Below are 55,572 nucleotides of genomic sequence, written 5' to 3' on the forward strand. Positions count from 1 at the left end.
AGGCGTGAATGAAGTCGAGAGCTTGGTCGATACGCATAAAAAAATCCGAAACCCAACAAGGAGTTTCGGATTCTTACACAGCCTGAGGATCGGTCAATGGATCCTTAACTGATCGGCATTACCCTTAGGGGCCTTTCTTTTTTCATCACGGCAAGGAGCCAGGATGCAGACCACAGAACGTGCGCTTGAGATAAGCGACGACAAGGGGCGCCTCGACGTCCCGCTCATTCACCGTTTCCTCAGTGAAGAGGCCTACTGGTGCCTCGGCATTCCCCTCGCTACCCTGCAGCGGGCCATCAACCACTCCCTGTGCTTCGGAGCCTATCTCGACGGCCAGCAGGTCGCCTTCGCCCGGGTCATCACCGACAAGGCAACCTTCGGTTATCTCGCCGACGTCTTCGTGCTGCCCGAACATCGCGGGCGCGGTCACAGCAAGGCCCTGGTGGCAGCCATCCTCGCCCACCCGGAGCTGCAAGGGCTGCGCCGTCTCTCCCTCGCCACCTCCGATGCCCACGGCCTCTACGCCGGTTTCGGTTTTGTGCCGCCGAGAAGCCCCGGCAGCCTGATGGAAATCTACGACCCCGAGATCTACCGGCGTCCCTGAGCCCGGCCGATCGCCAGATCCGTCGCCGGATCACCTTCCGGGCAGCGGCGCTGTGACGCCAGCGCCCGGGAGTGCTAGATTGGCAGCCGGCATTTCACTCTCCCTGCAGACTCGTCAACCACAAGGATGGCAACCGTGGCCCAGCACTCTCCCTCTTTCTCCGCCTTCTCTCCCTTGTTGCAGGAGCAGGCCCTGCGCCACTGGCAGCGGCTGCTCGCCCTGGCGCCCCAGTATGACGCACTGCCCGAGTCCACCCGCCAGAACCTGCTGACCCTGCTCGGCCTCTCCGACTTTGTCGCAGACTCCCTTATCAAGCAGCCGGGGCTGCTGGCCGAGACCCTGGCATCGGACGCACTGACCCGGGCCGAGCGCTGGCCCGCCTATGAACCTGAGCTCGCAGCCCTGCTCGCCGAGGTCGCGGACGAGGAGGCGCTCAAGCGCATCCTGCGCCAGTTCCGCCGCAGCCGCATGCTGGTGATCGCCTGGCGCGAGCTGCTCGGGGAGTCAGAGGTCGAAGAGAGCTTCATCCATCTCACCAAGCTGGCGGATGCCCTCATCAGTGGTGCCCGCGACTGGCTCTACGCCAAACAGTGCAGCGAGCTGGGCACCCCCATGGACGGCGATGGCAACCCCCAGCCGCTGCTCATCCTCGGCATGGGCAAGCTCGGCGGCGGCGAGCTCAACTTCTCCTCGGACATCGACCTTATCTTCACCTTCCCCGAGAACGGCTACACCGTTGGCGGTCGGCGGGAGCTCGCCAACCAGCAGTTCTTCATCAAGCTGGGGCAGCGTCTCATCAACGCCCTCCACCAGCCCACCCAGGATGGTCAGGTGTTCCGGGTCGACATGCGGCTGCGCCCCTTTGGCGATGCGGGGCCGCTCGCCATCTCCTTCGCCGCCATGGAAGACTACTACCAGCATCACGGCCGCAACTGGGAGCGCTACGCCATGGTCAAGGCGCGAGTGCTGGGCCCCCAGTGTGAACACGCCATGGCCCTGACCGAACTGCTGCGCCCCTTCGTGTTCCGCCGCTACATCGACTTCGGCGTCATCGACGGCCTGCGCCAGATGAAGGCGATGATCGCCGCCGAGGTGCGCCGCAAGGGACTGGAGGGCAACATCAAGCTGGGGGCCGGGGGCATTCGCGAGGTGGAGTTCATCGCCCAGGCGCTGCAACTCATCCGTGGCGGGCGCGAGCCCGCCCTGCGGGTACGCCACCTGCCCGAGGCGCTGGCCGCCATCGCCCAGGGGGGTGCCCTGGAGGGGAGCCAGTGCGAACGCCTGCTCACCGCCTATCGCTTCCTGCGCCGGGTGGAAAACATCTTGCAGGAGATCGGCGATCAGCAGACCCAGACTCTGCCCACCGAGGATCGGGATCGCCAGCGGCTCATCGCCACCCTTGGCTTTACCGACTGGGACGCCTTCATGGCCCACCTCGATGAGGAGATGGCCGCCGTCCATCAGGAGTTCGTCGCCGTGGTGGGGGAAGAGAAGGAGGCCCCCGCCCACCTGGAACAGCTCTGGCTCGATCTCTGGCGCACCGAGCTTGATGCCGCCGAGCTGGAAAAACTGCTGACCACGCAGGGAGTGGTGGAGCCCGCCCCCCTCTGCGCCGCCCTGCTGCGTTTCAAGGAGGAGTACAAACGCCGTCAGGTAGGGCCCCAGGGGCGCATCGCCCTGGACTGGCTGATGCCGGAGCTGCTGCGCCTGGTGGTGGCGAGCCGCGAGCCTGCCCGCCTGTTCGAGCGGGTCTGCACCCTGCTGACTCGCATCTTCACTCGCAGCGCCTATCTGCAACTGCTGGCGGAAAACCCCGCCGCCCTGCGCCAGCTGGTACGCCTGTGTGACGAGAGCAACCTGGTGAGCGAGCAGCTGGCCCGCTACCCCATCCTGCTGGACGAGCTGCTGGATCCCCAACACCTCTACCACCCCACCCCGCTGGATCAGTACAAGCCCCAGCTGCGCCAGTTCCTGCTGCGCATCCCCGAAGAGGACGTGGAACAGCAGATGGAGGCGCTGCGCCAGTTCAAGCAGGTGCAGCTGCTGCGCATCGTCGCCGCCGACATCGCCGGTGCCCTGCCGCTGATGAAGGTGAGCGACCACCTCACCTGGCTGGCGGAGGCGATCACCGAGGAGGTGGTCAATCAGGCCTGGGCCCAGATGAGCGAACGCTACGGGGTACCGCCCGAGGTGGCGGTGAGCGGCCAGCGCGGCTTTGCGGTGGTGGCCTACGGCAAGCTGGGGGGCATCGAACTCGGCTACGGCTCGGATCTCGATCTGGTGTTCCTGCACGGCGGCGACCCCAACAGTTACACCGATGGCCGCAAGCCCATCGACAGCCGCCAGTTCTACCTGCGCCTGGCCCAGCGGATCCTGCATCTGTTCAGCACCCGCACTCCGTCCGGCATCCTCTACGAGATCGACATGCGGCTGCGCCCCTCCGGCGACTCAGGCCTGCTGGTCTCATCGCTGTCGGCCTATGAGCAGTACCAGCAGCAGGAAGCCTGGACCTGGGAGCATCAGGCCCTGGTGCGAGCCCGTCCCATCTATGGCGATGATGCCGTGGTCGCCGAATTTGCCCGCATCCGCCGCGACGTGCTGGCCAAGGAGCGGGATCTGCCCACCCTGGCCCGTGAAGTGCGGGAGATGCGCCAGAAGATGCGGGATCACCTGCTCAAGGCGGGAGAGGGAGAGTTCGATCTCAAGCAGTCCCCCGGTGGCATGGTGGACATCGAGTTCATCGCCCAGTACCTGGTGCTGGCCCATGCCTGCGGTGAGCCGGACGCCCTCACCCGCTGGTCAGACAATGTGCGCATCTTCGATGAGTGCGTGATGGCGGGAGTGCTCACACTGGAGCAGGCGGAGGGGCTCAAGCAGGCCTATCTGGAGATCCGCAACCTCGGCCATCGCCTCAATCTCTCGGAGATCTCCCGCAAGGTGGGGGACGATCAGTTGCCGCGAGAGCGGGGCCATGTGCTGGCGGTCTGGCAACAGCTGCTGGGAGAATAAGCAGAAGGGGCGCCATGGCGCCCCTTCTCGTTTACGAAAGGCTTGTTGAAGATGACCTAGCGTCCGCCCGCCACATCGATAAAGGTGCCGGTGGCATAGGAGGCCTCGTCCGACAGCAGCCAGGCGATGGCGGTGGCCACTTCGGCCGGCTGACCGCCCCGTTGCAGGGGAATATTGCCCTTGATCCTGTCCACCCGGCCGGGCTCGCCGCCGTCGGCATGCATGTCGGTGTAGATGAAACCCGGACGCACCCCGTTGACCCGGATCCCCTGAGCCGCCAGCTCCAGCGACAAGCCTCTGGTCAGCACGTCGACGGCCCCCTTGGCGGCGGCATAATCCACGTACTCCCCGGGGGAGCCCAGCCGGGCAGCGGCCGAAGAGACGTTGACGATGGCGCCCCCTGCCGTCATGCGGCGCACCGCCTCGCGGCAGCAGAGAAAGCAGCTGGTGACATTGGTGGTCAGGGTCTGGTTGATGCGCTCGGCGCTCATCTCCAGCACCCGCATCTGGGGCTGCAACCTGCCGGCGTTGTTCACCAGATGAGTGACGGGGCCGAGCCGCGCGTCCATCTCCTCGAACAAGCGCACCACCTCGGCCTCCACGCTGACATCGGCCTGCACCGCGATGCACTCGACCGGATGGGTGGCCAGGATCTCGGCCACCACCGCCTCGGCGGACGCCCTGTCCTGACGATAGTTGAGACAGAGATGGTAACCCTGAGCCGCCAGATAGCGGGCTGTCGCGGCCCCGATACCTCTGCCACCGCCGGTGATCAGCACCCGTTTGTTCATGAACCCTCCTGGTTCCCGGTTTCGATGACTGCTTCGCATAGTACCTCATGTTGGCGACCACACCTCGTCCCGTAACGCCCGGCAGCACAGCAAAGAGCCCGCACGGGGCGGGCTCTTGATGACAACACCGGGAGGTTGGCTATTTGAACAGGCCCTTGAGCAGCTGGTCCGCCACCCCCTTCACCCCTTCGTTGTCGGCCTTGTCGCCCAGCAGCTTCTTGAGACCGCGCTCGGCCTCCTTGCGGGCCTTCTCCTCCAGCACCTTGTTGTTGCTGAGCAGAGCCTTCACGTCGAGCTTGTAGCTCGGCGCCTGCCAGTGGCCGCCGATGCGCACCGGTATGGTGATGTCCTTGAGCTCATCCACCGTCTTGCCCCCCTGCCCCTTGCTGCTCTCCACCACGGAGGTGAGGAACAGGAAGTCGAGGGTCTCCGGCACCAGGGTGGTCTGGCCCTGCCCCTTCACCCGCAGGGCGGGGGCAAACAGCTGGATGTCATCGCTCCTGGCAACCCCGTTGGCAATCTGGAAGCTGGCGGTGAGGGCGCTGAAGTCGGTCTTGCGCACCTCCTTCACCTGATCCGCCCCCTTGCCGGTCAGGGTGGCCCGCGCCTCGCGGATCATCTCCGCCAGGTTGATGCCGTGCAGGGCGCCATCGCTCAACTTGAGGTTCACCTTGCCCTGCATCCGGCTGCGCAGCGCCTGCTCGGAGAGTCCTGAGCCCTGCGCCTCGACCTCCAGATCCCCCTTGCCTTCCAGCAGGTCGGTCTGGGCCAGGGTCTGCAGCAGCGGCCGCACTTCGACTCCCTGCACCCGCTTGCTGATCTGATAGCGGGCCGGCTGCTGACGGGCATCGAGCAGACCGCTCGCGGTCACCTGGCCGCCGGCCACCCCGGCGCTGAACTGCTTGAGGGTGAGCTGACCACCGGCCAGGGCCAGTTGCAGATCGACGGCGCTCAGATCCAGCCCCTTGAGGCGCAGGCTGCCCAGTTGCAGGCGGCCAGCCAGGTCCACCGCCTTGAGGGCGGTCAGATCAGGCTCTACCGTGGAGAGCGCCCTGTTGGCGGGCGCCGCAGCCTGCTCCTTTGCTCCGGCCGGTGCAGCCGCCCCTGACGTGGCGGCAGCGGGCGCGGCCTTGGCCGATTGACCGAGCCAGGCGTCGAGATCGAGCTTGTCCCCCTTGAGGTCAAAGTCCACTTTGGGTACGGCCCCCAGACGAACGGCGCCGCTGCCGCTGAGCAGAGCATCATCCACCCCCATCACCAGGTTGCTGAGGGCGACGGCCTGCTTGTCCAGCTCGGCGCGGGCAAAGCCGGCGAGCTTCACCTGCATCTGCGGGCGCGGCAGAGAATCACCGCTGAGCTTGGCGGCCAGCACGCCATCCGATATCTCCAGCAGTTGCCGGTTTTCATCGAGCCGCGCCTTGAGGGTCCCCTCCAGCGTACCGGCCAGGGTCGGCTTGTTCGCTGCCCCCTGTGCCCCTTGCAGACTGAGGGTGAGGCTGCTCCACTGCCCCAGTGCCAGCCGATCGGCCTTGAGGGAGAAGGCATCCAGCCGCTGGGTCGGTTCGCTCAGGCTCCCCGCCAGTGCGACATCTTTCAGCTCGCTGCGGCTGGCATCGGACGCCAGCTTAAGCTGGGCCGACCCCTTGAGATCAAACGCCAGCTCACCCTGGGCCCCCTTGGCGGCCAGAGTCACCGGTACCCACTCCCCCGGGGTCAACTGCCCCAGATCGAGATCCAGCCGGTCGAGCCGGGAGACGGTACCGTTGCGATCGTCCCGCACCAGGGCGCTGGCATCCACCAGCGCGATGCCTTGCAGGCTGATCTGCCAGGGCTGCTTGTCACTGGCGGCTGGGGGCGTCGTTGCGGCAGGCTCGGAGGCCGCCTCCTCCTTGGGGTCGGCGGAGGCCTTGAGCAGGTCACTCAGGTTGGAGCTGCCGTCAGCCTTGGTCTGGATAAAGAGATGGGCGCCGCTCAGGGTCACCTTGCCGATCTCAAGCCGGTGGGAGAGCAGCGGCAGCAGGCCCACCGAGGCCTCCCCGCGCGTGAAGCGCACCAGGTCGGGCTCGGCGAAACCGGCGGGGTTGCGCAGCGCCACCTGCTCGAGGGAGAGGCCGAGGCTTGGCCAGAAACGCCAGCCGATATCCCCTTGTATCACCAGCTCGCGGCCGGTGCTCTTGCGCACCTGCTCCGCCAGCTGGGGCTTGAACTGGTTGGGATCGATGAGGGACACCAGGGCGGCGATGGCCACCACGGCCGCCAGCGCCAACCCCAGCAGGATGTAGATGATCTTCTTCACGATGGACTCCTTGAATGCGGATCTTGTGGCTGACTATACCACCGGGGGGATGACAGATGGGGCCTGTCTGCCAAAACGGGCCAGCGGCGAGACAGGGATAGTCGCAGCTAGTGCTGCCAGCGCAGCTCTTCCAATGCGCGGCAATAAAAAGGGCCCCGCAGGGCCCTGATGATAGTGGATGGCTGACGCCCGTCTCGCCCGGATCAAGGCTGACGCGGCAGATCCCTGTAGCCCATCTCGTACAGGGTGAAGGCATAGATGTCCGCACTCTGCTCGATAAGCTTGGCCACCGGCGTGCCCGCCCCGTGCCCGGCATTGGTCTCGATGCGGATGAGCTGGGGATGGGGGCCGGCATTGTCGGCTTGCAGGGTGGCGGCAAACTTGAAGGAGTGGGCCGGCACCACCCGATCGTCGTGATCCGCCGTGGTCACCAGGGTCGAGGGGTAGCTGACCCCGGCCCGAACGTTGTGCAGGGGCGAGTAGCCCTTCAGGTAGTCGAACATCGCCTCGCTGTCGGCGCTGGTGCCGTAGTCATAGGCCCAGCCCGCCCCGGCGGTGAAGGTGTGGTAGCGCAGCATGTCGAGCACCCCCACCGCCGGCAGGGCGACCCGCATCAGATCCGGCCGCTGGGTCATGACCGCCCCCACCAGCAGACCGCCGTTGGAGCCACCTCGGATCGCCAGCCGATCGGTGCGGGTGTAGCCCTCGGCCTTGAGGTACTCGGCCGCCGCGATGAAATCGTCGAACACGTTCTGCTTGTTCTGCTGGGTGCCCGCCAGGTGCCAGGCCTGGCCGTACTCGCCGCCCCCGCGCAGGTTGGCCACCGCATAGACGCCCCCCAGATCCAGCCAGTTGGCTACCGACACGCTGAAGCTCGGGGTCAGGCTCACGTCGAAGCCGCCATAGCCGTAGAGGATGGTCGGGTTGCTGCCATCGAGTTTCAGCCCCTTGCGGTAGCTGATGATGAGCGGCACCCGGGTGCCATCCTTGCTCTGGTAGAAGCGCTGCTCGGAAACGTAATCCTCCGGTTTGAACGGCGCCGCCGAGGCGCGATAGAGGCTGATGGCGCCGCTCTTGGGCTCGAACCGGTAGAGAGTCGGCGGCTGGGCATAGTGCTCGAAGCCGAAGTAGAGGGCGGGGTCGTCGTGCTTGCCGTTGAAGCCACTGACGCTGCCAAGGCCGGGCAGCGCCACCTCGCGCACCCGCTTGCCTTCGTAGTCGAACTGTTCGACCCGGGCGGTGGCATCCACCATGTACTCGGCGAACAGATAGCCGCTGCCGCTGTGTACCGTCAGCACCTGCTGACGCTCGGGGATGAGATCCCGCCAGTGGGCCGGACCCGGGTTGGCGGCATCCACCGTCACCAGCCGGCCGTTGGGGGCGTCCCGGTTGGTCAGCAGATAAAGGGTGCCGCCCTTGTTGTCCACCAGGCTCACGTCCGCCTCCAGACCCCCCTGCACCGTCAGCAGCGGCGCGTTCTCCTGGCTCAGATCCTTCACATAGAGGCGGTTGCCCGAGGTGGAGTTCGCCGCCGAGATAAGCAGGAAGCGGTCATCTTCGGTGACGGTCGCCCCCACGTAACGGTGGTGCTGGGCCGGGATGGCGCCGAACACCAGCCGGTCATCCTCCTGCGCCGTGCCTAGCCGGTGGAAATAGACCTTGTGCTGATCGGTCCTGGCCGACAGCTCGCTGCCGTCGGGCTTGTCGTAGCTCGAGTAGAAGAAGCCCTCGTGGCCGAGCCAGCTGATGCCGCTGAACTTCACGTCCTTGAGGGGCGCCTCCAGCGGCTGCTTGCTCTCTACGTCCATCAGGTGGATCTCGCGCCAGTCGCTGCCCGCCAGCGACAAGGAGTAGGCCAGGATGCGGCCATCGCGGGAGAAGCTCAGTTGATCCAGCGCCGTGGTGCCGTCGGGGCTGAGGGTATTGGGATCGAGGAACACCTCGGCCGGCTTGCCCTCCAGCTGGCGCCACAGGACGTTCTGGTTCTGCAGGCCGTCGTTCTTGAAGAAGTAGTGGTAGCGCCCCTCGCGAAACGGCGCCCCCTCCTTGGCGTAATTCCAGGAGGCGGCCAGCTTCTCCTTGATGGCGGCGCGATACGGGATCTGCGCCAGGTAACCCTGAGTCACCCGGTTCTGGGCCTTGACCCAGGCCTCCGTCTCGGGGCTGCGGTCATCCTCCAGCCAGCGATAGGGGTCGGCCACGGCCTGGCCGAAATAGTGATCCACCTGCTCACCCTGGCGGGTGACGGGGTAGTGAAGGCGCGTATTCCCTGACATGGCATCCTCTCTGGTTGGCTGGCCGCTGCACGCACAGAGCAGTGACAGGGCCAGCAGGCTGACAATGGCTCGCATCGAGGCGGCTCCCTGCGGTTTGAGTGAGCGAGCAGGTTAACAAAGCACGCCGGATGGCCCAACCCCCCGACCGGTGACAGAGAGTGGCCCGCCGACACGGAGGAGCCATATGAGTTTTTTCGCTTAAGTTTGCCGCTTTATTTTGTTTGTTATCCGGCCCTTGGGTCACAGGATGGAATAAGACACCAGCCAACGTGAGCCATTCAGGATAAAGCATGCCGTACAGCTACTTATCACATCTGCGTTGCAGCAAGACCGGCGAGATAGTGGATGCCGATCAGCCCCAGCAGTTGAGCCCGGTCGGAGCCCCCTTGCTGGCCAGCTACGACCTCGAGGCCCTGAAACAGGCCTGGCACCCGGCCGCTCTGCTGGGCCGCCCCGCCAGCCTGTGGCGCTACCACGAGCTGCTGCCGGTGCGCGACCCCGCCCAGGTGATCACCCTGGGGGAAGGCTTCACCCCTCTGCTGCCCCTGCCCGCTTTCGGCAAGCAGATTGGCATTCCGGATCTCTGGATGAAGGATGAGAGCATCATCCCCACCGGTTCTTTCAAGGCCCGCGGCGCCGCGGTCGGCGTCTCCCGCGCCCGGGAGCTCGGCATCACCCACTTCGCCATGCCCACCAACGGCAACGCCGGTGCGGCCTGGGCGCTTTACGGCGCCCGCGCCGGCTTGCGCAGCACCATAGTCATGCCCCAGGCGGCACCCGCCATCACAAGACTGGAGACCTCGCTGGCCGGTGCCCGCCTCTATCTGGTGGATGGCCTCATCAGCGACGCCGGTCGCCAGGTGGCCGAGGCGGTGGCCGAGCAGGGGCTGTTCGATGCCTCCACCCTCAAGGAGCCCTATCGCATCGAGGGCAAGAAGACCATGGGGCTGGAGATCGCCGAGCAGCTCGGCTGGACCCTGCCGGACGTCATCCTCTACCCCACCGGCGGCGGGGTTGGTCTCATCGGCATCTACAAGGCGCTGCGGGAGTTGCAGGAGCTGGGCTGGGTCAAGGGGCCGCTGCCGCGACTGGTGGCGGTGCAGGCGAGCGGCTGCGCCCCCATCGTCCAGGCCTGGCAGCAGGGGGAGCGCGAGTCGCGCTTCTGGCCCGACTCCCAGACCCTGGCCTTTGGCATCAACGTACCCAAGGCGCTGGGGGACTTTCTGGTGCTGGACGCCCTCTATCGCACCGAGGGGTGCGCCGTCGCGGTGGACGATAGCGCCATCCAGCGCGAGATCCGACAGCTCGCCGCGCGCGAAGGCAGCTTCGTCTGCCCGGAAGGGGCGGCCGCCTTCGCCGCCGCCCGCCAGCTGCGGGAAGCGGGCTGGATACAGGGGGGCGAGCGGGTGGTGGTGCTCAACACCGGCGCCGGCATCAAGTACCCTGACGCCATCACGGTCGTGCCCCAGCGGCTGCGCCGCGACGGGAGGATCCCGGCATGAGCTTCGACTGGTCCTTTGTTCTCACTACCCTGCCGGCGTTCGGCCAATCGGTCTGGGTCACCCTGCAGCTCGGCGCCATCGTGATCCTCACCTCGCTCGCCGTGGCGATGCTCAATGTGACGCTGCTGAGCCTGCACAAGCCCTGGCTGAACCGGGTGATCCGCGCCTATGTGGAGCTGGCCCGCAACACGCCGCTCTTGATCCAGCTGTTCTTTCTCTACTTCGGGCTGCCGGCGCTCGGCATCTCGCTCTCCGGCTTTGCCACGGCGGTGATCGCCATGACCTTCCTCGGCGGCGGTTACCTGACCGAGGCGCTGCGGGCAGGCGTTCAGGCAATCCCCCCCAGCCAGCTGGAAGCAGGCCGGGCCATCGGCCTCTCCCGCTGGCAGCTGCTACGCCACGTCCAGCTACCCCAGGCCTGGCTCGCCAGCCTGCCGGCGCTGTTTGCCAACTTCATCTTTCTGCTCAAAGAGACCACGGTGGCTTCGGCGGTGGCGGTGCCGGAACTGCTCTACACCACCAAGAACTACATCGCCCTCTACTACAAGACCTACGAGATGCTGGCGGTGCTGACCTTGATGTGCGTGCTGATCTTTCTGCCGCTCTCCCTCGCCCTGCGCGTCGTTGAAAGGAGGCTGCAACATGGTCAGTTCGGTCATTGAACAACTGATGCAGACACCTATTGTCCAGCTGCTGCCGTCACTCGCCACCCATGCAGAGGAAAGGAGGGATCAATATGGTCAGTTCGGTCACTGAATCGCTGATGCAGGCAAGGATCCCGATGTGGGCACTTATCTTCCTGCAGCTGCAGCCACCCTCACTCGCCACCCATACACAAGAAGGGAGGGATCACTATGGCCATTCCAGTCACTGAACAGCTGACGCAGGCGCTGCCGCTGCTGGCGGTGGGTGCGGGTCAGACCCTCGCCATCTCCCTGCTCGCCATCCTGTTCGCCACCCTGGGCGGGGTCGGTTATGGCGTGCTGGCCCAGCAAGGGGGAAGGCTGACTCGGGGAGTGCTGCGGGTCTATCTGGAGCTGTTTCGGGTGGTGCCCGTGCTGGTCTGGCTCTACCTCTTCTTCTTCGGGCTGCCGATCTTCTTTGGCGTAGACATCCCGGCCTTCTGGTGCGCCGTGCTGGTGCTGGCCCTGTGGGGCGCCAGCGAGGTGGGGGAAGTGGTGCGCGGCGGCCTCAACTCCCTCGCCCGCGGCCAGCAGGAGGCCGGGCTGGCGCTCGGGCTCTCCCGCTGGCAGCTCTATCGCCACGTGCTGCTGCCCCAGGCGCTGCAACGGCTGACGCCGCCGACCATCAACATCTACACCCGCATCATCAAGACCAGCTCCCTGGCGGTGCTGATCGGGGTGGTGGAGGTGATCAAGGTAGGCCAGCAGATCATCGAGCGCACCTATGGCTCGCTGCTTATCTACGGTCTGCTGTTCCTGTTTTTCTTTCTGGTCTGCTATCCGCTCTCGCTCGCCTCGCGCCGGCTGGAGCAACAATGGGGTAACGCGGTATGACACCTCTGCTTGAGCTCAATGCTGTCAGCAAACAATTCGGCCAACACCGGGTACTGGACGGGGTCAGCCTCACGGTGAACCCAGGGGAAGTGATCGTCATCCTGGGGCCGAGCGGCTGCGGCAAGAGCACATTGCTACGCACTCTCAACGGGCTCGAACCCATTCAGGGGGGCGACATTCGCTTCGATGGAGAGCGGCTGGATGCCAGCACCGACTGGCGGCGGCTGCGCCAGCGCATCGGCATGGTGTTCCAGAGCTATCACCTGTTTCCCAACCTGACGGTGCTGGAGAACGTGCTGCTCGGCCCTATGCAAGTGCAGAAGCGGGAGCGGGCCGAGGCCCTGCTGCAGGCGGAACAGCTGCTGACCCGCATCGGCCTGTGGGAGCGGCGCCATGACTATCCGCGCCAGCTCTCCGGCGGCCAGCAGCAGCGCATCGCCATCGTGCGGGCCCTGTGCATGAACCCCCAGGTGATGCTGTTTGACGAGGTGACCGCAGCGCTGGATCCCGAGATGGTGCAGGAGGTGCTGGAGGTGATCCGCGATCTCGCCGGCAGTGGCATGACCCTGCTCATCGTCACCCACGAGCTGGCGTTCGCCCAGGCGGTGGCGGATCGCATCGTCTTCATGGACGGCGGCCACATCCTGGAGCAGGCCGCCCCCCATCAATTTTTCGACAATCCCAGGAGCCAGCGTGCCCGCCAGTTCCTCGCCAAGTTTTCTTATACAACTGTCAGCAAACGAAAGGAGTCAGCATGAAGATAATTACCTCGGTCCTGTTTAGCGCCCTCATCGGCCTGGGCCTCGCCAGCGGCGCCGCCCAGGCAGAAGACGGTTCTCTCGCCAAGATCAAGGCCCGCGACAAGCTCATCGTCGGCGTTTTCACCGACAAGCCCCCCTTTGGCTACGTGGACGAGAAGGGCAACTACGTCGGCTTTGACACCGACCTCGGTCGCCACTTCGCCAAGGATCTGCTGGGGGACGAAAACAAGGTCGAGTTCGTGGCGGTGGAGCCCGCCAGCCGCATCCCCTTCCTGCAGAGCGACAAGGTGGATCTCATCCTCGCCAACATGACGGTGACCCCGGAGCGGCGGCAGGTGGTGGACTTCACCAACCCGAACCTCAAGGTCGCGGTGCAGGTGCTGGTGCCGGAAGGCAGCGACGCCAAGAAGCTCGACGATCTGGCCAGCAAGCGGCTTATCGTCACCACCGGCACCACGGCCGACATCTGGCTGACCCGCAACCACCCGGACTGGAAGGTGCTCAAGTTCGAGAAGAACACCGAATCCCTGCAGGCGCTGGCCCAGGGCCGCGGCGATGCCTATGCCCAGGACAACCTGGTGCTGTTCAGCTGGGCCAAGGAGAACCCGGGCTATCGGGTGCTGCCCGAGAAGCTGGGCTCGGAAGACCCCATCGCGCCGGCGGTGAAGAAGGGCAATATCGAGCTGCGTGACTGGGTCAACGACCGTCTCGCCAAGCTGGGGGAAGAGAAGTACCTGCTCAAACTCTACGACCAGTATGTGCGCGACAAGCTGAGCGCCGATACCGATCCCAACGACGTGATAGTGGAAGGAGGCAAGTGGCAGGGTTGAGCCCTGCCCCCACAGCAGTGCTGAGTGTGAAGTGTGTGATCTTTGGTTCCGTTGGTCTGCAAACCGCAAGGTTTGACCTTTCCAGGCGCCCCCTCCAGGTGGCGCCTTTTTTTGTTTGCAAGACCCCGGCAGGCGGGACACCCGCTCTGTGAGCCAGCTCCCCCTGCCCCGGGATGCCCTGTGCCATCCTCACTGAAACGGCAACGGGAGGAGAAACCCATGTGGATAGAGGCCGAGCCCGTCTACGGCGCCCTGGTGTCCCTGGCCATCGGGCTCATCATCGGGCTGGAGCGGGGCTGGCAGGTGCGCCAGCTCGGAGACAACCAGCGCATCGCCGGGATGCGCACCTATGGCCTCATCGGTCTGCTCGGCGGGGTCTGCGCCCTGCTGCTGCCAACCCTGGGGCCCTGGCTGGCCCTGCTCGGTCTGCTGACCGTGGTGACGGGGTGCGGCCTCTCGGTCTGGCTGGCCCAGCGCTGGCAGGGGGAGTTCGGCCTCACCAGCTCGGTAGCCATGGTGCTCACCTACCTGCTGGGGCTGATGTCGGTGCTGCAGAGCCCGAGCGAGGCGGTGGCCTGCGCCGTGCTGGCGGCCCTCCTGATGGGGCTCAAGGGCAAGATCCAGCAGGGGATGCTGTTCTTGAGCGAAATGGAGTTTCACGCCACCCTGCGTTTTCTGCTTATCTCCCTGGTGCTGCTGCCGGTGCTCCCCGATACCGAGATGGGTCCCCTCAATGCCTTCAATCCCTTCAAGATCTGGCTCATGGTGGTGGTGATCGCCGGCATCTCGTTCTGTGGTCACTTCGCGGTGCGCCTGCTCGGCACCCGCTCCGGGCTGGTGCTCACCAGCATGCTGGCGGGGCTCGCCTCCTCCACCGCCCTCACCCTGCAATTTGCCCGCCTCAACAAGGAGCAGGGAGGGCTGGAGCGGCTGCTGGCCACCGGCATTCTGCTGGCGGGAGCCACCATGTGGCTCAGGCTGCTGGCACTGGTGCTGATCATCCACGGAGAGCTGGCGCTGCGTCTGGCCGCCCCCCTGCTGCTACTGGCAGCCATCGTCTACGGCTTTGCCTTCTGGTTCTGGCGCCAGCGGGAAGAGATGCCGGACGGCCCGGTACAGCCCGAAACCCGCAACCCGCTGGATCTCGCCACCGCCATCAAGTTCGGTCTGCTGCTCGCCCTCATCGGCTTCATGGCCACCCTGCTGCAAAGCAAGGTGGGCAACTCCGGGGTCTATCTGCTGTCGCTGGTCTCCGGCATCACGGACGTGGACGCCATCACCCTCTCCCTCTCCCAGCTCGCCCAGAAGGAGCTGTCCCTGGAGGTAGCCGCCAGGGGCATACTGCTCGCCGGGCTGGTCAACTCCCTGGTGAAAGGGGTGCTGGCACTGGTGATTGGCGGACGCAGCCTGGGGCGGCGGGTCTTGCTCCCCTACCTCGTCTCCATCCTGCTCATCCTGCCCCTTGTCCTGATGACATGATGACGGGGATCACCTGACGGGCCCGGCACTCTGACACCCCCTCCCCTTGTCGCGTATACTGCCCCCTCTTGCAGCAGGAGGAGATGACCATGGCAAGCGACTGGGACAAGGTATTGGCTGGGGGCGCCCTGGACAGCCAGAGCGAGGAGATAGCGAACGACCGCATTCGCGGCCAGGCGCTGCTGAGCCGGCTCAACGCCTCACCGGCGGGGGATCACGTCCTGCGCCAGCAGATCTGCCGCGACCTCTTCGCCCACTGCCCCGACTCCTGCTGGATCAGCACCCCCTTCACCTGCGAATTCGGCCGCAACATCCACATCGGCGAGAAGACCTTCTTCAACTTCAACGTCACCATACTCGACGTGGGCGAGGTGCACATCGGCAACCATGTGCTGCTGGCCCCCAACGTGCAGATCTACACCGCCACCCACACCATGGATCATCTGGAGCGACGCAACTGGACCGCCTACAACAAACCGGTGCGGATCGGCGATGACTGCTGGATTGGCGGCGGAGCCATCATCTGCCCAGGCGTCACCATAGGGCCGCGCTCCATCATAGGGGCCGGCGCCGTGGTGACCCGGGACATCCCGGCGGACTCCTTGGCGGTGGGCAATCCGGCACGGGTGATCCGCACGCTACACCCGGGCGAGACCCGGGATCAGGCGTGCCTGTCATGATGGCTCTTGCCCTGCTGCCCCTGGCCTGGGCAGGCTGGCTCGGCGCGCACGATGCCAACTGGTGGCCGCTAGCCCTGATCCTGCTGATGAGCCTGCTGACCCTGGCCGTCTACGCCTGGGACAAACGCCAGGCCATTCGTGGTGGCTGGCGCGTGCCCGAGGCCCGCCTGCACCTGCTTGAGCTGTGCGGCGGCTGGCCTGGCGCCCTGGTCGCCCGCCAGTGGCTGCGCCACAAGACCCAGAAGGGGAGCTACCGCCTGCGGTTCTGGGCCATCGTCTGGGGGCAGTTGCTGCTGCTCGGGATCTGGCTCAGCTGGCCGCTCTGAACAACCAGGCAGGCATTGCCGCCCAAGGTCGGGTATGAGACAACGACAGCACGGGAGACAGATCCTCTCGTTCAAATATTGAAAGGAGTCATTCATGACCATGTGGACAGGTATCGTCCTGATCGTCTTTATCAGCGTGTCGTTCAGCTATCTCACCAAGCGCGCCCGCTACCAGATGGGGGATGCCCGCATTACCGACCGTCTTGGCAAGCAGGACATGATCATCAAGGAGTTGCAGGAGCGCATCGCCAATCTGGAGGCCATCGTCATCGAGGAGGAGAAACGCCGCCCGTTCAAGGAGCTCTGATCCGGCAAGCCGGGTGGCAAACCAACCAGCCCCCGGGCTGCAAGGGTTTGCCGCCGCCCCCGTTCGCACCCGCTCGCCCTCTGCCTGGCAAAACGAAATTTACAGCAGGATCAATCCCCTGCCATTTTTCGGCTGAATGATCGCCAAGCTGGCCCGTTCCCTGCTCCGTCATGACATCAGTCGTACGGAGAGTGACATCATGATCGCCATCGGCACCCTGCTTCCCCTCGCCTCCCTTGCCATCAAGCTCGGCAGCAAGCTGCTGGGCGACGGCACGCCGCCCGCCCAGACCGAGCCTGCCGTGCAGGAAGAGCACCTTGCCCCCACGGTGCAGAGCCTGTTCCAGCGCCTTGGCATCCAGGAGGCTGACAGCGAGCAGAACCGCCCTGCCATCAACCACTTCATGGGGGCGCTGATGCAGACCCTGGGCCAGGAATCCTCGGGCCAGTCGCTGCCCCAGGCCATCGATGCCGCCCGCATCCAGTTGGCAGACGGCACCCAGAGCACCCGCCTCGACGCGCTGCAGAGCGAGCTCGACACCCTCAAAGGCTCCCTTGGCAACAGCGACCTCAACCTCGATCAGCTGCTCTACGCCTTCAAGCAAACCCTGCCCAATGGCAAGGGGGAAGGTGTCGGCAAACTGCTCAATGCCAGCGCGTGAACGGGAGTGGAACCATGAAAAACGGCAACCTGGAGGTTGCCATTTTTGTCGGGCCGGATCCCATGATGCCACGCTAGGGCTGTGAAGGGGGCGGGTTCAGCATGGCGCCGGCCAGCGCGGTCTGCCCGCGATCCTGCAAGGTATTGGCCGCACCCAGGCGATCCGCTGTCTCCTTGTTCTGACCCAGCTTGAACTTGCCGACCAGCCGCTCAACCTCGATCTCTATGCCCACCACAGCCTGCACCATGGTCTCGAGATAGTCTCTCGGTGCATCCGCCATCTTCCAGGGAATGGACTCTCCCGCCTCGTGGGTACGGGTCAGGGTCGCGAGCAAGCGACGCACGAAGCGGGCATCGTCCCTCACCCGGATACGGCCATGGGCGTGTACCACGGCATAGTTCCAGGTGGGCACCTGCTGGTGATGCACCTGCTTGCCCGGATACCAGCTGGGGGAGATATAACCCTCGGCGGCGCGGAAGATCACCAGCACCTCGTCGCCGTCTTTCACCTCCTGCCAGAGCGGGTTGTTGCGGGCCACATGGGCCCGCAGCACACCGTGGGCCCCCTGCTCCCCATCGAACTCGAACGGCAGATGGTTGGCATCCAGCCCCCCTTCACCACAGGTGATCAGGGCCCCCAGAGGGTGCGCCTGCATCAGCTGGTGCAGCGCCTCGGGGTCGGTAACGGCGAAATGGGGTGGCAGGTACATGGGAACTCCTTGATCCGGTTGACGCGTCCATACGCATTGCAGCGGGATCATGCCCTGCCCGGCGCGGGCCGTCACCCCGAATGTGCCCACTGAGCCAGTTCATTGCCGCAGGTGCCGCAATTCCACATCATCATCCACAAACGCGATATAACACCCTATGTTCACGATGCGAATATCACCTTCACAGCCCAAGTGAATGGAAAAACAACATCAATGACAAAGATAATTCCGCTTTACCCCCCTCCCCCCTTCGCCAGATAGCCGATACGGTAGATCTCGCCCCCGGCAGGCAAGGGCGATGAGAGGGACGGGAGAAAATCCGCCTCCAGCCATTCCCATCGGGTGAGACCCCAGCCGCTCACCATGGCCTCGCCGTGCAGGTCGGCCAGCTGGTCGTGGGAAGCGACCTTGGTGCGCCGCAGCCTGGCCATGCAAGCCCCGTCGAGGGAGGCCGGATCCGGCGACCGCAGCAGATGCCAGGTCTCGATGCGGGGCCAGCCGAAATGCCGGGTGAGCGCCGCGAATCCCTCGCTTGCCAGGAATCGGTGCATCGCCTCGGCGCTGTGCCACACATAGAAGGGGGCATAGCGGTTCTCCTGCCCCGGCAGGGCCCCATCGTCCTGACGGCTGTAGAGATAGGCCTTGAACAACAGACCGGGAAAGCCGTCCAGTCTGGCGCCATTGCTGGCGATCCGCTGCTCGATCAGCGCCATGTCGTAGTCTGCGGGCAGGGTGAATCGGTAGTGCATGGCGATCATGAGGCCACCTCCTGTCTGAACATCCGGCCCTGGCCGAAACTCCACGCCTCGGCATCGTTCTGCTGGATCACCACCATGAGGTTGTCGGGATGGATCCCAAGCTCGGCCTCAAGGCGCTCGGCGAGACGTGCATAAAGCCGCTCCCTGGTCGCGGTGCTGCGCACCTTGCCCGCCAGGATCTGGAAGAGGATGAAACCCTGGTCCCGGCGGCCGGTCTGGTAGTGGGGGTCATAGATGAGCGCACTGGCAGGCAAGATCTCGAGGATCTGGAATTTATCCTTCGGCGGCACCTCGAACACCTCCACCAGGGTCTGGTGGTAGAGGGCGCTGAGTTGTTGCAGGTGTGCGTCGCTCATCCCCTCGCACAGGGTGATGCGGGTCAGCGGCATGGGGTCACCTCCTCGCGGGCGGGCAGATAGCCCACGGCCGTCACTGCGGCGGGCAAACCGGCGTAGAAGGCAAGATGGGTGAACAGCTCTTCCAGCTCATCCCGGGACAGGCCGTTTTGCCGGGCGAATGCAATATGCCAGGGCAGTTGTTGCACCCGGCCCAGTGACGCCAGGATGGCCAGGGTGATCAGGCTGCGCTCGCGGGCCGAGAGGGTGGGGCGCTGCCAGATATCGCCAAACAGCGTCTCTTCCGCCAGTCGGGCGAGTCGGGGGGCAAGCTGCGCCAGGGTGGCGCGATCGGGAACATCGGGTGTCATGGCAATCTCCTTGGTAGATGAAGCCACTCTCCCTCACTGCTACAATTTAAAAAATCGAAATATTTAAGACCAATCATCCCGATTATAAGGATAGTCATGTCACCCCTTCCCCCCAGTCTGGATCTCGATGCCCTGCGCAGCTACGTGCTGGGGCTGGAGTGCGGCAGCTTTGCGCTGGCGGCGCAGCGGCTGTGCCGCTCCACCTCGGCGGTCAGTGCCCAGTTGAAAAAACTCGAACAGCAGTGCGGCACCGTTCTGGTCATGAAGCAGGGACGTCACCTGGTGCCGACGGCCAGCGGTGAGCGCCTTCTGGGCTACGCCAAGCGGCTGCTGGAGCTCAATGACGAAGCCGTGCTCGCCCTCAAAGGGGAATTGCTGCAAGGGGAGATCCGGCTCGGGGTGCAGGAGGACTTCGGTGAATCTTTGCTCCCCGCCGTGCTGGGACCCCTCTGTCGCCAGCACCCGGCCCTGCGCATGACGACCCGCATCGATCGCAACGGGGCCCTGGTGCAGGGGATCAGGGAGGGCACCCTCGACATGGCCCTCGCCTGGCAGCCACAGGGAGAGCGGGAGGATCTTCCCCTCATCGAGGTGGTGCAACTGGCCTGGATTGCCCACCCCGAGTGGGACCCCGCCCCTTTGCTCGCGCGCGGGGAGCCCCTGCCCCTGGTGCTCTTCGATGCCCCCTGCCTGATGCGGGCACGGGCCATCCGCGCCCTCGACGATGCCGGGATCCCCTGGCGGATCGCCTTCACCAGCCAGAGCCTGGGTGGGATCTGGGCCGCCGTACAGGCCGGGCTCGGGATCACGGTGCGTTCCGCCATCGGCATGCCGGCCAGTCTCGCCACCCTCGGCGGCGTGCTGCCCTCACCGGGCACCCTGGGGGTGGTGCTGCTCACTGCCTGCCATGAAACCGACGAGGCCAGGAGCCAGTTGCAACGACTGCTCACGGACGCCGTGCATCATGCCAGCGCCTGGTCAACGCGCCCCACGGCGCCGAGGCGTACCCATAAAAAAACGGCAACCCTGGGGTTGCCGTTCTGCCTTCTTGTTCCCATGGCGAGCCGCTTGGCTTAACCCGCCCGTTTGGCCAGCCAGGCCTCGGCGGCGGTGAGGGCTGCCTCTATCTGCTCGCGAGCGACGCCTCCCTTGGCAACCCGCTTGGCCAGAGTCGCTTCCAGCTCCAGGTTCGGGTAAACATCCTCCCCCACCACGGGGCTGAAGCGCTGGAACTCGGGGAGGGAGAGTTCTTCCAGGGGCTTTTTCACCTGGATCGCATAGACCACGGTCTCGCCGACGATATGGTGCGCCTCACGGAACGGAATCCCCTTGGCCACCAGATAGTCCGCCAGCTCGGTGGCGTTGGCGTAGCCGCCCTGGGCCGCTGCCATGGTGCGCTCGCCATTGACCTTCAGATCGATGAGCACCAGCGCCGCCATGTCGAGGCAGTCGTGCCAGGTATCGAGGGCGTCGAACAGCCCCTCTTTGTCTTCCTGCATGTCCTTGTTGTAGGCCAGCGGCAGCGCCTTGAGGCTCATCAGCATGCCCATCTGGGCACCGACCACCCGGCCGGTCTTGCCACGAATGAGCTCCAGCGCGTCCGGGTTCTTCTTCTGCGGCATCAGCGACGAGCCGGAAGTGACGGCGTCAGACAGCTCGACAAAGCCCGCCTCGCCGGTGTTGTAGAAGATGAGGTCTTCGGCAAACCGCGACAGGTGGGTCATGGAGAGGGACGCCACGTGCATCAGCTCCACCACGTGATCCCGGTCGGAGACCGAATCCAGGCTGTTGCGGGTGGCGCCGCTAAAGCCCATGTCGAGCGCCAGCGCCTCCCGGTCGATGGCATAGGCGGTGCCCGCCAGGGCGCCGCAGCCAAGCGGGCTGGTGTCGAGGCGCTTGAGGGCATCCTGCAGACGGGAATGGTCCCGCTCCAGCATCTCCACATAGGCCAGGGCCCAGTGGGCGTAAGTGACCGGCTGGGCACGCTGCAGGTGGGTGTAACCCGGCAGTACCGCGGCCTGGTTGGCACGGGCGGAGGCCACCAGCCCCTGTTGCAGGGCGGTGATGGAACCGAGCAGCAGCTCGCCCTGTGCCTTGCACCAGAGTTTGAGGTCGGTGGCGACCTGATCGTTGCGCGAGCGACCGGTGTGCAGCTTCTTGCCAAGGGCGCCGACGGCGTCGATGAGCTGGCTCTCGACCCAGGAGTGGATGTCTTCGGCGTCCGAGTTCAGGATCTGCTGGGGATCCTGCTGCACGGAGGCGAGCAGCACTTCCATCGCCTGCTGCAACTTGACCTGCTCACCCTCGGTCAACACGCCCACCTTGACCAGCGCTTTGGCCCAGGCCATGGAGCCCTGAATATCCTGCTCCGCCAGCCGGTAATCGAACCGCAGCGAATCGTTGAACTGCTTGAACCGGCTATCGGCTCCCTGACTGAAGCGTCCACCCCAAAGTGCCATACTGCTCTCCTTGAATGCGTTGTCGGCGGCGCCTTGCGCCGTCGAACTTGAAATCTTGCCCTGTTTTTCTGCGAGCCTGTTATCTCACAGAAGCGCCCAGGGCGCAGCCGCTCTTGTCACACCCGATGAGGATGGCAAAGGGCCTCTCTGCCTGTAAAAGAGGGGGCCATGCCCCCTCGTATCAACGGGTGATAGCGCTTGCTTAGCCGTGGGTATGGTCGCCACCGATGGCTTGATGCTGCTCTTTCATGGCGCGGATCCGGCTCGCCAGGGTGTAGAGACGGATGAAGCCTTCGGCATGGCTCTGGTCGTACACTTCGTCGGCACCGAAGGTGGCGAAGTCTTCGGAGTAGAGGCTGTTCGGCGACTTCTTCTGCACCGCGGTGACCTGACCCTTGTACATCTTCAGCACCACTTCACCGTCGAGCTCCTCGGCGATGGCGTTGGCGGAGGCGACAATGGCCTTGCACAGCGGGGTGAACCAGCGACCGTCATACACCAGGTGGGAGAACTCGGCGCCGAGTTTTTCCCGCCAGGCGCGGGTCGGTCTGTCCAGTACCAGCTCTTCCACGGCGCGCAGTGCGGCAACCATCACGGTACCACCCGGGGTCTCGTAGCAGCCACGGGACTTCATGCCCACCATCCGGTTCTCGGTGATGTCGATCCGGCCCACGCCGTGCTTGCCGGCACGCTCGTTCAGGGTGGTCAGGATCTGGTGCGGGCTGAGCGGCTGATCGTCAACGGCCACCACTTCGCCCTTGGCCACGGTCAGCTTGACGTATTCCGGCTCGTTCGGGGCATCCTCTGCAGAGACTGTCCACTGCCAGACCGCTTCGGACGGCTCGTTCCAGGTGCTCTCCAGCTCGCCACCCTCGGTGGAGATGTGCCAGGCGTTGGCGTCGCGGCTGTAGATCTTCTTCAGGGTCGCCTTGCAGGGGATGTTGCGGGCTTCCAGATAGGCCAGCAGATCTTCCCGGGAGCGCATGTCCCACAACCGCCACGGGGCGATCACTTTCAGCTGGGGCGCCAGAGCAGCTACCGCCCCTTCGAACCGCACCTGGTCGTTGCCCTTGCCGGTGCAACCGTGGGAGATGGCATCAGCCCCTTCCGCCAGGGCAGCCTCGACCATCGCCTTGGCGATCACCGGACGGGCCATGGAGGTACCCAGCAGGTAGGTGCCTTCATAGACGGCGCCGGTCTTCAGGGTCGGGTAGACGTACTCTTTGACGAACTCTTCCCGCAGATCCTTGACGATGCACTTGACCGCGCCGGAGGCGATGGCCTTCTGCTCGATCCCTTCCAGATCGTCACGCTCCTGACCGACGTCGGCGACGAAGGCGATGATTTCAGCGTCATAGTGCTCCTTCAGCCAGGGAATGATGGCCGAGGTATCCAGTCCGCCCGAGTAAGCCAGTACGATCTTGTTGATTCCGCTCATTTACTTCTCTCCGTGATGATTCGATAAAAAGGGGTGATTCCGGGTCGGTTGCCGGATTACTTCTGGCCCTGTCCGAACAGGGTCAGCAGCACGGCGTTCTGAATATGCATCCGGTTTTCTGCCTCATCCATGATGAGGGAGGCTGGGCCGTCCATGACCTCCGAGGTGATCTCCAGCTCCCGGTGGGCCGGCTGGCAGTGCAGCACGTGCTGGATGCCGGTCCGATCGAGCAGGGCCTGGTTGATCTGATAAGGCATGAAGATATCTTTTACCTGCTCCATTGGTGTGTTGTCACCCATGGAAACCCAGGTATCGGTATAAACCACGTCAAAGCCTTCGATATCCGCGACATCATCGCTGATATGTATGGTCGCGCCAGATTGAGCTGCCAGCGCCTGGGCCTGCAGGAAGATCTGGGTATCCGGGCCATGACCTTTCGGGCAGACCAGGGTCACGTCGGTGCCGAGGGTCGCCCCCAGCAGCAGCAGGGAGTGGCTCACGTTGTTGCCATCGCCGAGATAGGCCAGCTTCACCTTGGACAGGTCGCTGTAGTGCTCGCTGATGGTCATGAAATCCGCCAGCCCCTGGCAGGGGTGGTAGAGGTTGCACAGGCTGTTGACCACAGGCACCGAGCCGAACTCGGCCAGCTCGACCAGGGTCTGGTGATCGAATACCCGGGCGACGATGGCGTCACACCAGCGGGACAGGTTGCTGGCGAAATCCTTCACCGACTCCCGCTTGCCGAGCGCCCCGTTCTGCTGATCCAGATAGACGCTGTGACCACCCAGTTTGGCGATGCCGATGTCGAAGGTGACCCGGGTACGCAGGGAGGGCTTCTCGAACAGGGTGACCACGCTCTTGCCCGCCAGGGCCTGGCTGTATTTCTTCGGATCGGCCTTGACCGCCTTGCCAAGCGCCAGCAGCGCCTCGATCTGGGCCTTGCTTAAATCACTGTCTTTCAGAAGATGTTGCATCGGATTGTCCTTTTCCCGGTGGAGATCAGAGGGTGACCTGGGTGCCGACAGCGCCGCCAGCCAGCAGCTTGAGCAGCTGATCCGGGTAGCGCCAGCTGGCGACACAGACCGGCTTGCCCAGGGTTTCGGCGGCGTGCAGGGCGGCTTTCACCTTGACCGCCATGCCGTCCGTGATAACCCCCTTCTCCATCAGGTCCAGCGCGCTCTGCTTGTCCAGTTGCGGCACCAGCTTGCCCTTGCCATCCAGAATGCCGCTCACATCCGACAGCATCACCAGATCGGCGCCCAGCGCCTCGGCAATGGCGGTGGCCGCCTGATCCGCATTGACGTTCATCATCTGTCCGTCGGCGGTAATGCCGATGGAGCTCACCACCGGCAGGAAGCCCTGCCCCAGGATGCCGGCCACCAGCGCCGGGTTGCCCGGCTTGCAGTCACCGACCGCACCGAGATCCGGATCGAGCTGGGTCACCTGGCACAGACCGCCGTCGGCGAGGCACAGACCCACAGCAGGAATGCCGGTGGAGATGGCCTTGGCCATCATCATCTTGTTGGCGGTCCCGGCCAGGGCACCGGCAATCACGGGGATCTGCTCGAACGGGGTCACCCGCAGGCCGTTCTTCTTGGTGGAGGTCATGCCCAGCCCCTTGAGCAGGTCGTCCACCAGGCAGCCACCACCGTGCACCAGCACCAGAGGACGGTGCTGATCATCCAGGAAGGTCTTCAGGGTGGCGAACAGGGCGGTCAGGGCCTCGTCGTTCTCGATCAGGGCACCACCCAACTTGATTACCAGCGTCTGCTTGTCCATCTTCTCGATCCTTTCTTAAAGCGTTAAATCAGGCCGGTGGCCGGTTCAAAACCAAACTTGATATTTATGCACTGCATGGCTTGCGAGGCGGCCCCCTTGAGCAGGTTGTCGATGGCAGAAACCACCACCAGCATGTTGCCCTGCTGCTGCCAGGCGATGTCGCAGTAGGGCGTGCTCGCCACGCCGCGGATGGAGGGCATCTGGCCGGTGAGGCGTACCAGCGGCTTGCCTTCGTAGGCCTTGAGGTAGGCCTGATCCACCTGGGTGTGCGTCACCCCTTCCGCCAGTTGCACATAGATGGTGGCCAGGATGCCCCGCACATAGTTGCCGAGGTGGGGCTGGAACAGCACCTCCTTGCCAAGGTGGTGGCTGATCTCCGGCTGGTGCCTGTGATTGAAGGTGCCGTAGGGATTGAGGCTCACTTCGCAGAAACTGGTGTTGATGGCGGCCTTGCGACCGGCCCCGGAGACGCCGGAAACCGCATTGATGATGGGCTGCCACCCCTGAGCAATCAGCCCGGCCTGTTGCAGCGGCTTGAGGGCGCACAGGGAGGCGGTCGGGTAGCATCCCGGCACAGCAATCAGCTGGGCGGCCTTGACGGCATCGGCATTCCACTCGGCCAGACCGTAAGCGGCCTGCTCCAGCCACTGCTCATTCTCGTGAGTGAAGCCGTAGAAGGAGGAGTAGAACTGCTGATCGTTGACCCGGAAGGCACCGGAGAGATCGAACACCGGCAACCCCTTGGCCAGGAACTTGGGCGCGAGTTCCGCACTCACCTCGTGAGCAGTGGCCAGCACCACCAGATCGGCCTGGGTCAGGATCCGGGTCATGCCGTCTTCGTCCAGGGGCAGCAGCGGCTGATCCAGCTTGCCCACCCATTGGGGATGCAGGGAAGAGAAGCGCTTGTGGGCGTCCTGGCTGCCGGCGGAAACATAGAGGCCGAATAGCTCGAGTTGTGGATGGTTCTGGACCAGAGCGGCCAGTTCGGCCCCCGCGTAGCCACTGGCACCGACGATAACGGTCTTAAGCATGTTTGAGTATTCCAAGTCTGGGTTCGAAATTCACAGCATGGTGCTGCGGTGCAAGGGGTCGGCTATCGCCCCTTTGATGCAACGAGTGCGGAGGGGCAATTCAGGCGGATATGCGTCGTCGGTTACAGATCAGGTGACAGAACATTAACTTTCCCTTACAACTAGAGGCCTTGTCGATGAGCACTCGAACAGAATATTCATGCACTCACTTTGCATTTGTATTTTCTAACAGAAACACTCCGGGGACGCAAGGAGGAGCTGATGGCCAAACTGGATTTTTTTTCACTTTATAAGAATATTATTGCGATTCCCTCTATCAGCAGCACGGATACTCGCTGGGATCAGAGCAACGAGGCGGTGATCCGGCTGCTGGCCGACTGGTTCGGCCAGCTTGGATTCCAGTGCGAGGTGACGGCCCTGCCGGATCTGCCGGGCAAGTTCAACCTGGTGGCGACCTATGGTCAGGGAGAAGGGGGGCTGCTGCTGGCGGGCCACACGGATACCGTTCCCTTCGATGAAGGAGCCTGGACCAAAGACCCCTTCAAGGTGACCGAAGAGGGCAACCGCCTGTACGGGCTCGGCACCATCGACATGAAGGGCTTCTTCGCCTTTATCGTGGAAGCGCTCAAGGAAGTCGACCTCAAGACCCTGAGCAAGCCGCTGCGCATCCTGGCCACCGCCGATGAAGAGACCACCATGGCCGGGGCCCGCGCCATCGCCGCCGCAGCCGAACTCAAACCCGACTACGCGGTGATCGGCGAACCCACCGGGCTGGTGCCCGTGGTGGCCCACAAGGGCCACATGTCGGAAGCCATTCGCATCACAGGCCGAAGCGGCCACAGTTCGGATCCCGCCAACGGCGTCAATGCCATGGAGATCATGCACAAGGCCATGGGTCAGGTGCTCAGGCTCCAGCAGGATCTGAAGGAAAAGTACGCGGATCACCGTTTCGCCGTGCCCCAACCCACCCTGAACCTCGGCTACATCCAGGGGGGCGACAGCCCGAACCGCATCTGCGGCTGCTGCGAGCTGCACATCGACATGCGTCCCACCCCGCAGGTGGGTCCCGACGAGCTGATGGGCATGCTCAAAGAGGCGCTCTCCCCCATCGAGATCCACCAGCCCGGCTGCCTGCACCTGCAGCACCTGCACGAACCCATTCCGGCCTATGCCTGCCAGGATGATTCCGAGCTGGTGCGGGAGGCGGAAAAGGCGAGCGGCCGGGCCGCCGAGTCCGTGAACTATTGCACCGAAGCCCCCTTTATCCAGCAGCTGGGTTGCGAGACCATAGTGATGGGCCCAGGCCATATCACCCAGGCCCACCAGCCCGATGAATACCTGGATCTGTCGTTCGTCAAACCGACCACGGCGGTGCTGCAGCACCTGATCCGGCGCTTCTGCGTCTAGCCAAATGGGGATGTAAGTAAGTTACATGACAGGCGCCTTGGGACAGGTGAGGGAAATACATGTTCTGAATCGGCTTGTTATTTGACCTTGCGCAGACAATCTGGGTAGATTGTCCCCCTAAGATGACGGAGCATATGTTGTAATCGCACAACAATAAGTGAGGTCGCCTCCCGCCTGGAAGGTCAGGAGGCACCAACAAAATAAGGATGTGGAATGAACGAAAAGTACGCCGCACTACGGGCCAACGTAGGCATGTTGGGCCAACTGCTGGGTAAATCCATCAAGGATCATCAGGGGCAGGCCTTCCTCGACAAGATTGAGACCATTCGCCAACTGGCCAAGTCTTCCCGCAAGGGAAACGAGGCAGACAGAGAGCGCCTGCTCGACACCCTGCGTACCCTCTCCGATGACGAACTGCTGCCCGTGGCCCGTGCCTTCAGCCAGTTCCTCAACTTGGCGAACGTGGCGGAGCAGTTCCACACCATCTCCCGTCGCTGCGAAGAGCAGGTCTGCACCCCGGACCCGCTGGAGCAGATGTTCGACAAGCTGAAAGCCTCCAACCTGTCCCAGGAGGCCATCATCCAGGCCGTGCGCGAGCTGGACATCGATCTGGTGCTGACCGCTCACCCCACCGAGGTGACCCGTCGTACCCTGATCCACAAGCACGTGCAGCTCAACGACTGCCTCGAGGCCCTGGAACTCTCCGATCTGCTGCCCCGCGAGCGGGACAAGATCCAGAGTCGCATCGAGCAACTGGTCAACCAGGCCTGGCACACCAACGAGATCCGCGAACAGCGCCCGACCCCGGTGGACGAAGCCAAGTGGGGCTTCGCCGTGGTGGAGAACAGCCTGTGGCCGGCCATCCCCGAATTCATGCGCAATCTGGACGAGCGCCTGCAACACCATCTGGGTGTGCGGCTGCCGCTGGACGCCGCGCCGGTCAAGTTCACCTCCTGGATGGGCGGTGACCGCGACGGCAACCCCTTCGTCACCGCCAAGGTGACCGCCGAAGTGCTGGAGCTGGGCCGCTGGATGGCGGTGAGCCTGTTCTACAAGGACATCAAGGAGCTCACCTCCGAGCTCTCCATGGCCGATTGCACCGACGCCGTGCGTGCCAGGGTCGGCGACAATCCCGAGCCCTATCGCGCCCTGGTGCGTGAGCTGCGCGAGCAACTGCGCGAGACCCAGGAGTACCTGACCGCCAAGGTACAGGGCCAGGCGAGCGAGAGCCGGGATCTGGTCAAGAGCACCGCCCAGCTGCGCGAGCCCCTGGAGCTCTGCTACCACTCCCTGCATGCCTGCGGCATGGGCAATATCGCCGACGGCATGCTGCTGGACGTGCTGCGCAAGCTGGCCTGCTTCGGCATCCACCTGGTCAAGCTGGACATCCGTCAGGATGGCGAGCGTCACGGTCAGGTCTTCTCCGAGCTGACCCGCTACCTGGGTGTGGGCGACTACGCCGAGTGGAGCGAAGAGGACAAGCAGGCCTTCCTGCTGCGCGAGCTGAACTCCCGCCGCCCCCTCATCCCGAGCGACTGGGATCCCAGTGCCGAGACCCGCGAGACCATCGACACCTGTCGCGTCATCGCCCAGCACGACCCCGATGCGTTCGGCATCTACATCATCTCCATGGCCGGTGCCCCGTCCGATGTCTTGGCGGTCCAGCTGTTGCTGAAGGAAGCTGGCTGCAAGTTCCGCATGCCGGTTGCCCCGCTATTCGAGACCCAGGAAGACCTGATGGCGGGCACCGCCGTGATGGAACGCCTGCTGTCGGTGGACTGGTATCGCGGTTACATCCAGGGCCGTCAGTACGTGATGATCGGCTACTCCGACTCCGCCAAGGATGCGGGCATGATGGCCGCTGGCTGGGCCCAGTACGCCGCCATGGAATCCCTGGTGGCGCTGGCTGAAGCCAACAACATCCGTCTCACCCTGTTCCATGGCCGCGGCGGTACCGTCGGCCGTGGCGGCGCCCCCGCCCATCAGGCGATCCTCTCCCAACCCCCGGGATCCCTGCGCGGCGGCCTGCGGGTCACCGAACAGGGGGAGATGATCCGCTTCAAGTTCGGCCTGCCGAAGGTGGCCATCCAGAGCCTGAACCTCTACACCAGCGCCGTGCTGGAGGGGAACCTGCTGCCACCGCCCAAGCCGAAAGAGAGCTGGCGCGCCGTGATGGAGCAGCTGGCGTCTGTCTCCTGCGATCACTACCGCAGTATCGTGCGCGGTCACCCGGACTTCGTGCCCTACTTCCGTGCCGCCACCCCGGAGATGGAGCTCGGCAAGCTGCCGCTCGGTTCCCGCCCCGCCAAGCGCAAGCCCAACGGCGGTGTCGAGAGCCTGCGCGCCATCCCCTGGATCTTCGCATGGACCCAGAACCGGCTGATGCTGCCGGCCTGGCTCGGCGCCCACAAGGGATTGCAACAGGCCATCGACGACGGCCAGAAGAGCGTGCTGGACGAGATGAGCCGCCAGTGGCCCTTCTTCCGCACCCGTCTCGAAATGCTGGAGATGGTGTTCCTCAAGGCCGACCTCTGGCTGGCGGAATACTATGACACCCGCCTGGTGCCGGAGAACCTGTGGGCACTCGGCACGCAGCTGCGTCAGGAGCTTGCCGACTCCATCGAGGTGGTGCTGAAACTGCGCCCGCAGGGCGACCTGCTGGACGATCAGCCCTGGATCAAGGAGTCCATCAAGCTGCGCAACCCCTACACCGACCCGCTCAACGTGCTGCAGGCCGAGCTGCTCAATCGCTCCCGCAACCACCCGGAGACCCTGCATCCCGAGCTGGATCAGGCGCTGATGGTCACCATCGCCGGCATCGCCGCCGGCATGCGCAACACCGGCTGATCCCGGACCGTTGCAAACAAGGGCGCCCCGGCGCCCTTTTTCGTCTCTGCCGGGCACGGGGATCCCGATATTCCCGCCAGCACAGCCCCCTCTAAGGGAAAAAAACATCCATAACAATCAGGGCGCCATGATGGCGCCCTGTTTTATTTCGCGATATGGCCTCTCATCAGGAGACCTGGTTGCGACCCCGACGTTTTGCCTCGTAAAGCCGCTGGTCCACACACTGAAGCCAGTCATCCATGCGCCTGTAACTCATCTGATAGGGCGTGAGCCCCACGCTGATGGTGACGGTGATCGCCTGGTGCTGGTACAGGAAGGTGTGCTGCTCCACCTGGCGCCGGATGCGCTCCATGATGCTGTGGGCCTCCTCCAGGGTCGTGCCCCGCAGCAGCAGGATGAACTCCTCCCCGCCAAATCGCGCCACCAGATCCTTGCTGCGTACCGCCTGCATCAGGAGCCCCGCCAGCGACGCCAGCACGGCATCTCCGGCAAGGTGTCCATATACATCATTGATTTGTTTGAAGAAGTCGATATCTATCAAGGCCAGGCAGCAGGCCTCCCCTTCGGCAGGATGGTGCTGGACGTGATCCAGCAACACGTTGGCCTGCTGGAAAAAGCTGCTGCGGTTGGGCAGCTTGGTCAAGAAGTCGTGCTCGGCGTTGAAGCGCAGCACCCGCTCCATGCGGCTGCGCTCGTCCTCCAGGTTGCGGGCGTGGATAAGGGTGCCAAGGGCCGTGGTGAGGGGCTCGAGCAGGCTGACATGGGTCTCGTCAAAGCCACCCGGGCGGTTGGCCAGGGCGATCATGCCGATCGCCTCTCCCTTGTGGCGGATGGGAATGCCGAGGAAGCTCTCCAGGTGCGGATGACCACGGGGGGAGACACCGCGACTGGCTGGATGGCTCGGCAGATCGTTGCAGCACACCAGGGTATTGTGGGTGACCACGTGGCCGAACAGGTTGTCGAGCTTGCTGAAGATGAGCCCGCCCCGGTTCTGGCGCTGTTGCTCGTACCAGGCATGGGTCTGTTCGTCCCAGGAGACGTTGGAGATGGAGGGGACATAGAGACTGGGGCGGCCATCCTCGTACTGAATGATGCCGATGAAACCATAGGAGCTTTCGCTCACGCTCAGCAGCCGCTCGAAGACGGTGTCGCAGGCGGAGCCGAGATTGCGATCGAGCAGAAAACTCTGGTGAGCGGCCACCACGATGTCAAACAGCTGGCTCTGCTGCTCGACCCGCCGCTTGGCCATCACAGCCGAGGTAATGTCGTGCGCCAGCTTGACCACCCCCAGCAGGATGCCTGCCTCGTCGGTCACGGGCATGTAGGTGGCATGGAGCCAGAGGGGGTTGCCACCTTGCCTGACCCGGCGAAACTCCCCCGACTGGATCTCGCCACCCAATACCCTCTGCCAGAAGAGATCATGCTCGGCCTGCAGATCCGGCGGCAAGAGCATGAGATGGGACTGGCCCAACAGCGCTTCGGGGGGATAGCCCAGCATGTCGCAAAACAGGGGATTGACCGACACCATGCGACCATCGAGATCGAACTCGACCATGCCATAGGCCCGATCAAGGGCGGTCAGCCTGGCGAGGGTCTCATATCGATCCATCGCGTCGATATCGCGAGCGCAAAGTGCTGTGGTATTCATGGCTACGATTCCTTTCGATCGCCGGCGCATTGCATTGGAATGCGGGGACAAGTGCCCAAATCATAGGATCCGGCACCCGGTTACGCTAACACAGGCCCCGATTGGGTGTGAAGACTGGTTCTTGCCACATCCGGCTCCCGGGCGCAGACTGTCTGGCCTTGCCACGGTTCGAGGAGACCCCATGACACCCGCCATCAACTTGCTGAAAAAGCTCAAGATCCCCCACAGGCTCTACCCCTACGAGTGCGAAGCCCACGACGACTTCGGCAAGCATGCCGCTACCCAGCTGGGTCTGCCTGAGGCGCAGGTGTTCAAGACCCTGCTCGCCCATCACGACAAGCAGGCGGTGGTGGCCATCGTGCCCTCCTCGGGCATGTGCAGCCTCAAGCAGCTCGCCAAGGCCACCGGGCTCAAGAAGGTGGAGATGATGAAGCCGGCGGAAGCCGAAAAGCTGACCGGCTACAAGGTGGGCGGTATCAGTCCCCTGGCCCAGAAGAAGCTGCTGCCCACCGTGCTGGACGACTCCGCCATGGCCTTCGACGAGATCCTGGTGAGCGGTGGCAAGCGGGGGCTCTCGGTCGGCGTGGCCCCCGGGGACATGGTCCGGCTGATGAACTGGATTGCGGCCCCCATCGGCGATCATCACGACTGAACAAACAAAAGAGGCGCCATGACTGGCGCCTCTTGCGTCTGGATGTCGGATCTGGCGCCTGTGTGCGAAGGATACCCAAAGCCCCGGCACCGGAAACCGCCCCGTCCCCGCAGGTGATCTGTCGCCCTCAACACGCCGCAGAGCGGCAGGTGGCGGTCAGTTCGGAGAGTCGGCGACGCTGACGCCCGGCATGGTCGAAGTTGCCGTCCTCCAGCCAGCGCTCGAAGCACCCTTTCAGGGCGGGCCACTCTCTGTCGATGACGGAGAACCAGGCCGTATCCCGGTTGTGTCCCTTGTCCACCCGCGCCTGACGGAAGGTCCCCTCATAGTGAAAGCCCAGGCGCAGGGCCGCCTGGCGCGAAGGCAGGTTCAGGGCATTGCACTTCCACTCGTAGCGACGGTATCCCAGAGCAAAGGCATTCGCCATCATCAACACCATGGCCGCCGTCGCCAGCCGTGACTGCTGCATGGCGGGGGAGAAGTGCAGCCAGCCCACCTCGATGCTGCCCGCCAGGGGATCGATGCGCAGGTAACTCGCCAGTCCCAGCGCCCGTCCGCTCCCCTCGTCGATGATGCCGTAGAACTGGGGATCCCGCTTGGTGGCGACCTCCCGCAGCCAGACCCCCATGGCGGCCTCGTCCGCGAAAGGGCCGCTGGTCAGGTAAGTCCACATGGCCCCGCTGTCGGCACCGAACGCCTGCCACAGATCACCCAGGTGGCGCTCGGGATCAAGGGGCTCGAGACGACAGCCCCAGCCATGCAGTGCGCGGTGGGGAGGGAACTCGGCGCCGCGCCATTCTGGCAGCGCACGCCCCAGAGGCTGCCCAAAGTCGTTGAAAAGGGCGGCGCCGGACAGGGAGGCGTCGCCCCCCTCATTGCAACGTTCAACAGGCACAGGCAATTCCCCCTTCCAGCAGCACTCCGGGCTCGCTGCCCGTGGCGACGGCGAAACCGTCCTGGCGCCACCAGTGCAGACCCCCTATCAACTCCTTGACCTCAAACCCGAGGGACGCCAGCTTGTAGGCCCCCTGGGTCGAACCGTTGCAGCCGATGCCGTCGCAATAGCAGACATACACCAGGTTTCGGTCCAGTACCGCCGTGGTCGACGCCGTCATGGTCCTGTGGGGGAAGGAGATGGCGCCGGGAATGTGCCCCTCGGCATAGTGTGCGGGGGAGCGGGTATCGATGACCACGATCCCCGCCGCCCCGGCCAGCAGATCGGCGGCCAGATCCGCCGGATCGGTACGAAACTTCAGCTGGGCCTCGAAAAAGGCGCTGGCTTCAGCGGCCCCTGCCACCCCTGTGCTCAATACATGACTCATCCTGAACGCTCCTGATGACTAGATGACGATCTCTGTGGTGACGACGGTGTTGACCGAGTTGGCGATGAAGCACTCCTCATGGGCCTGGTGGTGCAACTGCTCCAGATCGGCCAGGGCGGGCTCCTGCTCTCCCCCGAAGATCACCCTGGGACGCAGGGTGACCCGGGTCATGGCGAGGCGACCTTGTCCGTTTTTCGCCATGATGCCGACCGCTTCGTCCCGGTAGCTCTCTACCCGATAGCCCGCCTTCGCCGCCAGCCAGAGGAAGGTGAGCATGTGGCAACTGGAGAGGGCCGCCACAAACGCCTCTTCCGGGTCCACATGTTCCGCCACCGAGTAAGGCAGCGGCACCACATGGGGAGAGGAGGAGGCCGGCACTCTGACCCCGCCATCAAACGCCCACTCATGGGCCCGGCTGTAACGCTGATCGACAAAGGGCTCATGCTCCCCCCGCTGCCAACTGATGGTGGCACTGTATTCCGACATGCAGACTCCTTGTGTTGCCAATCCGTGCCGCCTGCTGGCGCCACCCTGTGACCACCAATGTAGCGACAAAATGGCCTTGCCACGCCGACCAATTTTGCCAATATGGGCAGACCAATTTCATCGGGCCGCCACCATGACCATCCACCCCACCCGCTCTGCCCGTCGCTCGCCAGCCCCACAGCCGCGCCATGCCCTGCGGGCAGGATCCCTGCCTCGAAAGAGGCGCAACCCCCGCGCCAACGGGAGCACACCATGACCGTTCTGCCAACGCTCTTCGCCAGCCAGCAGCAAGGGGATCTGCCCCTGCACGAACAACTGGTGCGTACCCTGCGCGAGGCCATCCTGGCGGGCCACCTGCCCCTGCACAGCCGCCTGCCCGCCAGCCGTCTCCTGGCCCGGGATCTCGGTATCTCCCGCAGCACGGTGGAACTGGCCTATGGCCGGCTCGAGGCGGAGGGGTATCTGGTGCGCAAGGTGGGCGCCGGCAGCTTTGTCGCCCTGGCGGCGGTGCGCCCCGCGCCGCGCCCGCCCCAGTCAGCGGCGGGCCTCTCCCGTCGCGGTCAGGAGATGGCCCTGGGTGGCGCCTGTCACGACGTGCCCGAGGTGGGCACCACCTTTGCTTCCAGCCAGCCGGATCCCCGCCTCTTCCCCCAGGCACTCTGGGGTCGGCTGATGCAGCAACAGTGGCGCCAGCGCGCCAGCGACTGGATGAACTACGGGGATCCCCAGGGGCTTGGGGAACTTCGCGCCGCCATCAGCAGCTATCTGGTGCAGTCACGCGGCGTGGTGTGCGAGCCGGATCAGATCCTGATCCTCACCAGCTCCCAGCAGGGGATCCTGCTGGCGACCCAGTTGCTCATCGATGCCGGTGACACCGTCTGGGTGGAAGACCCCGGTTATCCCGGGGCTCGCACCGCCATGGAGAGCGCCGGTGCCCGGGTGCATCCGGTGCCGGTGGATGAAGAGGGGCTCAACCCTCATGGGGATCATCCTGCACCACGCCTCATCTACTGCACCCCGGCACACCAGTATCCCCTTGGCGTCCCCATGAGCCTGCCCCGCCGCATGGCGCTGCTGGCCGAGGCAGAGCGTCACGGCGCCTGGATCCTGGAGGACGATTACGACGGGGAGTACCAGTATGATCAGCGTCCCCTGCCCGCCCTGCAGGGGCTCGACGGCCAGGGGCGGGTGATCTATGTGGGCACCTTCAGCAAGGTGCTGTTCGGCTCGCTGCGCCTCGCCTACCTGGTGCTGCCCAGGCCGCTGATGGACTCCTTCTGCCGCGCCCGGGCCGCCGTCGACGGCCACAGCAACCAGTTGCAGCAAGCAGTCACGGCAGACTTCATCCGGGGCGAGCACTTCGCCACCCACCTGCGCCAGAGCCGCCTCCTCTACCAGAGCAGACGGGATCTGCTGCTGGCGGAACTGGCAGAGCACTGCCCGGGGCTTACTCCCATCCACAGCGGCGCCGGCCTGCAGTGCGCCGTGCTGCTGCCCCCCGGTGGCGAGGCGCGCTGGACCGATGCCGCCAACGCCTGCGGGCTGGGGCTGCGCCATCTGGGCCAGTTCTACCTGGGCCCGCAGACACTGGAAGGGTGGCTGCTCGGCTTTGGCTGCCTCGACAACCAGACGCTGCGCCAGCTATGTCGTCGCCTGGGTCTCTTGATGAAATCCGCATGACCCCCTTCTCAAGAGGTCAGATTTGCCAGAGCCTGATAGCGCTGTGTCGACGGGAATGGCCCGTCTATACTGGGCACAATCCCGTTGCCGAACCCGGTCAAGATGCATCGAATCCTGCTCCTTTTGCTCGCCCTCTCCCTCCCGTCCCTCACGATGGCGGCCACCCGCTTCACCCTGATCACCGGGGAAACCCAACAGGATGTCCGCATGAATTATTACCGGGCGGCGATGCGGCTGGCGCTGGAGAAAACACGGCCCGATTACGGCGACTATGAACTGCTCGACGCCATCAGGATGAACAAGGCGAGGATGCGGCTCGAAGTGCAAACGCCGGGCAAGAATGCCCTCTTCATCGTCGACAGCTGGCCCCAGGAGATCCCTCAACCCGGCGTCACCCTGGTCCCCTTCCCCATCGATCTGGGTGTGCTCGGCTACCGGGTCTGTTTTGTCGGCAGCGCCCGTGCCCAGGCCCTGGCCGGGGTTCACACCCTGTCCCAGTTGCAGCAGTTCACGCAAGGGGTGGGCACCGGCTGGCGGGATGCCGACATCCTGCGCTACAACGGCTTCAGGGTGCAGGAGGTGGATAACTATGAGTCACTGTTTCGCCTGGTGGCCCGTGGCCGGATCGATCTCTTCTGCCGTGGTGCCAACGAGATATTGAGCGAGTGGAAAAACCACAGACCCGGCCTGCCGGGGCTGACCGTGGATAGCCATGTCGCCCTCTTCTATCCGCTCATCCACTCCCTCTACAGCCACGCCACCTACAGCAAGGAGCGCGAGCGCCTTTTGCGCGGCCTGCAACTGGCCTGGAAAGATGGCTCCCTGCAGCGCCTCTGGCGCCATCATTTCCAGCCTTCCCTGGTCTTTGCCCGGCTCGATTCACGCCAGATCTTCCGGCTGACCAACCCGCAGTTGCCCGACGAGATCACCGACTACCGCTCCTATCTCTATGACCCGATGAGGGATGACTTTGGCATCGCTCCCTGACTGGCTCGCCGGTTCTCCCCTGTCAGGCAGGCTCCCCTTGCGCACTCTCTGCCTGGCGCTGCTGCTCTGGTTGCTGCCGACCTGCGTCATGGCCGCCCCCGGCAGCATTCGAGCCTGCATGGAGAACAGTGATTCGCCTCCCTGGTTGCTGATGTCCGGCGAGGGGATAGTGCAGTTCCACCTCAAGGAGGTGGCAAACCGGATCGGGCACCCCATCATTCTCACCCCCCTTCCCTGGAAACGCTGCCTCTCCCTCGTCAGCCAGGGCCAGCTCGATGCCGCCGTCAAGCTGAGCTACAGCGAAGAGCGTGCTCGCACCATAGGGGTCTATCCCATGCGACACGGAGCACCTGATCCCGCCAAGCGCCTGCTCACCGAGAGCTACAGCCTCTACCAGCCAAAAGGCGGACAGGTTCGCTGGGATGGCCGGCAACTCGTCGCCCATGGCGTCATTGCGGCGCAATCCGGCTTCTCCATCGTCGCCCAGCTGCAGGAGAGCGGTGTCAGGGTGGATGACTCCAGCAGGGAGCCACTGATCCTGCTCAAGAAGGTCGCGATGCAGCGCGCCGTTGCCGCCGCCCTGCAAACCGGGGTCGCAGAACGGACCCTGGCCGCCCACCCGCAGCTGCAGGCCACACTCGAGCGAATCACCCCTCCCCTGGTCGAAAAACCCTACTACCTCATCTTCTCCCACCCCTTCCATCAGGCCCACCCCGATCTCAGCCAACAGGTGTGGGACGAGATTGAGGAGGTGCGACACTCCGCAGCCTATGCCCGCTTCGTCACAGGCATGGCGTCACCGGGGACCCCCTAACCCCAGCCCCCCCTCCCTCAGCCCTGCTCGCAGCACAGGGCAAGCCAGGCCTCGGCGGTGCGGGAGAGGTAGCGATCCCCTGGCCAGATCACCCCGAGCCGCCAGCTCAGCGCCGGGGCCAGAGGGCGCAACACCAGCCCATCCGGCGTCAGCCGCCGACAGATGGGCTCCGGCAGGAAAGCGACCCCCATGCCGCTTCGCACCATGGCAGTGAGAAAGTCCCACTGGCTGCTGCGGGCCGCCACCTGAGGCACGAACCCGGCTTGCTCGCAGGCCTGCTCCAGCCGCTCGCTCAGGGTGAAGGCCTGGGTATAGAGCAGGAAGGGTTCGTCCCGCAGCGCCTCCAGCCGGATCTCGCCCCCCTCGCGCCAGCGGGGCAGGTCCGGTAGCACCACCCGGATGGGGTAACTGTCCAGATCCAGGGCGCAGAGGGCCCCCTCTTCCCTGGTCGGCAGCATGGTGATGGCGAGATCCAGCTCCCCCGCCAGCACCGCCTGCTCGATGCGCCGCCCGCCATATTCGACGATGGAGAGCTCCACACCGGGGTAGCGGCTGCGATAGGTACGGATGAGATCCGCATAGACATGGCCCACCATGGGCGGGATGCCGAGGGCAAGACGCCCGGATTGCAGGCTCTGCAGATCCGCCAGCTCCGCCTCCAGCTGCTGCATCTCCGCCAGGATGGTCTGGGCCCGATTGAACAGCACCTGGCCGCTGTCGGTCAGGGTGAAGCGGCGGCCGACCCGGCTCAGCAGGGGCTGGCCCAGCTCCTCTTCCATGTTGCGGATCATTTTGCTGATGGTGGGCTGGGTGACGAACAGCTTCTCGGAGGCGCGGGTGAAGCTCTGCTCCCGCACCAGCTCGACGAAGTAACGCAGGGCTCGAATATCCATGGTGCTCTCTTGACGGGGATGGCTGGCTAAATCATGCCTCTTTGGCATGATTTTGATAATTTAAATTCATTTTTTGCAGGTTTTGTCCCTCTCTATACTGTGAGCAGGTTCACAGAAAGACGCTTGCCATGAAAACCCTCTGCCTTCGCTGGTTGCAAACCCCCTTCCAAATCGCCCTGCTGGCGGCCATCTGGTTGCTGGCCGACATCGCAGTGCGCACATTGCACCTGCCCCTGCCCGCCAACCTCACCGGCATGTTGCTGCTGCTGGTCTGCATCCTGCTCGGGGTGGTCAAGGCCCAGTGGTTCAGTGCCGGGGCCCGCTGGCTGCTGGCGGAGATGCTGCTCTTCTTCGTCCCTGCCGTGGTGGCCGTGGTCAACTATCAGGAGCTGCTGCTGCAGGAGGGGTGGCGCATCATGGTGGTCCTGATCGTCAGCACCGTGCTGGTGCTCGGCACCACGGCGCTGGTGGTGGACAGGGTCTATCGCCTCGAGCTGAAGCTGGCCCGCCGGAGTCGCCGCCATGTCTGACACCCTGCTCGGCCTGCTCTGCTTCGCCCTGACCCTGCTCTTCTACTACGCCAGCAAGTGGCTCTATGGCAAAAAGCGCATCCTGCCCCTGATGCCGCTGCTGCTGGCCCCCACCCTGCTGGTGGCCGTGGTGATGCTGTTCCACATTCCCTACCGGGACTACATGGCCGAATCCCACTGGCTGCTCTGGCTGCTGGGCCCTGCCACCGTCGCCTTCGCAGTGCCCGTCTACGAGAATCGCCAGCTGATGCGCCGCCACTGGCTCTCCCTCTCGGTCGGGGTCGTGGCGTCCGTGGTGATGGCGGTGGGCAGCACAGTGCTGCTGGCCCGCTGGCTCAACCTCTCCGAGCTGTTGCAGCGCAGCATGGCCATGAGATCCATCACCACCCCCTTCGCGGTGGAGGCGACCCGTTCTGTGGGTGGCAACGCCGATCTCACCGCCCTGTTCGTGGTGCTGACCGGCGTCATCGGCATGGCGGTGGGAGAAAGCGTGCTCACCGTGCTCGCCATCCGCAGCCGCCTCGGCAAGGGCGCGGGCTTTGGTGCCTCGGCCCACGGGGCCGGGACAGCCAGGGCCTATCAGATGGGCAACGAGGAGGGGGTGGTCTCCAGCATGGTGATGATGATCGCCGGCATGGCCACCGTGCTGCTCGCCCCCCTCCTGGGCCGGCTGTTCTGGTAACTCCACCACCCGATAACAGAAAAGGCGCCCTGGGGCGCCTTTTCTCATTGCATCGTGTCACGCAGCCTCAGAGGCTGGCGCAGATCTGCCAGAGATCGTACTGGATGGCGGCGGCCGTCACTTCCCGGCCCGCTCCCGGCCCCTGGATCACCAGGGGGTTGGTGCGATAGCTGTCGCTCTCGATGGCGAACACGTTGTCGCAGGGCAAGAGGTTGGCAAACGGGTGATGGGGCTCCAGCGCCTCCAGCCCGACGCGGGCCTTGCCGTCGTGTTCGAATCGGGCGACATAGCGCAGCACCTTGCCGACCCGGCGCGCCCCCTCGAAGGCGGTCTGGATAGGGTCATCCAGCTCCTTGAGCCTGTCCATGAACTGATCGGCGGTCACCTTGCGCAGGGCCACCGGCACCAGGTTCTCCAGCTCGATGTCGGCGGAGTCGAGCTCGAAGCCCGCCTCCCGCGCCAGGATGAGCAGCTTGCGGCGCACATCCTGACCGGAGAGATCCTCCCGGGGATCCGGCTCGGTCAGGCCGTGTTGCCACGCCTCGTCCACCAGTTCGGAGAAGGGGCGAGTGCCGTCATACTGCTGGAACAGCCAGGAGAGGGTGCCGGAGAAGATGCCGGAGACCCCCTGGATGCGGTCACCGCTCTGGCGCAGCATCTGGATGCTGGACTGGATGGGCAGCCCGGCCCCCACGGTGGCGTTGTAGCGCCATTGCACCTGGTGGTCGCGGCAGGTCTGCTTGATGCGCTGGTAAAACTCGCTGTCGGCGGCACCGGCAAACTTGTTGGCGGCGATGATGTGGATGCCGAGCTGGGCAAAGTCCGGGTAGTAGCGGCTCACCGTCTCGCTGGCGGTCATGTCGAGCGCGATCAGGGAGTCAAAACTGTGCTGCTCCAGCTGGGAGAGCAGCTCCGGCCAGATAAGCGGCTTGGGATGGAAGTTGTCCTGTACCTTGAGGGGATCCAGCCCCTCTTCGTCCAGCAGCCCGCCCTTGGAGTCGAAGACCCCGTAGAGGGTGAGCGCCAGATTGAGCTCATGCTCGAGGCGCGCCTTCTCGCGGGCGTAGAGCCCCAGCCAGTGACCGCCGATATTGCCTTTGCCGAACACCACCAGCCCGACCCGGGTCGGGCGGCTGAACAGGGCACTGTGCAGAGCGATGAGCAGCGGCTCCAGCACGATCTGGCGCAGCACGGCCACCAGGCTCAGGCCGTCTTTGGCCACCTGCACGAACTCCAGAGGCTGATCCGCCAGCAGCTGGTAGAAACGGTGGCACTGCTCGGCATTGTCGGTGACGCCGGCCCCCACCAGGGCGACCAGGCTGAACCCTTCCTTCTGGATGAGGCCGGTAAAGTTGCCCTGCAACTGGAAGTCACGGAGCACCTCGAAGGCCCCTTGTGCCACCTCCAGGGTGTAGGCCAGACGCAGCACCCGCCGATCCGGCTGGCGCTGCAGGGTGAGCGGATGGAGGCGATGGCGGGCCAGATGGGCCTCGATGGCCGCCACTGTCTGCTCAAAGTCAGTCTGCGGCAGCACCTTGAGCTCGATGAGGGCTATCTGATCCACCGAGGAGACGATGCGGGCACCGCCGGAGCGGGGCGCACGGCGCAGGATGTGGGTGCAGCCTTCGTCCGGATTGTAGCTGCAGCGCAGGGTGAGGCGCTGACGGCTGTCGGCCACCGGCTGCAGGGTACGCGAATGCAGCACCGAGGAGCCCAGGCGCGCCAGCTCGTTGGCCTCGGCCAGGCTCAGGCGCTCCAGCAGACGCGCCTCTTTCACCCGGCGCGGGTCGGCACTGTAGACCCCGGCCACGTCGCTCCAGATGGTAGTCGACTCCCCGTCCGCCAGCGCCGCCAGGAGGCTGGCACTGTAGTCGGAGCCGTTGCGCCCCAGCAGCAGGGAACGCCCCTCCATGTCGGCGGCGATGAAGCCGGTCACCACGATGCGACCGGCGTGCTCGGCCAGCCGAGCCTTGAGCAGCTCGCTGGAGAGGGCGGTGTCCACCTTGATGAGGGCGCCGTCTTCTGCGCGCAGGAAGCTGCGAGCATCGAGCCAGGCGGCCGCCTCACCCCGGCTGGTGAGCAGGGCAGCCAGCAGACGGGCGGACCACACCTCGCCAAAGGCGAGCAGGCCGTTGCGCTCGAAGCGGTCAAACTGCCCCTCCAGGGTCTTGGCGATCAGCTGCATGTCGCCCGTCAATTGCTGGCTCAGATCGAGGTGAAGCTCCCCTTCCAGCAGGCCGTCGATCAGGCTCTGCTGATAGGCGTGCAGGGCGGTGATGGCTTCGCCTGCGGCCTCATCCCCCGCTTCCGCCAGCTCCACCAGCTGGATCAGCCGGTTGGTGGTCTTGCCCGCGGCGGAGACCACCACCAGCTCGTTGCCCCCCACCTGTTGCTCGACGATGCTGGCGACCCGGCGATAACAGACCGGATCCGCCAAGCTGCTGCCGCCGAACTTGTGTACATGGCGCCGCTTGAAGACTGCCTCTGTTGCCACCACACACTCTCCTTGTTGTTGTTCCATTACTTCACCTGCTCTGCCTGTTGTGCCAACTGCGCCTGTTCAAACCCCTGGGCCAGATCGGCCACCAGATCCTCACCGTGTTCGATCCCCACCGACAGGCGCAGCAACTGGGCACTGATACCCGCCGCCTGCTGGGCCGCAGGGGTCATGGCCCTGTGGGTCATGCTGGCCGGATGGGCCACCAGACTCTCCACCCCGCCGAGGGACTCCGCCACCGAGAAGAGGCGCAGCCCCGCGAGGAAGGCGCGCAGCCCCGTCTCGTTGCAATCGAGCTCAAAACTTAGCATGGCGCCAAAGCCGGACTGTTGACGGCGCGCAATGTCGTGGCCCGGATGGCTCGGCAGGCTGGGGTGATAGATCCGCTTGACCAGCGGCTGCTGCTGCAAGAAGGCGAGGATGCGATCCGTGTTCTCCTGATGGGTGCGCAGGCGCGGAGCCAGGGTGCGCAGGCCCCGCAGGGTGAGGTAGGAGTCAAAGGCACCGGAGGTGAGCCCCAGGCAGTTGGCCCACCACACCAGGGAGTCGGCAAGAGCCTGATCCTTGGCGATCGCCACACCTCCTACCACGTCGGAGTGGCCGTTGATGTACTTGGTTGTGGAGTGGACCACCACGTCGGCACCAAGGGCCAGGGGCTGTTGCAGCAAGGGGGAGAGGAAGGTGTTGTCCACCACCACCTGGGCCCCCACCCCGTGGGAGGCCTCGGCGATGGCGGCGATGTCCACCACCCGCAGCAGCGGATTGGAGGGGGTCTCCACCCACACCAGTGCGGGTTTCTGGGCCAGTGCGGCGGCCAGCGCCCCCTCGTCTCCCTGATCCACGAACTGCACCTGGTAGTGGCCCTTGGCCGCCAGATACTCGAACAGGCGCCAGGTACCGCCGTAGCAGTCGTGGGGGGCGATCAGCAGATCCCCCGCCTTGAGCAGAGCCGTGGTCACCAGGTGAACGGCCCCCATGCCGGTGCCGGTCACCACGGCGCCGGCCCCCCCTTCCAGGGCCGCCAGGGCGTCCGCCAGATTGGTGCGGGTCGGGTTGCCGGAGCGGGCATAGTCGTATTGACGGGGCTCGCCAAAGTCGGCAAAGGTGTAGTTGCTGGAGAGGTAGATGGGGGGCACCACGGCACCGTGCTGCGTGTCTGTCTCAATCCCGGTGCGTACCGCCAGGGTGGCCTTGTGGGTCATGTCACTCTCCTTGATGGGTTGCCGGAGCCGGTCCGCCTCGTGGGTCGTCCAGCCCCGCTCTCATTTTCGCTGGCCGGACTGCCGGCCCATGGTGCACCACACTACGCCACCTTAAAAAAGCCGTCAACACTTCTAGACGTCTAAATGGCTTTGCTGTTGGATTGCCATTGAATTCCTTAAGGGTTAAAATCCGCGCTCACGGCCAAACGACTACAGGTGGAACATGGGTACAGAGTGGAACGGCGACTACGTCAGCCCCTATGCAGAGCACGGCAAGAAGAGCGAACAGGTCAAGAAGATAACCGTCTCGATCCCGCTCAAGGTGCTGAAGGTGTTGACCGATGAGCGCACCCGTCGCCAGGTGAACAACCTGCGTCATGCGACCAACAGCGAGCTGCTCTGCGAAGCCTTCCTGCACGCCTTCACCGGCCAGCCGCTGCCCTGTGACGACGACCTGCGCAAGGATCACCCGGACAGCGTCCCCGCCGAGGCCCGCGCCATCATGGAAGCCCTTGGCAAAGAGATCGAAGACTTCGACGCCGAGTAATGCGGCTGCCCATGGCAAACGATGCATCCCTTTCAATGACGCGGCCCGGTGCCGCGTCATGCTTATCTGCCGCCTCCCCCTTCAGCCTGCGTCACTACCAGAGCGACATGCAGAGCCACAGTCATGACCACGCCCAGCTGGTGATCCCACTCGTCGGCCCCCTCGAGATCGAGGTGCAGGGTCGGGGATGTCGCCTCGCCCCCGGTTTTGCCTGCATCATCGCCCCTGGCCTTCGCCACGACTACGCCGCCGATCCGGCGCACGTGTTTCTGGTGCAGGAGAGTCACTGGCTGCCAGCCGCCCTGGGGGACCACCCCTTCGTCGAGCTGGATGAGGCCCAGCGCCACTACCTCGCCTTCCTGCACCGCATGGTGGCCGAGGGGCGCTACGTGGCCGGCATGGATCAGGTGTGGCTCGGGCTGCTGACCGAGGGACGCGGCATGGGCCCCGCCGTCGCTCCCCGCATAGCCCCTCGTATCGCCAAGGTGCAGCGTCATATGGAAGCCCACCTCGCAGACCCCCTCACCAACGAGGAACTCGCCGCCATCGCCTGCCTCGGCCTGAGCCAGTTCAAACACGCCTTTCGCCAGCAGGTGGGCACGAGCGTCTCCCACTACCTCAGGATGCGGCGTATGGCACTGGCCCGCACCCTGCTCGCTCGTACCCGGCTGCCCGTCGGCGAAGTGGCCAGCCGCTGCGGCTACCAGAACCAGGGAGCCTTTGCCGAGCGCTTCCTGGCCGAGACCGGACTGACCCCTTCCCTCTGGCGCCGGCAAAACGGCTGCCTGCCGTAATCGGTCGGCTCTTTGCCGAAGACAATCCCCGGGCATTCGAGGCATGCTGAGGCTCATGCAAGGTATGAGCAACGAGGAGCCAAGATGCAGACCATAAGCTGGCAGGATTTCGAGATGGTGGAGCTCAGGGTGGGCACCCTGGTGCGGGTCGAGCCCTTCCCCGAGGCGCGCCGCCCCGCCTACAAGGTGTGGGCGGATTTCGGCTCCGAGCTCGGGGTGCGCAAGAGCAGCGCCCAGATCACCGACCTCTATCGACCGGAGGATCTGGTGGGCCGCCAGATCGTCGCCGTGGTGAACTTTCCCCCCAAGCAGATAGGCCCCATCCAGTCGGAGTTTCTGCTGACCGGCTTCTATCGCCCGGATGGCGCCGTGGTGATCGCCATCCCCGAGCAGGCGGTGGAGAACGGCGCCAAGCTGGGGTGAGACACGGCAAGGCAACCAGAAAGCAGAAGCAAGAGAGGCGACCCCCGGGGTCGCCTCTCTTGCTTGATGCTGACGGCCTGGCTTATTTCAGCAGGCTGAACAGCAGGGCCGAGACCGCCAGGGCACCGGTCAGCAGGATGAAGCCGTTGACCCAACGGTGACGGAAACGGGCCAGCGCCTCCACCTTGTAGATGGCCACCACCGGCATGATGAAGAGGATCATGGCGATGACGGGGCCGGAGAGGGTCTCCATCAACCCCAGAATGCCCGGGTTGATGATGGCGGCGCCCCAGATGGCGAAGAACATCAGGGCGATGCCGAGCTTGTCCGCCTTCGCCAGCGGCAGGCCGGTGGGCTTGGCGATCAGGCTTTTCAGGCTCTCGCGGGCACCGAGGAAGTGGCCGAGGAAGGAGGAGCTGATGGCGATGAAGGCGATAAGCGGTCCCAGGGTCACGATCACCGGGTTGTCGGTGATGTTGGCGAGATAGGAGAGCACGGAGACGTTCTGGGCCTTGGCCTCGGCCAACTGAGCCGGGGAGAGGCTCAGCACGCAGGAGAAGACGAAGAAGAGCACGAAGCCCACCAGCATGACGGTGGTGTTGCGCAGGATCAGGCCGCTCTTGGTTTCGGCCTGCTCCCCGTACTCCCGGCGCTGCACGTTGGCAAAGCCCGAGATGGCGGCGGCGTGGCTGAAGGCGAACACGGTGACCGGCAGCGCCAGCCAGACGGTGTTGAGGAAGCTGGTGCCTTCAAAGGCGGTCACTTCCGGCCACTGCCACTGGGGAATGAGGTAGCAGGAGAGGGCCAGCAGGATCGCCGCCAGCGGGTAGACCATGACGGCGAAGGCCCGCAGCATCGCCTTCTCGCCGGCCAGCATCACGGCGATCATGGCGAACACCAGCACGCCGGAGAGCATCACCCGATCCGGGGAGGCCAGACCGAGCTGATTGACCATGAAGCTCTCCACCGTGTTGGTCAGCCCGACACCGTAGATGAGCAGGATCGGGAAGATGGAGAGGAAATAGAGCGCCGAGATGAGGCGCCCGGCCATCTTGCCGAAGTGCTCCTCGGCCACCTCGGTGAAGTCGGCCTGGGGGCGCGACGACGAGAGCACGAAACGCGCCAGCCCGCGGTGGGCCAGGAAGGTCATGGGACCGGCCAGCACGGCGACGATGATGAGGGGCCAGATCCCCCCCAGACCCAGGTTGATGGGCAGGAACAGGATGCCGGCGCCGACGGCGGTGCCGAACAGGCTGATGACCCAGTGGGTGTCGTGGCGACGCCAGCCAGTGCTGGCCATGGTGGAGGGGGAACCGGACAGCTCCCGCGAGACGTTTGCAGATAAACTCATCGATAAATCACTTTTACGCAGTATTAAAATCTAAAAACATTGTACTCCTTTAGCATTTAATTCTCAAAAAGGGAGGCTGGCAGATCTCACTGGCAAAGCCCTGTTCCACCAGTGAGATTGGGAGGAAATTTCACCCCAGATTATTCGATTAATCCTGACATTAACCAAAAGTTAGGAATATAAAACCAAAATTAAAACCGACGTCGATTTTTTGTTTCGATGAAATGCATGTTTTCAGAATTAAATGAAATTTATGCCAGTGCGGCCAGATTGGATGTGATGATCCACTGCCGTTATCGCCATCACTAGCGAATCTCCCTAAAATCCTCGTAACCAGCCAGTGGATCACACCAATGCAATCAGGCGACCCTGTGGTCGCCTGATTGCATTCCCTGCGAGCTGGTCGGCCCGTCAGTGGGCCAGAATGCGTCCCCAGGCGAGATCCGGGTCCCCCATCACGATGAAGTCCGGGTTCTCCAGCGACTCGGTCTCGTTGTAGCTCAGCGGTTGCAGCGCCAGGCTGAGGATGCGCCCCCCTGCCGCCTCCACGATGCACTGGGCGGCAGCGGTATCCCACTCCCCGGTGGGGCCCAGGCGCACGTAGCAATCCGCCACGCCTTCCGCCACCAGGCAGGACTTGAGGGAGCTGGAGCCGAGCGGGATCAGCTCGTAGTGGATGGCCGGGTTGAGGCGACGGGTCAGGTTCTCCAGTTTCTGGCGGCGGCTGATGGCCACCACCAGGGAGTCAGGCTGATCGTGTTCATGATGGATGGCGCTGATGGGACGGCTCTCGCCGTTCGCCTCCTTGAAGGCGCCGTGACCACGCACCGCCCAGTAGAGCAGATCGGATTCGGGGGCATAGATGACCCCGAGCACCGGGACATTGTCCCGCACCAGGGCGATCAGGGTGGCGAAGTCGCCGCTGCCTGCGATGAACTCGCCAGTGCCGTCCAGCGGGTCCACCAGCCAGTACTGGCGCCAGTTCGCACGCTGGCTGAAGGGGATGTCGGCCGCCTCTTCGGTCAGCACGGGGACATGGGGAGTGAGCGCTGCCAGCGCCTGTTTGAGGTAGGCATCGGCAGCAAGATCGGCACTGGTGACCGGGGTCGCATCCTCCTTCAACTGGCGTTCGAACTGACCGCCGCGATAGATCTCGTGAAGGATCCTGCCCGCCTCACGGGCGATCTCCTTGACCTCGGGTATCCAGGCCAACAACTCCTGCATGGTGCTTACCTCTGCCTCTGATTGCCAAACAGACCCTCTGCGGGCTAATTTCCCTGCTCCGCCAGCCATTTGCTGGCCAGCAGCAGGGCACTGATGCTGCGCGACTCGGTGAAGTCCGGTCGTGCCAGCAACTCGTCGATCCGGTTGAGGGGCCAGGGGATCACCTCGAGAGGCTCGGGCTCGTCACCGACCCGCTGCTCGGGGTAGAGATCCCGCGCCAGCAAGATGTCCATCCGGCTGGAGAAATACCCCGGCGCCAGCGACACCTGCTTGAGCAGGGTCAGGCTGCTCGTCCCGAAGCCCGCCTCCTCCATCAGCTCCCGGTTGCCCGCCTCGAAGGCATTTTCACCGGGGTCTATCAATCCCTTGGGGAAACCCAGCTCGTAGGAGTGGGTGCCCGCCGCGTACTCGCGCACCAGCAGCAGGGTGTGGGCATCGAACAGGGGCACCACCATGACGGCACCCCGATTGCCGCCGCGCATCCGCTCGTAGACCCGCTCCTCGCCGTTGGAGAATTTCAGGTGAAGGGACTCCACCTTGAACAGCCGGCTCTCGGCCACGATCTCGGCCTTGAGGATCTCCGGCTTGCTCTTGTCATGGGCCATGGTCTCGACACTGAGGTGGACGGGATTGCGCTTGTGGGGATCGCTCATCGGGGGCTGACTGCTCGTTAAAAAATCGTGTTTCAAGAGTAAACGACTCCCCTGCCGAACACCACGGGGCAAAGAGGGGAAAGATGCCTGAAAAATCCGTTATAATGCGCCCCGTTTTTCCCATCACCACAGACATCGCGAGGCCCCATGTCGACTCCCCTGCCCTGGCACCAGATTGATACCGTGTTGCTCGACATGGATGGCACCCTGATCGATCTCCATTTTGACAGCCATCTGTGGCAAACCCTGGTGCCGGCGCGCTACGCCGAGCGACTCGGCCTGCCGCTGGCCGAGGCGAAGGCGCAGATAGACACCCACTATCATGCGGTCAACGGCACCCTCGACTGGTACTGCGTGGATTACTGGACCCGGACGCTCGGGCTCGACATCCGCGCCCTCAAACAGGAGATCCTGGAGAAGATTCAGTGGCGCCCCAACGTCATTCCCTTCCTTGCCGCACTCAAGGCCGCCGGCAAGCAGGTGGTGCTCTTCACCAATGCCCATCCCGCCAGCCTGTCGGTGAAGGATGCACGCCTCGGCCTCGCCCAGCACCTCGATCTGATGGTGAGCACCCATGAGCTCGGGTGGTCGAAGGAGAGCCAGCACTGCTGGCAGGCACTGGCCGAGCGGCTGGCCTTCGACCCGGCCCGCACCCTCTTCGTGGATGACAGCGAGCGGATCCTGGCCGCCTCGGCCGAGTTCGGCATTGCCCACCAGCTCGGCATCCTTCACCCCGACAGCCAGATGCCGCCGCTCACCTTCCAGCACTTCCCGGCGCTCGACGACTACGCCGACCTGCTCCCTCTCGGCGCCTGACACGCACAAGGCCCTCTTCACGAGGGCCTTGTCACATCAGCTCAACAGCCTGCCGAGCGCATACCGTTCATGAAAGCCCTCAGGCCGCATCGCGCGGGGCCAGCACCCCCATGCCGGCCAGGTAGTCGAGGGCGCTTGGGGTGAAGCCGACCTCCGTGAGGTGCGCCGCCGTGAAAGGGGCTGCATGCAGAGGCAGGCCGCGGCTCACCCGTTCCATCCAGTCCGGATTGCCAAGGGCCGCCGTGCCCGCCGCCACCAGATCGGCGCCACCGGCCAGAGCCCGCTCCGCCGAATCTGCGTCGCTAATCTTGCCCGCCACCATGAGCGGCACCCGCCCGGCCAACCCGACCCTTACCGCCTCCAGCAGGGCGCCGCCGTCGGGATCCCCCGCCACCGCCTTGAAGCTGTCCCCCATGGAGAAGTGCAGGTAGTCGATCCCCTCGTCCGCCAGCAGGCGCGCCACCGCCAGCTGATGGGCCAGTTCGATGCCCTGGATATGGGCATAGCTCTCGGGGGAGAGACGCACCCCGACCAGGAAACCCCGGGGTAGACGGGCGCGAATGCCGCGCACTATCTCCACCAGGATCCGCGCCCGGTTCGCGAGGCTGCCCCCCCAGCGGTCGGTGCGCCGGTTGTGCAGGGGGTTGAGGAAGTTGCAGAGCAGGAAGTGGTGGGCTGCGTGCAGCTCGACCCCGTGCAGGCCGGCGCCATGGGCCCGCTCGGCAGCGATCACAAAGGCGTCAATGAGCGTCAGAATCTCCTCCTCGCTCAGCCCCTTGACCCCGAGGGGGTAACGCCCGCCCGGCGCCAGCGCGCACGGGCCGACTGGCGCCCCGTCGTTCAGCTCGGGCAGAGCCCGCATCCCGCCGTGATGCAGTTGCACCACCGCCAGCGCCCCGGCCTGCCGCGCACTGTCGGCCAGGGCCGTGAAGGCCTGCTGCTGAGCGTCCGTCATCAGGGCAGGCTGCCCCGCCCAGCAGCGCCCGCCGGGCTGCACCTGGGTGGCGGCGGCGATGAGCAGGCCGAAGCCGCCATGGGCGCAGCGCGCCAGCCAGTCGAGCTCGGCCTGGCCGGGATCACCGCCTGCGCCGCTCATGTTGTGGGTCAAAGGGGCCAGCACGGCCCGGTTCTTGAGCCGCAATCCGGCTCGCTCGAAGTGGAAGCTGTCGCCCAATGTCTTGTTCATCGTCCTCTCCCGGGATCGCAATGGCATGGCGGCCACTATAAACCCGGGCCAGGAGGATATAATCAGGCACACAAGCAAGACATTCATTCCCAGCAAGACACAATAGGCCACCCCTCATGAGTCACCACAAGCTCGACACCCTCTACCTGATGCGCCTGCTGGTCGCCATCGTCCGCTGTGGATCCTTCGCCGCGGCGGCGGCCCAGCTCGGCATCACCCCGAGCAAGGCGTCAAAGGATCTGCGCCACCTGGAGCAGAGCCTCGGCAGCGTGCTCCTGAGCCGCACCACCCGCCGGGTGCAACTGACCGACGCAGGAGAGCTCGCCTACCGCCAGGCTGACCAGATGATCGCCCTGCACGAGCAGTTGCTGGACGGCCTGCAGCGCCGCCGCTCGGCACTGTGCGGGGAGCTGCGCATCACGGCGCCGGATCTCTGGGGAGAAGTGGTGCTGACTCCGGTGCTGCTGCGCTTTCGCGCCGACCACCCGGAGGTTCGGATCATCGCCGACTTCAGCAATACCCCGGCCGACCTGCTGCGCGACAATCTGCACGTGGCGTTTCGCAGCACTGAGCTCGGCACCCAGCCCTACCTGGCGCGCCCCATCGCGGTGGACGATCTGGTGCTCTGCGCCAGCGCCGACTACCTGGACCGCCACCCGCCCCTCACCACACCGCAGGATCTGCACCAGCACAGTCTCATCACCCGCAGCCAGGAGTACGGCCGCCACGAGTGCTGGCCCCTGCTTGCCCAGGGGCGCGAGATCCCTCTCGAGGTAGCGGGCGAACTGGCCTTCAGCAGCAAGAAGGCGATTCACCAGGGGATGCGCCAGGGACTGGGGATAGCCCGCCTACCGCGCTACCTGGTGGCGGCCGAGCTGGCCGAGGGGGTGGTGCGCGAAGTGCTGCCGGACTATCGCCCCAAGGGGGCCCATTTCTACGCCCTCTATACCCAGCGCCGGGCCGAGTCGGCCCTGGTCGGCCACTTCCTCGACTACGTCATCGAGGCGCTCACCCCTTCATGAGCAGATCACCAGGTGGTACTGCTTCTTGCCCCGGCGCAGCAGCAGGTAGCGGCCGAACAGCCGATCGTCGGCGGTGAGCGGCTCATCCCGGCGGATCGCACCGTTGACGCTGACGGCTCCCGCCGCCAGCAGCTCGCGGGCGATCCGCTTCGAGTTGGCCAGGCCGCACTCCACCAGCAGGGTCACCAGATCCGTTTCCCCCTCGATGCAGCTGCTTGGCATGCCATCTTGCGCCAGCTGGGCCAGATCGCTCTCCCCAAGGCGGGCTACCTCGCCACTGAACAACGATTCGCTGATGCGCTGCGCCGCCGCCAGCGCCCCCTTGCCGTGTACCAGTTCGGTCAGCTCGTCCGCCAGCACCTGCTGGGCCAGCTTGCGCCCCTGCCGCTTCGCATCCTCCGCCTCCAGCGTCTCAATCTCGGCCAGCGGCATAAAGCTGTAGTAGCGCAGGAAGCGGTAGACATCCTCGTCTGCGGTACCGAGCCAGAACTGGTAGAAGGCGTAAGGGGAGGTGAGCGCCGGGTCGAGCCAGATAGCGCCCCCCTCGGTCTTGCCGAACTTGGTGCCATCGGCCTTGGTGATGAGCGGCAGCGTCATGCCATAGACCTGTGTCTGATGCAGCCGCCTAGTGAGGTCCATGCCGCTGGTGATGTTGCCCCACTGGTCGTTGCCGCCGATCTGCAGGGTGCAGCCGAGGCGTTGGTTGAGCACGGCGAAGTCCTGGGATTGCAGCAGGGTGTAGGAGAACTCGGTGAACGAGATGCCCTGATCCGGACGGGCCAGGCGCTGGCGCACCGATTCGCGGGCCAGCATGGCGTTGACCGAGAAGTGCTTGCCGATGTCCCGCAGAAAATCGAGGGCGGACATCTGCCCCATCCAGTCGGCGTTGTTGACCAGCAGCGGCGCCGCCAGCCCGTCGCTCGCCGGCAGCAGGGCGCTTATCTGGGCCGACAGGCTGGCGACCCAGCCCTGCACCGTCTCGGCGCTGTTGAGGGTGCGCTCGCTTGCCTTGAAGCTGGGATCGCCGATAAGGCCGGTGGCCCCGCCCACCAGGGCCACCGGGGTGTGGCCCGCCAGCTGGAAGCGGCGCAGCATCAGCAGTGGCACCAGGTGGCCGATATGCAGGCTGCCGGCAGTGGGATCGAAACCGCAATAGACGGTGCGCGGGGTGGCAAGATGGTCGGCCAGCGCCACCGGGTCGGAATTCTGGGCCACCAGGCCGCGCTGGGTCAGCTCATCGAGCAGGTGAGGATTTGTCATGGGGGGCTCCAACAGCAAGAGAAAGAGGGCCATCCTCGCCGTTTGCGGTGCTGGCAGATATGTCCCCCAGGGGACAGTTTTGCCACTCCCGTGCTAGCATCCTGCCATCGTGGGGAAGCCATTCCCTGACCCGGAGCCCATCGCCATGCCCCCGTCTCCTGCCACGGATACCCTGAGCCTGACCGCCGCCGTCGATGCCCTGCACGGCAGCGGCTTCCCGGCAGCCCTGGTGCGCCTCATCCAGCAACAGGTGGCATTCGACTGTGCCCTGCTGCTCGGGGTGGGGCTGCGCCCCGTCTACCTCTACGACAACCTGCATCATCAGCGGGCCCTATTGTTCGACCACTACCTCACCCGCCACTTTAGCCAGGATCCCTTCATGCAGGCGCTGGAGCAGGGGCTGGGTGCCGGGGTCTGGACCCTGGCGCAGGTGTCGCGGGGGCGGCTCGACCCCGAGTATCGCCACCACTTCTATCAGGCCACCGGCTGGCAGGAAGAGGTGGGGCTGATCCTGCCGGTGCGCGGCGGCCTCACCCTGATGCTGTTTCTGGGCCGCCTCGACAAGCGCAGCTCCCTCAGCCGTGACGAGCTGGCCAGGCTGGAGGCACTGTTCCCGCTGGTGCATTCGCTGTGTCGCCAGCACTGGCGGGAAGAGACACCCCGCCTGGCCCGCAGCCCGGTCAGGTCAGATGGCACTGACCTCAAGGGGGCGGTGGAGCAGGCTATCGCCAGTGTGGGGGGAGACCAGCTAACCCGGCGGGAGCGCCAGGTGGCGGGTTTGCTGTTGCAGGGGCTGGATACCGAGGCCATTGCCGGTGCGCTCGGCATCGGCAGCGGCACGGTGAAGAATCACCGCAAGCACCTCTACGCCAAGTTGAACCTGCACTCCCGGGCCGAGTTGTTCAGCTTCTTCCTCAATCACCTCATCACGGCGCCAGCCGGCGCGCCCCCATAACGACACCACCCCGCCGGGGCGGGGTGGTTCAAACCATGGGCAACGCCGTCAGATGCGGCCCTGATAACGCAGCGGGAAGCGCCCCTGCCCATCGGGCTGGCCGAGGAAGGGGAGCCCCTGTTTCATCTGGTCCGGCAGCTCGGGACCCGGTTTCAGGGTGCCCTGGAACAGGTACTGGCGATTGGCCTGCAACTCCAGCTTGCCCAGCACCTGCACCGCCTTCGAGCCCTGCTTGATCTCGGCCACCAGCCGGGAGTCGAGACAGGTGAGCGTGATCTCGGGATCCCCCAGGGCCAGCTTGCCCGCCGGGGTGTCCGCCTGTGCGTCATACCAGTGAAGATCCCCGTAAAGGTTGTCACACCAGGGATTGCCCTGGGCAAACTGGTCGATCTTGAGCTGCAACTGACCCGCCGCCGTCAACGGGAAAGGGGGTCTCATCGGCACCCGCTCCAGCACCCAGAGGGCCGGCGCATTCAGGGTGATGTCGCGCCCGAAAGCGGCACCGTTCCAACCCAGGATCCCCTGCCCGTTGAGTCCGCTGCGCTCGCCAAAGCGCACCGACACCTCGGGCGCCAGCCGCAGCAGGGACCAGCCATCGAGATCCCAGCGCAACTGGGTGAGGGACTCGCTGGCATATTGCACCCGGGCGGCCTGACCGCTCCAGAGGGTGCCGCTCACCCCCTCCAGCCGCACCAGATTGGGGGGCAGCGGCAGATGGCGCACCACCAGGGATGCAGGCAACTGGGCCAGCAGGAAACCGAGATAGGCCAGCAGGAAGAGACTGGCGATCACTATTTTTCGCTTCATTGGGAACGACTCAACTGCAAACGTCTGACCTTGACCAGCCCGGGGGCCAGCCCCTCGCGGGCCAGCTCGATGATCTGCACCTGGACGCCGTATTGATCCGAGAGGGTCGCAAGCCAGATCAGCAGATCATCGAACGGCACTGTGTCTATCCATACCTGCAGCTCCTGACCCTGGGGCTGCAAGCGGGCAATCTTGATCTTCTGGTTGAAGGCGGTGCGGTTCACCACACCGTCCAGGGTACCGCCGGTATCGATCTGGCGCCCCTGTCCCCCCTGCATCGCCAGCACCTCCTGTCCCTTCTCCTTGAGCCAGGCCAGGGTCTGCTGCTGGTTCACCACCTGCCGCTCGCGCTCGGCAATGCGATTTGCCACCGGCTGCCAGATCGCCCAGTAGAAGAGTCCGATGAGCAGCACGCTGCCCCCCACCGCCACCAGCCGCTGCTCGCGGGCACTGATGCCGCGCCACCAGCTCTGCAGTTTGTCCATCATGACGACCTCCCCTTGAGCACCAGCGCCCCTTCGACCTTGCCTTCGGTGCTTCGCACCTCACCCTGCTGCACCTCGAAGCGCTTGCCCGCCAGCTCGCGGAAACGTTCGATCTCGGTGAAGCCGGGGGCCGTCACCTGCAACCTCAGCTCGCCCCGGGCTGCATCGAAGCGCAGCACCTCGGGCTTGAGGCCGGGCACCTCGGCAAACACCGGGGCCAGCTCGGTCAGGAGCAACAGGACGCCATCCTGGGGAGCCTGCCCCAACTGCTGGAGGTGCTGGGTCATCTGGCTGCGCACGTTGACGATGCGCGTCTCCCCCGGGAAGATCCGGGTGTAGACCTGCCGGATCTCAGCCTTGAGGGCCTTGTCCTGTTCCGCCAGCTGGTGCAGATGCACACCGCGCTGCACCAGGGCCACCAGCAACAATACGCCTGCCAGCACCGCCACCTTGCGCCACTGCAACCAGTAGCGGGCGTATTCG

54 protein-coding genes (1 of these 54 only partly in view) are annotated in these 55,572 nt (G+C 64.7%); 27 read left to right on the plus strand and 27 right to left on the minus strand.

The window, feature by feature from the left end; translation table 11 throughout:
• Window positions 1-163: 163 nt before the first annotated feature.
• Together ACNPAA_RS05200 and glnE are read left to right on the plus strand one after the other, a co-directional pair.
• Window positions 164-604: a GNAT family N-acetyltransferase gene (locus ACNPAA_RS05200; protein ID WP_010675667.1), complete on the plus strand. Its 441-nt coding sequence runs from the start codon at window positions 164-166 to the stop codon at window positions 602-604.
• Between the two features lie 135 nt (window positions 605-739).
• Entirely contained in the window at window positions 740-3,613 is a 2,874-nt protein-coding gene (gene glnE / locus ACNPAA_RS05205; protein WP_417891625.1) for a bifunctional [glutamate--ammonia ligase]-adenylyl-L-tyrosine phosphorylase/[glutamate--ammonia-ligase] adenylyltransferase, read from the plus strand.
• A gap of 56 nt (window positions 3,614-3,669) precedes the next feature.
• Here the strand turns inward: glnE and ACNPAA_RS05210 are convergent, their stop codons facing one another.
• From ACNPAA_RS05210 to ACNPAA_RS05220, 3 genes are all read right to left on the minus strand, one after another.
• Complete coding sequence (locus tag ACNPAA_RS05210; protein ID WP_161470283.1) at window positions 3,670-4,404, minus strand: SDR family oxidoreductase; 735 nt, start codon at window positions 4,402-4,404, stop codon at window positions 3,670-3,672.
• Window positions 4,405-4,543: 139 nt separating this feature from the next.
• Entirely contained in the window at window positions 4,544-6,700 is a 2,157-nt protein-coding gene (locus ACNPAA_RS05215; RefSeq protein ID WP_417891626.1) for an AsmA family protein, read from the minus strand.
• A 203-nt stretch (window positions 6,701-6,903) separates the two neighbouring features.
• Complete coding sequence (locus ACNPAA_RS05220) at window positions 6,904-9,051, minus strand: prolyl oligopeptidase family serine peptidase (protein ID WP_417891627.1); 2,148 nt, start codon at window positions 9,049-9,051, stop codon at window positions 6,904-6,906.
• A 215-nt stretch (window positions 9,052-9,266) separates the two neighbouring features.
• On the opposite strand from ACNPAA_RS05220, the gene ACNPAA_RS05225 reads away from it, so the two are divergent.
• The 10 genes from ACNPAA_RS05225 to ACNPAA_RS05270 all read left to right on the plus strand — a co-directional run bounded on the left by ACNPAA_RS05225 (window position 9,267) and on the right by ACNPAA_RS05270 (window position 17,039).
• On the plus strand, window positions 9,267-10,478 hold the full coding sequence (locus tag ACNPAA_RS05225; RefSeq protein ID WP_052815505.1) for a threonine synthase: 1,212 nt from the start codon (window positions 9,267-9,269) through the stop codon (window positions 10,476-10,478).
• Window positions 10,475-11,140, plus strand: coding sequence for an amino acid ABC transporter permease (locus ACNPAA_RS05230; protein WP_103243727.1), 666 nt, complete (start codon window positions 10,475-10,477; stop codon window positions 11,138-11,140). Before ACNPAA_RS05225 ends, ACNPAA_RS05230 begins: the two co-directional genes overlap by 4 nt.
• Before the next feature lie 192 nt (window positions 11,141-11,332).
• Complete coding sequence (locus ACNPAA_RS05235; RefSeq protein WP_171865333.1) at window positions 11,333-11,995, plus strand: amino acid ABC transporter permease; 663 nt, start codon at window positions 11,333-11,335, stop codon at window positions 11,993-11,995.
• Entirely contained in the window at window positions 11,992-12,753 is a 762-nt protein-coding gene (locus tag ACNPAA_RS05240; RefSeq protein ID WP_171865334.1) for an amino acid ABC transporter ATP-binding protein, read from the plus strand. Before ACNPAA_RS05235 ends, ACNPAA_RS05240 begins: the two co-directional genes overlap by 4 nt.
• A complete protein-coding gene (locus ACNPAA_RS05245) occupies window positions 12,750-13,586 on the plus strand; it encodes a transporter substrate-binding domain-containing protein (protein ID WP_319903059.1) in 837 nt (278 codons plus the stop codon). Before ACNPAA_RS05240 ends, ACNPAA_RS05245 begins: the two co-directional genes overlap by 4 nt.
• A 219-nt stretch (window positions 13,587-13,805) precedes the next feature.
• A complete protein-coding gene (locus ACNPAA_RS05250; protein ID WP_161470291.1) occupies window positions 13,806-15,065 on the plus strand; it encodes an MgtC/SapB family protein in 1,260 nt (419 codons plus the stop codon).
• 89 nt (window positions 15,066-15,154) lie between these two features.
• On the plus strand, window positions 15,155-15,745 hold the full coding sequence (locus ACNPAA_RS05255) for a sugar O-acetyltransferase (protein ID WP_161470292.1): 591 nt from the start codon (window positions 15,155-15,157) through the stop codon (window positions 15,743-15,745).
• On the plus strand, window positions 15,742-16,071 hold the full coding sequence (locus ACNPAA_RS05260; RefSeq protein WP_161470293.1) for a DUF1294 domain-containing protein: 330 nt from the start codon (window positions 15,742-15,744) through the stop codon (window positions 16,069-16,071). Before ACNPAA_RS05255 ends, ACNPAA_RS05260 begins: the two co-directional genes overlap by 4 nt.
• A 94-nt stretch (window positions 16,072-16,165) precedes the next feature.
• Window positions 16,166-16,378, plus strand: a complete 213-nt coding sequence (locus tag ACNPAA_RS05265; RefSeq protein ID WP_041211694.1) for a hypothetical protein — start codon at window positions 16,166-16,168, stop codon at window positions 16,376-16,378.
• Between the two features lie 199 nt (window positions 16,379-16,577).
• Window positions 16,578-17,039, plus strand: a complete 462-nt coding sequence (locus ACNPAA_RS05270) for a hypothetical protein (protein WP_045522239.1) — start codon at window positions 16,578-16,580, stop codon at window positions 17,037-17,039.
• A 73-nt stretch (window positions 17,040-17,112) separates the two neighbouring features.
• Here the strand turns inward: ACNPAA_RS05270 and ACNPAA_RS05275 are convergent, their stop codons facing one another.
• The 4 genes from ACNPAA_RS05275 to ACNPAA_RS05290 form a co-directional block, all read right to left on the minus strand.
• Entirely contained in the window at window positions 17,113-17,748 is a 636-nt protein-coding gene (locus ACNPAA_RS05275) for an FMN-binding negative transcriptional regulator (protein ID WP_161470294.1), read from the minus strand.
• Window positions 17,749-17,981: 233 nt separating this feature from the next.
• A complete protein-coding gene (locus tag ACNPAA_RS05280; protein WP_049636107.1) occupies window positions 17,982-18,506 on the minus strand; it encodes a DUF4865 family protein in 525 nt (174 codons plus the stop codon).
• Complete coding sequence (locus tag ACNPAA_RS05285; RefSeq protein WP_128313078.1) at window positions 18,503-18,895, minus strand: tautomerase family protein; 393 nt, start codon at window positions 18,893-18,895, stop codon at window positions 18,503-18,505. The genes ACNPAA_RS05280 and ACNPAA_RS05285 overlap by 4 nt, the downstream gene beginning before the upstream one ends.
• Window positions 18,886-19,212 carry a carboxymuconolactone decarboxylase family protein gene (locus tag ACNPAA_RS05290; protein ID WP_128313077.1) on the minus strand — a complete coding sequence of 109 codons (327 nt, stop codon included), beginning with the start codon at window positions 19,210-19,212 and terminating at the stop codon, window positions 18,886-18,888. Before ACNPAA_RS05290 ends, ACNPAA_RS05285 begins: the two co-directional genes overlap by 10 nt.
• A gap of 96 nt (window positions 19,213-19,308) precedes the next feature.
• On the opposite strand from ACNPAA_RS05290, the gene ACNPAA_RS05295 reads away from it, so the two are divergent.
• On the plus strand, window positions 19,309-20,289 hold the full coding sequence (locus ACNPAA_RS05295; protein WP_223954762.1) for a LysR substrate-binding domain-containing protein: 981 nt from the start codon (window positions 19,309-19,311) through the stop codon (window positions 20,287-20,289).
• On the opposite strand, the gene argH is transcribed toward ACNPAA_RS05295, so the two are convergent.
• From argH to argC, 5 genes are all read right to left on the minus strand, one after another.
• On the minus strand, window positions 20,286-21,671 hold the full coding sequence (gene argH, locus ACNPAA_RS05300) for an argininosuccinate lyase (RefSeq protein WP_128313695.1): 1,386 nt from the start codon (window positions 21,669-21,671) through the stop codon (window positions 20,286-20,288). The genes ACNPAA_RS05295 and argH overlap by 4 nt on opposite strands.
• Window positions 21,672-21,873: 202 nt before the next feature.
• Complete coding sequence (locus ACNPAA_RS05305; protein WP_010675687.1) at window positions 21,874-23,109, minus strand: argininosuccinate synthase; 1,236 nt, start codon at window positions 23,107-23,109, stop codon at window positions 21,874-21,876.
• 56 nt (window positions 23,110-23,165) lie between these two features.
• Window positions 23,166-24,083: an ornithine carbamoyltransferase gene (locus ACNPAA_RS05310; protein ID WP_010675688.1), complete on the minus strand. Its 918-nt coding sequence runs from the start codon at window positions 24,081-24,083 to the stop codon at window positions 23,166-23,168.
• Between the two features lie 25 nt (window positions 24,084-24,108).
• Window positions 24,109-24,888, minus strand: coding sequence for an acetylglutamate kinase (gene argB / locus ACNPAA_RS05315; protein ID WP_010675689.1), 780 nt, complete (start codon window positions 24,886-24,888; stop codon window positions 24,109-24,111).
• 23 nt (window positions 24,889-24,911) lie between these two features.
• On the minus strand, window positions 24,912-25,919 hold the full coding sequence (argC, locus tag ACNPAA_RS05320) for an N-acetyl-gamma-glutamyl-phosphate reductase (protein ID WP_042864921.1): 1,008 nt from the start codon (window positions 25,917-25,919) through the stop codon (window positions 24,912-24,914).
• 261 nt (window positions 25,920-26,180) lie between these two features.
• Between argC and argE the strand changes: the two genes are divergently transcribed.
• Both argE and ppc read left to right on the plus strand, forming a co-directional pair.
• Window positions 26,181-27,326: an acetylornithine deacetylase gene (gene argE / locus ACNPAA_RS05325; RefSeq protein WP_039040568.1), complete on the plus strand. Its 1,146-nt coding sequence runs from the start codon at window positions 26,181-26,183 to the stop codon at window positions 27,324-27,326.
• Between the two features lie 213 nt (window positions 27,327-27,539).
• Window positions 27,540-30,173 (plus strand): phosphoenolpyruvate carboxylase, encoded by a 2,634-nt coding sequence (ppc, locus tag ACNPAA_RS05330; protein ID WP_043152777.1) that lies wholly within the window; start codon window positions 27,540-27,542, stop codon window positions 30,171-30,173.
• Window positions 30,174-30,339: 166 nt separating this feature from the next.
• Here the strand turns inward: ppc and ACNPAA_RS05335 are convergent, their stop codons facing one another.
• On the minus strand, window positions 30,340-31,821 hold the full coding sequence (locus tag ACNPAA_RS05335) for a diguanylate cyclase (protein ID WP_417891629.1): 1,482 nt from the start codon (window positions 31,819-31,821) through the stop codon (window positions 30,340-30,342).
• A gap of 181 nt (window positions 31,822-32,002) precedes the next feature.
• On the opposite strand from ACNPAA_RS05335, the gene ybaK reads away from it, so the two are divergent.
• Window positions 32,003-32,473 carry a Cys-tRNA(Pro) deacylase gene (gene ybaK / locus ACNPAA_RS05340; protein ID WP_010675694.1) on the plus strand — a complete coding sequence of 157 codons (471 nt, stop codon included), beginning with the start codon at window positions 32,003-32,005 and terminating at the stop codon, window positions 32,471-32,473.
• A 127-nt stretch (window positions 32,474-32,600) separates the two neighbouring features.
• Here ybaK and ACNPAA_RS05345 read toward each other — a convergent pair whose 3' ends face one another.
• From ACNPAA_RS05345 to ACNPAA_RS05355, 3 genes are read right to left on the minus strand one after another with little or no spacing between them, the layout of a single operon-like run.
• The gene (locus ACNPAA_RS05345; protein ID WP_103244685.1) at window positions 32,601-33,329 is read right to left on the minus strand and encodes a GNAT family N-acetyltransferase; all 729 of its coding nucleotides are present in this window, start codon (window positions 33,327-33,329) and stop codon (window positions 32,601-32,603) included.
• A gap of 28 nt (window positions 33,330-33,357) precedes the next feature.
• The gene (locus ACNPAA_RS05350) at window positions 33,358-33,795 is read right to left on the minus strand and encodes a rhodanese-like domain-containing protein (RefSeq protein ID WP_042878345.1); all 438 of its coding nucleotides are present in this window, start codon (window positions 33,793-33,795) and stop codon (window positions 33,358-33,360) included.
• A gap of 18 nt (window positions 33,796-33,813) precedes the next feature.
• Window positions 33,814-34,281: an OsmC family protein gene (locus ACNPAA_RS05355; RefSeq protein ID WP_010675697.1), complete on the minus strand. Its 468-nt coding sequence runs from the start codon at window positions 34,279-34,281 to the stop codon at window positions 33,814-33,816.
• 252 nt (window positions 34,282-34,533) lie between these two features.
• On the opposite strand from ACNPAA_RS05355, the gene ACNPAA_RS05360 reads away from it, so the two are divergent.
• The 3 genes from ACNPAA_RS05360 (at window position 34,534) to ACNPAA_RS05370 (ending at window position 37,762) form a co-directional block, all read left to right on the plus strand.
• Window positions 34,534-35,961 (plus strand): PLP-dependent aminotransferase family protein, encoded by a 1,428-nt coding sequence (locus ACNPAA_RS05360; RefSeq protein ID WP_103243738.1) that lies wholly within the window; start codon window positions 34,534-34,536, stop codon window positions 35,959-35,961.
• A 153-nt stretch (window positions 35,962-36,114) separates the two neighbouring features.
• Window positions 36,115-36,948, plus strand: coding sequence for a hypothetical protein (locus ACNPAA_RS05365; protein ID WP_103244686.1), 834 nt, complete (start codon window positions 36,115-36,117; stop codon window positions 36,946-36,948).
• Window positions 36,932-37,762, plus strand: coding sequence for a substrate-binding periplasmic protein (locus tag ACNPAA_RS05370; protein ID WP_223933103.1), 831 nt, complete (start codon window positions 36,932-36,934; stop codon window positions 37,760-37,762). The genes ACNPAA_RS05365 and ACNPAA_RS05370 overlap by 17 nt, the downstream gene beginning before the upstream one ends.
• 17 nt (window positions 37,763-37,779) lie before the next feature.
• Here ACNPAA_RS05370 and ACNPAA_RS05375 read toward each other — a convergent pair whose 3' ends face one another.
• Window positions 37,780-38,655, minus strand: coding sequence for a LysR family transcriptional regulator (locus ACNPAA_RS05375; protein WP_103243739.1), 876 nt, complete (start codon window positions 38,653-38,655; stop codon window positions 37,780-37,782).
• Between the two features lie 128 nt (window positions 38,656-38,783).
• Between ACNPAA_RS05375 and ACNPAA_RS05380 the strand changes: the two genes are divergently transcribed.
• Window positions 38,784-39,185: a CidA/LrgA family protein gene (locus ACNPAA_RS05380; RefSeq protein WP_039040574.1), complete on the plus strand. Its 402-nt coding sequence runs from the start codon at window positions 38,784-38,786 to the stop codon at window positions 39,183-39,185.
• On the plus strand, window positions 39,178-39,867 hold the full coding sequence (locus ACNPAA_RS05385; RefSeq protein WP_010675703.1) for an LrgB family protein: 690 nt from the start codon (window positions 39,178-39,180) through the stop codon (window positions 39,865-39,867). The genes ACNPAA_RS05380 and ACNPAA_RS05385 overlap by 8 nt, the downstream gene beginning before the upstream one ends.
• 67 nt (window positions 39,868-39,934) lie before the next feature.
• Here ACNPAA_RS05385 and ACNPAA_RS05390 read toward each other — a convergent pair whose 3' ends face one another.
• Together ACNPAA_RS05390 and metB are read right to left on the minus strand one after the other, a co-directional pair.
• Window positions 39,935-42,388, minus strand: coding sequence for a bifunctional aspartate kinase/homoserine dehydrogenase II (locus ACNPAA_RS05390; protein WP_408763073.1), 2,454 nt, complete (start codon window positions 42,386-42,388; stop codon window positions 39,935-39,937).
• Entirely contained in the window at window positions 42,388-43,566 is a 1,179-nt protein-coding gene (metB, locus tag ACNPAA_RS05395) for a cystathionine gamma-synthase (protein ID WP_069651922.1), read from the minus strand. The genes ACNPAA_RS05390 and metB overlap by 1 nt, the downstream gene beginning before the upstream one ends.
• Before the next feature lie 223 nt (window positions 43,567-43,789).
• Here metB and metJ point away from each other — a divergent pair, with 223 nt between their 5' ends.
• From metJ to ACNPAA_RS05410, 3 genes are all read left to right on the plus strand, one after another.
• Window positions 43,790-44,113 (plus strand): met regulon transcriptional regulator MetJ, encoded by a 324-nt coding sequence (gene metJ / locus ACNPAA_RS05400; RefSeq protein ID WP_005327165.1) that lies wholly within the window; start codon window positions 43,790-43,792, stop codon window positions 44,111-44,113.
• A 35-nt stretch (window positions 44,114-44,148) separates the two neighbouring features.
• Complete coding sequence (locus ACNPAA_RS05405; protein ID WP_417891639.1) at window positions 44,149-44,907, plus strand: helix-turn-helix domain-containing protein; 759 nt, start codon at window positions 44,149-44,151, stop codon at window positions 44,905-44,907.
• An 84-nt stretch (window positions 44,908-44,991) separates the two neighbouring features.
• Window positions 44,992-45,330 (plus strand): tRNA-binding protein, encoded by a 339-nt coding sequence (locus ACNPAA_RS05410; RefSeq protein ID WP_119197290.1) that lies wholly within the window; start codon window positions 44,992-44,994, stop codon window positions 45,328-45,330.
• An 82-nt stretch (window positions 45,331-45,412) separates the two neighbouring features.
• On the opposite strand, the gene ACNPAA_RS05415 is transcribed toward ACNPAA_RS05410, so the two are convergent.
• The 3 genes from ACNPAA_RS05415 to nudE all read right to left on the minus strand — a co-directional run bounded on the left by ACNPAA_RS05415 (window position 45,413) and on the right by nudE (window position 48,558).
• A complete protein-coding gene (locus tag ACNPAA_RS05415; protein WP_113977626.1) occupies window positions 45,413-46,681 on the minus strand; it encodes an aromatic amino acid transport family protein in 1,269 nt (422 codons plus the stop codon).
• A 411-nt stretch (window positions 46,682-47,092) separates the two neighbouring features.
• Entirely contained in the window at window positions 47,093-47,905 is an 813-nt protein-coding gene (gene cysQ / locus ACNPAA_RS05420; protein ID WP_010675709.1) for a 3'(2'),5'-bisphosphate nucleotidase CysQ, read from the minus strand.
• A gap of 44 nt (window positions 47,906-47,949) precedes the next feature.
• Window positions 47,950-48,558 carry an ADP compounds hydrolase NudE gene (nudE, locus tag ACNPAA_RS05425; protein WP_161957694.1) on the minus strand — a complete coding sequence of 203 codons (609 nt, stop codon included), beginning with the start codon at window positions 48,556-48,558 and terminating at the stop codon, window positions 47,950-47,952.
• A 147-nt stretch (window positions 48,559-48,705) separates the two neighbouring features.
• Between nudE and yrfG the strand changes: the two genes are divergently transcribed.
• Complete coding sequence (gene yrfG / locus ACNPAA_RS05430) at window positions 48,706-49,374, plus strand: GMP/IMP nucleotidase (protein WP_201922337.1); 669 nt, start codon at window positions 48,706-48,708, stop codon at window positions 49,372-49,374.
• Between the two features lie 79 nt (window positions 49,375-49,453).
• Here yrfG and ACNPAA_RS05435 read toward each other — a convergent pair whose 3' ends face one another.
• Entirely contained in the window at window positions 49,454-50,560 is a 1,107-nt protein-coding gene (locus tag ACNPAA_RS05435; RefSeq protein ID WP_201922340.1) for an NADH:flavin oxidoreductase, read from the minus strand.
• A gap of 116 nt (window positions 50,561-50,676) precedes the next feature.
• Between ACNPAA_RS05435 and ACNPAA_RS05440 the strand changes: the two genes are divergently transcribed.
• Window positions 50,677-51,582, plus strand: a complete 906-nt coding sequence (locus ACNPAA_RS05440; RefSeq protein ID WP_041213942.1) for a LysR family transcriptional regulator — start codon at window positions 50,677-50,679, stop codon at window positions 51,580-51,582.
• Here ACNPAA_RS05440 and tyrS read toward each other — a convergent pair.
• Window positions 51,577-52,842 (minus strand): tyrosine--tRNA ligase, encoded by a 1,266-nt coding sequence (tyrS, locus tag ACNPAA_RS05445; protein WP_201922343.1) that lies wholly within the window; start codon window positions 52,840-52,842, stop codon window positions 51,577-51,579. The genes ACNPAA_RS05440 and tyrS overlap by 6 nt on opposite strands.
• A gap of 145 nt (window positions 52,843-52,987) precedes the next feature.
• On the opposite strand from tyrS, the gene ACNPAA_RS05450 reads away from it, so the two are divergent.
• Window positions 52,988-53,797, plus strand: a complete 810-nt coding sequence (locus ACNPAA_RS05450) for a helix-turn-helix transcriptional regulator (protein ID WP_201996568.1) — start codon at window positions 52,988-52,990, stop codon at window positions 53,795-53,797.
• Window positions 53,798-53,845: 48 nt separating this feature from the next.
• Here the strand turns inward: ACNPAA_RS05450 and exeN are convergent, their stop codons facing one another.
• The 3 genes in view from exeN to exeL are tightly spaced (each overlapping or abutting the next) and all read right to left on the minus strand, a layout consistent with a single transcriptional unit that may run on beyond the window.
• Complete coding sequence (gene exeN / locus ACNPAA_RS05455; protein WP_201922346.1) at window positions 53,846-54,604, minus strand: GspN family type II secretion system protein ExeN; 759 nt, start codon at window positions 54,602-54,604, stop codon at window positions 53,846-53,848.
• Window positions 54,601-55,092 carry a GspM family type II secretion system protein ExeM gene (gene exeM, locus ACNPAA_RS05460; RefSeq protein WP_010675717.1) on the minus strand — a complete coding sequence of 164 codons (492 nt, stop codon included), beginning with the start codon at window positions 55,090-55,092 and terminating at the stop codon, window positions 54,601-54,603. Before exeM ends, exeN begins: the two co-directional genes overlap by 4 nt.
• Window positions 55,089-55,572 carry the end of a GspL family type II secretion system protein ExeL gene (exeL, locus tag ACNPAA_RS05465; RefSeq protein WP_080767872.1) on the minus strand. The gene runs 701 nt beyond the window's last position, so 484 of the gene's 1,185 nt are visible here — the last part of the coding sequence; the start codon falls outside the window, past its right edge; its stop codon occupies window positions 55,089-55,091. The genes exeM and exeL overlap by 4 nt, the downstream gene beginning before the upstream one ends.

Origin of the sequence: Aeromonas sp. PS2Canimalfood6 (assembly GCF_048276795.1) — a bacterium.
GTDB classification, from domain to species: Bacteria; Pseudomonadota; Gammaproteobacteria; order Enterobacterales; family Aeromonadaceae; genus Aeromonas; species Aeromonas caviae.

Coding starts and splice junctions, on each gene's coding strand:
- ACNPAA_RS05200 (WP_010675667.1), top strand. CDS start 164: ATGCAGACCACAGAACGTGCGCTTGAGATAAGCGACGACAAGGGGCGC.
- ACNPAA_RS05210 (WP_161470283.1), bottom strand. CDS start 4,404: ATGAACAAACGGGTGCTGATCACCGGCGGTGGCAGAGGTATCGGGGCC.
- ACNPAA_RS05220 (WP_417891627.1), bottom strand. CDS start 9,051: ATGCGAGCCATTGTCAGCCTGCTGGCCCTGTCACTGCTCTGTGCGTGC.
- ACNPAA_RS05225 (WP_052815505.1), top strand. CDS start 9,267: ATGCCGTACAGCTACTTATCACATCTGCGTTGCAGCAAGACCGGCGAG.
- ACNPAA_RS05230 (WP_103243727.1), top strand. CDS start 10,475: ATGAGCTTCGACTGGTCCTTTGTTCTCACTACCCTGCCGGCGTTCGGC.
- ACNPAA_RS05235 (WP_171865333.1), top strand. CDS start 11,333: ATGGCCATTCCAGTCACTGAACAGCTGACGCAGGCGCTGCCGCTGCTG.
- ACNPAA_RS05240 (WP_171865334.1), top strand. CDS start 11,992: ATGACACCTCTGCTTGAGCTCAATGCTGTCAGCAAACAATTCGGCCAA.
- ACNPAA_RS05245 (WP_319903059.1), top strand. CDS start 12,750: ATGAAGATAATTACCTCGGTCCTGTTTAGCGCCCTCATCGGCCTGGGC.
- ACNPAA_RS05250 (WP_161470291.1), top strand. CDS start 13,806: ATGTGGATAGAGGCCGAGCCCGTCTACGGCGCCCTGGTGTCCCTGGCC.
- ACNPAA_RS05255 (WP_161470292.1), top strand. CDS start 15,155: ATGGCAAGCGACTGGGACAAGGTATTGGCTGGGGGCGCCCTGGACAGC.
- ACNPAA_RS05260 (WP_161470293.1), top strand. CDS start 15,742: ATGATGGCTCTTGCCCTGCTGCCCCTGGCCTGGGCAGGCTGGCTCGGC.
- ACNPAA_RS05265 (WP_041211694.1), top strand. CDS start 16,166: ATGACCATGTGGACAGGTATCGTCCTGATCGTCTTTATCAGCGTGTCG.
- ACNPAA_RS05270 (WP_045522239.1), top strand. CDS start 16,578: ATGATCGCCATCGGCACCCTGCTTCCCCTCGCCTCCCTTGCCATCAAG.
- ACNPAA_RS05275 (WP_161470294.1), bottom strand. CDS start 17,748: ATGTACCTGCCACCCCATTTCGCCGTTACCGACCCCGAGGCGCTGCAC.
- ACNPAA_RS05280 (WP_049636107.1), bottom strand. CDS start 18,506: ATGATCGCCATGCACTACCGATTCACCCTGCCCGCAGACTACGACATG.
- ACNPAA_RS05285 (WP_128313078.1), bottom strand. CDS start 18,895: ATGCCGCTGACCCGCATCACCCTGTGCGAGGGGATGAGCGACGCACAC.
- ACNPAA_RS05290 (WP_128313077.1), bottom strand. CDS start 19,212: ATGACACCCGATGTTCCCGATCGCGCCACCCTGGCGCAGCTTGCCCCC.
- ACNPAA_RS05295 (WP_223954762.1), top strand. CDS start 19,309: ATGTCACCCCTTCCCCCCAGTCTGGATCTCGATGCCCTGCGCAGCTAC.
- argH (WP_128313695.1), bottom strand. CDS start 21,671: ATGGCACTTTGGGGTGGACGCTTCAGTCAGGGAGCCGATAGCCGGTTC.
- ACNPAA_RS05305 (WP_010675687.1), bottom strand. CDS start 23,109: ATGAGCGGAATCAACAAGATCGTACTGGCTTACTCGGGCGGACTGGAT.
- ACNPAA_RS05310 (WP_010675688.1), bottom strand. CDS start 24,083: ATGCAACATCTTCTGAAAGACAGTGATTTAAGCAAGGCCCAGATCGAG.
- argB (WP_010675689.1), bottom strand. CDS start 24,888: ATGGACAAGCAGACGCTGGTAATCAAGTTGGGTGGTGCCCTGATCGAG.
- argC (WP_042864921.1), bottom strand. CDS start 25,919: ATGCTTAAGACCGTTATCGTCGGTGCCAGTGGCTACGCGGGGGCCGAA.
- argE (WP_039040568.1), top strand. CDS start 26,181: ATGGCCAAACTGGATTTTTTTTCACTTTATAAGAATATTATTGCGATT.
- ppc (WP_043152777.1), top strand. CDS start 27,540: ATGAACGAAAAGTACGCCGCACTACGGGCCAACGTAGGCATGTTGGGC.
- ACNPAA_RS05335 (WP_417891629.1), bottom strand. CDS start 31,821: ATGAATACCACAGCACTTTGCGCTCGCGATATCGACGCGATGGATCGA.
- ybaK (WP_010675694.1), top strand. CDS start 32,003: ATGACACCCGCCATCAACTTGCTGAAAAAGCTCAAGATCCCCCACAGG.
- ACNPAA_RS05350 (WP_042878345.1), bottom strand. CDS start 33,795: ATGAGTCATGTATTGAGCACAGGGGTGGCAGGGGCCGCTGAAGCCAGC.
- ACNPAA_RS05355 (WP_010675697.1), bottom strand. CDS start 34,281: ATGTCGGAATACAGTGCCACCATCAGTTGGCAGCGGGGGGAGCATGAG.
- ACNPAA_RS05360 (WP_103243738.1), top strand. CDS start 34,534: ATGACCGTTCTGCCAACGCTCTTCGCCAGCCAGCAGCAAGGGGATCTG.
- ACNPAA_RS05365 (WP_103244686.1), top strand. CDS start 36,115: ATGGCGGCCACCCGCTTCACCCTGATCACCGGGGAAACCCAACAGGAT.
- ACNPAA_RS05375 (WP_103243739.1), bottom strand. CDS start 38,655: ATGGATATTCGAGCCCTGCGTTACTTCGTCGAGCTGGTGCGGGAGCAG.
- ACNPAA_RS05380 (WP_039040574.1), top strand. CDS start 38,784: ATGAAAACCCTCTGCCTTCGCTGGTTGCAAACCCCCTTCCAAATCGCC.
- ACNPAA_RS05385 (WP_010675703.1), top strand. CDS start 39,178: ATGTCTGACACCCTGCTCGGCCTGCTCTGCTTCGCCCTGACCCTGCTC.
- ACNPAA_RS05390 (WP_408763073.1), bottom strand. CDS start 42,388: ATGGAACAACAACAAGGAGAGTGTGTGGTGGCAACAGAGGCAGTCTTC.
- metB (WP_069651922.1), bottom strand. CDS start 43,566: ATGACCCACAAGGCCACCCTGGCGGTACGCACCGGGATTGAGACAGAC.
- metJ (WP_005327165.1), top strand. CDS start 43,790: ATGGGTACAGAGTGGAACGGCGACTACGTCAGCCCCTATGCAGAGCAC.
- ACNPAA_RS05405 (WP_417891639.1), top strand. CDS start 44,149: ATGACGCGGCCCGGTGCCGCGTCATGCTTATCTGCCGCCTCCCCCTTC.
- ACNPAA_RS05410 (WP_119197290.1), top strand. CDS start 44,992: ATGCAGACCATAAGCTGGCAGGATTTCGAGATGGTGGAGCTCAGGGTG.
- ACNPAA_RS05415 (WP_113977626.1), bottom strand. CDS start 46,681: ATGAGTTTATCTGCAAACGTCTCGCGGGAGCTGTCCGGTTCCCCCTCC.
- cysQ (WP_010675709.1), bottom strand. CDS start 47,905: ATGCAGGAGTTGTTGGCCTGGATACCCGAGGTCAAGGAGATCGCCCGT.
- nudE (WP_161957694.1), bottom strand. CDS start 48,558: ATGAGCGATCCCCACAAGCGCAATCCCGTCCACCTCAGTGTCGAGACC.
- yrfG (WP_201922337.1), top strand. CDS start 48,706: ATGTCGACTCCCCTGCCCTGGCACCAGATTGATACCGTGTTGCTCGAC.
- ACNPAA_RS05435 (WP_201922340.1), bottom strand. CDS start 50,560: ATGAACAAGACATTGGGCGACAGCTTCCACTTCGAGCGAGCCGGATTG.
- ACNPAA_RS05440 (WP_041213942.1), top strand. CDS start 50,677: ATGAGTCACCACAAGCTCGACACCCTCTACCTGATGCGCCTGCTGGTC.
- tyrS (WP_201922343.1), bottom strand. CDS start 52,842: ATGACAAATCCTCACCTGCTCGATGAGCTGACCCAGCGCGGCCTGGTG.
- ACNPAA_RS05450 (WP_201996568.1), top strand. CDS start 52,988: ATGCCCCCGTCTCCTGCCACGGATACCCTGAGCCTGACCGCCGCCGTC.
- exeN (WP_201922346.1), bottom strand. CDS start 54,604: ATGAAGCGAAAAATAGTGATCGCCAGTCTCTTCCTGCTGGCCTATCTC.
- exeM (WP_010675717.1), bottom strand. CDS start 55,092: ATGATGGACAAACTGCAGAGCTGGTGGCGCGGCATCAGTGCCCGCGAG.